This window comes from Actinomadura napierensis, assembly GCF_039529375.1.
GTDB lineage: Bacteria > Actinomycetota > Actinomycetes > Streptosporangiales > Streptosporangiaceae > Spirillospora > Spirillospora napierensis.
Genome location: NZ_BAAAMR010000049.1, coordinates 1 through 55,049 on the forward strand (window position 1 = coordinate 1; position 55,049 = coordinate 55,049).

Here is a 55,049-nt window from a genome sequence, read left to right on the forward strand (position 1 = left end):
GCGGAGCCGGCCGCCCCGGCGGCGGCTGGAACCGCGGCCAGGGCCTCGGCCCGCAGCAGGGCGGCGGGCAGCCCGGCGCCGGCGTCCCCGGACGCGGAACCGGCGGCCAGGGAACCGGCCAAGGCACATCACAGGGCACATCACAGGGCACCTCCCGGGGCGGGGCGCCGGGCGGGTTCGGCGGCGGACGAGCCGGCGGCCCCGGCGGCGGCGCGGGTGGCGGCCCGGGCGGGCTCCTCAACGCCGGAACGCCCAGCGCGCAGGTCACCGCCGCGCTCAAGGCGAACGCCCGGTCCTACACCTGGGCCGCCGCCGCGATCGGGTCCAACACCGCCGCCGGCTACCAGCTCGCCGCCGGCGAGCCGGTCATGGCGGTCGGCGGCTTCAACGGCACCGACCCCGCCCCCACCCTCGCGCGGTTCCAGAGCCTCGTCCGCCAAGGGAAGATCCACTACTTCGTCGGCGGCGGCGGGACGATGATGGGCCGCGGCGGCGGCACCGGCAGCGACGACGCCCAGAAGATCAGCGAATGGGTCGCCGCGACCTTCAAGGCCGCCACCGTCGGCGGCGCCACCCTGTACGACCTGTCGGCCGGCGCGTCCGGAACCCCATGACCCGCGTGACCCGCGCCACAGAGCCCGCCGCGGTCCGTGATGTACTCGGACAGGAGACCGCGACGCCCCGACGACAGGGAGTGATCACCGATGGCCGACACGCTCGACGACACCGACGTCGCCGACCGCCTGCGCGCCCTGCCCGACTGGACCAGGAACGGCGACGAGATCCGCCGGGAGGTGAAGGCGCCCTCGTTCCTGGAGGGCATCGCGGTGGTGGACGACGTCGCCCGCGCCGCCGAGGACGCCGACCACCACCCCGACATCGACATCCGGTGGCGGACCCTGGCCTTCGCGCTGTCCACCCACAGCGCCGGCGGGCTGACCGGCAAGGACTTCGACCTCGCCGCGGTGATCGACCGGATCGCCGAACGACACGGCGCGCGGTAGCGGGCGCCCGATGGCCGTGCAGGTCGCGGTGTGCGGGCCCGCCGAGTGCACCGAACGCGACTGGGACCGCGCCCACGAGACCGGGCGGCTGCTGGCCGCCCGCGGCGCCGTGGTGGTCTGCGGCGGGCACGGCGGCGTCATGGCCGCCGTCGCCGCCGGCGCCCGCTCCGCCGGCGGCACCGTGGTCGGGGTGCTGCCCGCCGCCGACCGGTCCGCCGCCGGCCCCGACCTGACCGTCGCGCTGCCGACCGGGCTCGGCCAGGCCCGCAACAACCTCATCGTCAACGCCGCCGACGCCGTCATCGTCGTCGGCGGATCCTGGGGCACCCTGTCGGAGCTGGCGCTGGCGCTGCGCGCCGGACGCGTCCCGGTCGTGCAGCTCGGCGGCTGGCTCGTCCACGACGAGGACGGCCGGCCCGTCGCCGGGATCGTGCACGCCACCGACCCCGCCGACGCCGTCCGCGCCACCGGCCTGTGGGACTGACCCCGCCCCGGCGCGCCCGCCGCCCGGGTCAGTGGACGGAGAACCCGCCGTCCACGAAGATCGCCTGCCCGGTGACGTAGGACGAGGCCGGCGAGGACAGGAACACCGCCGCGCCCGCGAAGTCCTCGGCGACGCCGTTGCGGCCGGTCATCGTCCGCGCCGCGAGCTCCTCCACGCGCGCCGGATCGTCCTGCAGCCGCGCGTTCAGCGGCGTCAGCACGAACCCCGGCACCAGGGCGTTGGCGGTGACGCCGCGCGCCGACCACGCCTCCGCCTGCGACCGCGCCAGCGCCACCAGCCCCGCCTTCGACACCCCGTAGGCGCCGCTGGTGACGAACGCCCGGAACGCCTGCTGCGAGGCGATGTGGATCAGCCGCCCGAACCCCCGCTCGGCCATCCCCGGCCCGAACCGCTGCCCGAGCAGGAACGGCGCGTCCAGGTTCACCGCCATCGTGGCGTCCCACACCTCCTCGCCCAGCTCCTGCATCGGCGGCCGCAGGTTGATCCCGGCCGCGCTGACCACGATGTCGGGCTCGCCGAACGGCTCCACGGCGCCCCGCGCCGCCTCCGCCACCCCCTGCCGCGACCCGAGGTCCGCGCCGACCCACGCCGCCCGGCACCCGTGGGACCGCAGGTCCGCGACCGCGTCGGCCAGTTCGCGCTCGCGGCGCGCGACGACCACGACCGACGCGCCCGCCCGCGCCAGCGCCAGTGCGATGGCCCGCCCGATCCCCGAGCTGCCGCCCGTCACCACCGCCGTCCTGCCCTCCAGCGAGAACAGCCCGGCCAGGTACGACGACGTCCGATCGATCATGGAACGGCAGCCTACGGGCCCGGCACCGGCCGACATGCCGCCCGGGTCAGGAGGTCAGCAGCCGGGCGCGCAGCGCCGCGACCGTCGCGTCGCTCAGGCCAAGGCCCTGGTGGACGTAGCCGTCGAAGCCGCCGTAGGCCTGGTCGACCTCGTGGAACGCCTCGTCCAGCCACGACGACTCCACCGCGTCCGGCCGGCCGAGGTAGGCGTTGCTGGCCAGGTAGTCCTGGTACACCGTCGCCTTCGGGACGCCGAGGATCGTCAGCAGCACCGCCGCGCCCCACCCCGTGCGGTCCTTGCCGGCCGTGCAGTGGAACACCGTCGCACCCGGATTGGCGGCGATCGAGGTCAGCAGGTCGCGGTAGGCGCGGCTCGCCCCGCCGAAGTCCACCATGAACGGGTAGGCGATGGACTGCCCGAGGTTGGACGACCCGGTCAGCAGCCCCATCAGGAACCCGTACAGCAGACCGCCCAGCGCCGGGTTCGCGAAGGAGATCCCGTGCGTCAGGTCCTCGACGTCGGCGACCTTGTAGGCGATCCCGGCGGGCAGCCGGTCCGGGTCGTCGGAGCGCTCCTTGGCGTTGCGCAGGTCCACGTCCAGGCTGATCCCGAGGTCCAGCAGCGTCTGCTGGTCGGCCGCCGACAGGTTCGCCAGCGAGTTGGACCGGTACGCCACGCCGCTGCGGACGTGACGGCCGTCGGCGGTGGCGTAACCGCCGAGGTCGCGGAAGTTGACGGCCGTGGCCAGCCGCGGCGCCGCGGCCGCCAACCGCGTCGAGGACGCGGCGGGCGCCAGCGCGTAGGCGGCGGCGCGGGCGGGCGGCGCCGGCCGGTCGCCGGGCAGCAGCGCGGTGCCGAGCAGGACTGCGGACGTGCGGGGGGTGCGCATGGCGATCCTCATCGGGCGGTGGGGGAGAGGGGACGCCCGCCATGATGCGGCCCGGCCGGACGGCGATGAACTGGTGGGCCCTCAAAACTTCCCGGCGATCATTGTGCGGGGCGACAACCGGCGCCGTCCGGGGCGTCCCTAAGGTGGAGGCATGGCTCCTTCGATCGCCACCGCGAACCGCGTCGAACGCTCCGAACTGCTGGAGTTCCTGCGGCCCCGGCACCGCGCGCTGATCGCCACGACCCGCTCCGACGGCCGTCCGCAGCTGTCACCGGTCACCTGCGGCGTCGACACCGAAGGCCGCATCGTGGTGTCCACCTACCCCGAGCGCGTCAAGGCCCGCAACGCCCGCCGCGACGCGCGGGTGTCGCTGTGCGTGCTGTCCGATGACTGGAACGGCCCCTACGTGCAGGTCGACGGGACCGCCGAGGTCCTCGACATGCCCGAGGCCGCCGACGCCCTGGTCGACTACTACCGCTGCATCGCCGGCGAGCACCCCGACTGGGACGAGTACCGCGAGGCGATGCGCCGCCAGGACAAGTCCCTCATCCGCGTCACCATCGACCGCTGGGGCCCCCTCGCGACCGGCGGCTTCCCCGCCCGCCTCGCCCCACCCGACTGACCACCCACCGGGGCCGACCACCGGCCGCCCCCGAAGACCGGACCGCCCTTCCTGACGGATCTGACGGACGCTGTCGGACCGATCCTGTATAAGTGGATCACCCCGCGCCGAATCCCGTCGAACGTCCGGAAACGGTGGCATGCCCGAGCCCGCGGTCCGCCCAGAACAGCCGCCCACACCCCCGTCCGCGCCGCGCGGAATGCTGAGCCGGTTCGGCGACCGGCGCTGGCAGAGCCGCAACCTCCCCGAACCGGTCCGGCGGCTGCCCGTCACCGAACGCGCGGCGGTCGCGCGCGCCGTCCGCAAATGCGTCCCGCCCGCCGACCCGGCCCTGGACGAGCCGACACTCGCGCTGAGCGCGTTCGCACGCCGCCAGATCCACCGGTACGGGTGGATGTATCTGGGGACGCCGGTGGCGGCGCTCGTCATGAGCGCGGCCATGCTCATCGCATCCCATGACAAGCAGACGCTCGGCACCGCAGCCATCCTCGTCGGCGCCGCGATCGTTACCCCGGCCTCGGCGGTGCGGCGGCTCGAACGCCTGGAGCGGCTGGAGTCCGCGATCCGCACCGGCGGTCAGGACGGCCCGCCCACGCCGCGCCGCCGAGTGCGCGTCCCCTCGCCCGCCACCGCCGCGGTCACGGCCGGGATCATGGTGGTCGCCTCCGGACTGTGGCTGCAGTGGGACGCCCGCCACAACCGCCCGGACTGGAGGCTGTACGGCCCGCACGGCGCCTTTCCCGCGGCGATCGCCGCACAGGCCCCGCAGCACCCGCGGTTCGTGATGATGACCTATCCGTTCGATGTCCTCACCTACCGCGGCATCGTGATCCGGGCGGCCCGCAACTCCGGCTCGGTGGCGGCGTACGGCGTCCGCCCGTTCACCATCTACTGGCGGCTCACCCGCCGCGATCACCGGCTGGTCGACGCCGACCTCGATCCGTCCACCGGACGGCTGCTGACGGTGTGGGCCCATGTCGACCACGACACCGACGACACCGATGCGCCGATGACGGCCATGATGCTCGACGTGCGGACCGGCAAGGTGCGCTGGGACCGTACGGTCCCCGGCGATCCGGTCGTGCTGGGCCGCGGCTCGTCCTCCATCGGCCGGGTGGTCGCCATACCCGCCTACCAGGACGTGAGCGTGCTGGACCCGGCGACGGGTCACCGGCGCTGGCGGCTGCGCGACCGGTGCGAAGAGGGGGCGGGCGGCACCATCGGAACCACGCTGATCCTCCGCCGCGAGTGCCCGGGGACCGGGCTGCTGCTGGAAGGCTACGACGCCGCCACCGGACGCCGCCTGTGGAGCAAGAGCTTCGCGAGCTGGTGGCCGGGCAGGGATCTCGCCCGCGAGCTCCCCGTCAAGGTCGACGCCCTCGACCGCAACAGAATGGTGGTCTGGACGCTGGAACGGGAGGCCGTCTACGACGCCACGACCGGCGCGCAGCTCGGTGAGCACCGCCAGCCCATCGACGGCGACGGCAAGATCTTCGACGCCGAGACCGGTTATGGCCCGTGCCGGATCCACTCCGATCGCGACCACCGCGACGGGATCTGCGCCACCGACCCCGTCTCCGGGCGCCGGCTCTGGAGCTTCCCCTTCCCCGGCGCCGACGAGACGACGCAGCTCAGATCCCCGATGGCCGTCGCCGACGGACGCGTCTACACCCTCACCAGCGACCACGGCGGGGAGATCGTCGACCACGTCGACGTCAACGACGCCCGGACCGGCGCGCTGCTGGCCCGCGTGTCCCCGGCGTTCCCCCGGCCCGGTCGCCTGTACGGCATCCAGAGCACGGCCGGCGGTGCACTGGTCCTCAACGACAGCCTCACCCCCGCCTCGACGCCGCACAAGACGGTGGTGCTCGGCGACGAATGACCGCCGTCCGCGAGACGGCGCGTGGACGGCCGCGGCGCGTCAGCTCGCGGCCGCTCCCTCGGCACCGGCGCCGAGGGAGCGGCGCAGGAACTCGGCGGTGACCGAACCCTCCGCATCCACCAGCCCCGCCGGGGTGCCCTCGAACACCACCCGGCCGCCGGCGCGGCCACCACCCGGTCCGAGGTCGATCACCCAGTCGGCGTGCTTGACCACCGCCAGGTCGTGCTCGACGACGATGACGGTGTCACCGGCGTCCACGAGCCGGTCCAGCAGCGCCAGCAGCGCCGCGACGTCGTCGGCGTGCAGGCCGGTCGTCGGCTCGTCCAGCAGGTACAGCTGACCGGTGCGGTGCAGCCGCGCCGCCAGCTTCACCCGCTGCCGCTCCCCGCCCGACAGCGACGACAGCGGGCGGCCGAGCGGCATGTGCCCCAGGCCCACGTCGGTGAGGGCGCGCAGCCGCGCGGTGATCGCCTTCTCGGCCGCGTCGTCGCCGGTGAACAGCGCCAGCGCCTGCTCGGCGGGTGTCTCCAGCACGTCGGCGATGGACCGGCCCCGCAGCGTGTGCGCCAGCGCCTCGGGGCGGTAGCGGCGTCCGCCGCACGCCTCGCACCGCACGGTGACCGGGTCCATGAACGCCAGGTCGGTGCGGATGACGCCGGCGCCGTCGCATTCCGGGCAGGCGCCCGCGGAGTTGTGGCTGAACAGCGCGGCGTCGACCCCGTTGGCCCGCGCGAACAGGCGGCGCAGCGGGTCCATCGCGCCGAGGAACGTGGCGGGGCTGGAGCGCCGCGACGCGGTGATCGCCGACTGGTCCACCACCACCGCGTGCTCGTGGCGCGCCGCGAACTCCTCCATCACCAGGCTGGTCTTGCCCGACCCCGCCACGCCCGTCACCACCGTCAGCGCAGCGGCGGGGAACCGCACCGAGACGTCGTCGAGGTTGCGGGCGTTCGCGCCGGTCACCGCCAGCCATCCCGACGGCTCGCGGAACGCCTGCTTGACGGGGCGGACGCGGCGCAGGGAGCGTCCCGTCGCGGTGCCGGCGCCGGCCAGCCCGGCGGCGGTCCCGGTGAACACCACCTCGCCGCCGCGGGCGCCCGCGCCCGGACCCATGTCCACGACGTGGTCGGCGGCGGCGATGACGGCCGGGTCGTGCTCGACCACCAGCACGGTGTTGCCCTTGTCGCGCAGCCGCCGCAGCAGCGCGACCAGCCGGTCCACGTCGCGGGGGTGCAGCCCGGCGCTCGGCTCGTCGAACACGTACGTCATCCCGGTCAGGCTCGACCCCAGGTGCCGGACGACCTTCAGCCGCTGCGCCTCCCCGCCCGACAGGGTGCGGGTCTCCCGGTCCAGGCCGAGATAGCCGAGGCCGATCTCCGCCAGCCGCCGCAGCCGCGCCACCGCCGCCCCGGCGACGGAGGCGGCGACCGGGTCGCCGATGCCCTCCAGCACCCCGATCAGGTCGCCGATCTCCAGCGCGCACAGCTCGGCGATCGTCCGCCCGGCGACCCGGGACGCGCGCGCCGCCGCGTTCAGCCGGGCGCCCCCGCACTCCGGGCACGCCTCCTCGCGCACGACCCGCCGCGCCGCGTCCCGCACCGTCCCCTTCAGCGCGTCGATGTCGCGTTTGATGTAGAGGCGGTCGAACCGCTCGATGAGGCCCTCGTAGGCGTTGTTGCCGAGCGACCCCGTCCGGTTCAGCCGCTTCACCCGGAAGCCCTTGCCGTGCAGGAGCAGGTCCCATTCCTCGGCGGTGAAGTCGCGCAGCGGCTTGTCCGGGTCGAACAGCCCCGACTCGGCGTACAGCTGCCAGACGAACGTGCCGACGCCGAACGGCGGGAAGTTCACCGCGCCCTCGTTGAGGGTCTTGGAGGTGTCGAGGAAGCGGTCCAGGTCGACGCGGGTGACGCGGCCGAGCCCGTCGCATTCGGGGCACATGCCGCGCGGGTCGTTGAAGGAGTAGACCGACGCCTCGCCGGCGCTGGGGACGCCGTGGCGGGAGAACAGCACCCGCAGCACCGGGTGGATCTCCGACGCCGTCCCGACCGTGGAGCGGGCGCCGCCGCCGATGGGCCGCTGGTCGACCACGACGGCGGGCGCGAGGTTCTCGATCGCGTCGGCGTCGGGCCGCTCGTGCTTGGGCATCCGGTCGCGGACGAACCAGCTGAACGTCTCGGCCAGCTGCCGCCGCGACTCCACCGCGACCGTCCCGAACACCAGCGACGACTTCCCCGACCCCGACACCCCGGTGAACACCACCAGGCGCCCCTTGGGGATGCGCAGCGAAACGTCCTTGAGGTTGTTCTCCCGTGCCCTGCTGATGATGATGTCGTCCCCGTGCATGCCGCCCACGCTACGAAGCAATGAGGTCAGGAACGGTCCTCATTGGCGGGCATACTGGCGGCATGTCCTCGGCGCGCCTGCTGCAACTGCTGTCCCTCCTGCAGACCCGCCGCGAATGGAGCGGCCCGGAACTGAGCGAACGGCTCGGCGTGACCGTCCGCACCGTCCGCCGCGACGTCGAACGGCTGCGCGACCTCGGCTACCCCGTCCACGCCACGCTCGGCAAGGTCGGCGGCTACCGGCTGGAGGCCGGCACGGCCCTGCCGCCGCTGCTGCTGGACGACGAGGAGGCCGTCGCGATCGCGGTCGGGCTACGGGGCGCCGCCGGCGGAGCGGTCGAGGGCATCGGCGAGGCGTCGGTGCGGGCGCTGGCCAAGCTGGAGCAGATCCTGCCCGCCCGGCTGCGCCGCCGCGTCGGCGCCCTGCACGCCGCGACCACCCCGCTGACCGGGCCGCCCGCCGGGCCCGCCGTGGACCCCGAGACCCTCACCGTGCTGGCCGCCGCGAGCCGCGACCGCGAACGGATCCGCTTCGCCTACCGCGACACCGGCGGCGCCGACACCTCCCGCCTCGCCGACCCGCACGGCCTGGTCACCGCCGGGCGCCGCTGGTACCTGGTCGCCTACGACACCGGACGCGAGGACTGGCGGACCTTCCGCGTCGACCGCGTGTCCCGCCCGCACCCCACCGGCGTCCGCTGCCCGCCCCGCGACCTGCCCGCCGACGACGCCGCCGCGTTCGTCACCCGCTCCCTGGCCCGCTCGCGGCCCCTGCGGCAGGCCGTGCTGACCGTCCACGCCTCCGCCGAGGAGCTCATCGACCGGTTCCGCGTCACCGGCGCCGAGGTCGAACCGGTCGACGAGCGCACCTGCGTGCTGCGCACCGCGCCCGACTCGCTGGAGTACACCGCGCTGCGCATCGCCTACCTCGACCTGGACTTCGAGGTCGTCGAACCCCCGGAGCTCGCCGAGCGGCTCGCCGCCGTCGGCACCCGCCTCACCCGCGCCGCCGCGCCCTCCCGCCAGGCAGCGGACGGCCCGCCCGCCACGGCGCCCGATACATCGCGGCCACCCGGCACGCGTACCTGACAGAAGGTGTCAGTCTCTGCTGCCAAGCTCTCCTCATCACCTCGTGACAGGCAGGGAGAGCACACACATGTCAGGTATCGCGGAGTTCGTCGCCGTCAACATCGACTGCCCGGAGCCGCCGAAGCTCGCGGCGTTCTACGCGGCGCTGACCGGCGGCGAGGTCACCTTCGACACCGCCGAGGCCGCCGCGGTCACCCTGCCCGGCGGGCGGAACATCTACTTCCAGGGCGTCCCCGACCACCAGCCGCCGACCTGGCCGACCGGAGAGCGGCCCCAGCAGTACCACCTCGACTTCTACGTCGACGACCTCGACAAGGCCGAGGCGCACGTCACCGAGATCGGCGGCGCCAAGCCCGACTTCCAGCCCGGCGGCGACCGCTGGCGGGTGCTGACCGACCCGGCCGGGCACCCGTTCTGCGTCTGCCTGCGCAGCGGGCAGTAGCGGGCAGCAGCCGGTCAGGCCGGCAGGACGCGGACGGGCAGGCCGCCGCGGGGCCGCATCGCGGTGACGCTGGTCGGCGTCACCGCGGGCGACACCAGCCGCAGCCGGGTGCCGCGCAGCAGGCAGGCGAGCATCGTCTTGATCTCGACGGTCGCCAGCGTGGAGCCGATGCAGCGGTGCGGCCCGCCGCCGAACGGCAGGAACGTCGAGGCGCCGGTGGGGCGGTACAGCTCCGAGGCGGGATCCCACCGCTCGGGCCGGAACCGCCCCGCCTGCGGCCACACCTCCGGCATCCGGTGGGTGACGTAGGGGGAGTACAGCACCATCGCGCCCGCCGGGATCCGGTGCCCGGCGTAGGCGAAGTCCTCGACGGGGACGCGGGCGCTCAGCACCGCCGGCGGGAACAGCCGCAGCGTCTCCTGCACCACCCCGTCCAGGTAGGTGAGCCTCGGCAGGTCGGCGGCCTCCGGCGGACGGTCGCCGAGCACCTCGGCGACCTCCCGGCGGGCCCGCCCGGCCGCGTCCGGGTGCACCAGCAGCGCGTACACCGCCCACGCCATCGCCGCGCTGGTGGTGTCGTAGCCGGCCGAGATCAGGCTGATCACCTGGTCCTGCAGCTCCTGGCGGGTCAGGCCCGAGCCGTCCTCGTCGCGGGCCGCCATCAGCATGCCGAGCACGTCGTCGTGGTCGCCGCCCTCCCGGCGGCGCCGCTCGATCTCCTCGTCCACGCGCCGGGCGACCGCCGCGCGGGAGGCGGTGACGCGCCGCCAGTACGGGTTGGGCAGGGCCCGCAGCATCATCTGCGCCACGAAGTTGCGGTCGATGCCGGCCAGCGCCACCTGCAGGCCGCGGCCGATCACCTCGGCGTCGTCGGCGAGCCGGTCGCCGAACAGCACCTCCACGGTGCTGCGGCGGATCACACCGCGCAGTTCGGCGTAGGCGTCCAGCGTGCGGCCGGGCGTCCAGGACGCCAGCGCGGCGTCGGTGTTGGCGGCGATCCGCGCGACGTACCCGTCGACGCGGCGGTGGTGGAACGCCGGCTGCACCAGCCGGCGGCGGCGCCGGTGGTCGGGCCCGTCGCTGACGATCAGCGCGGTCTCCCCGTTCACCGGCACCAGCAGGTCGAACGCCTCCCGCCAGCGGAACAGCGCGGAGTTGGCGAACACGAACGCGTTGGCGTCCGGGCCGAACAGGTGCACGAACGGCCGGCGGCGCGTCCCGACGGCCACGACCGGGCCGTGCTCGGCGTACAGCCGTAGCAGGCTCGCGCACGGGTTCATCGCGAACCCGACGCCGTGCCGGGCGGTCACCGCCGGGGAGGGGGTCAGGGGTGCGGCCGGGGTCATCGTCGCGGATCCCACGCGCCCATCCTCGCACGCCCCGGCGGGCGGGGTCCCCAGGTCGTCCCGGCCGCCGGCCCGGTGCGAGGATGGGACGCGTGACCGACGAGACCGAGGCGCGGGGAACGGCGGCCTGGCACGGCAGGATCGAGCGTGTCCGGGGGACGCAGCTGCGTTCCGACACCGCCCAGACATCGGGGATGCGGCGGTTCGAGGCGATCTCCGGCGCGACCGTGGGGTCGGAGCGGCTGTGGATGGGCCGCACGCACGTGCCGCCCGCGACCGGCTCCGGCGACCACCACCACGGCGAGGCCGAGACGGCGATCTACGTGGTGTCGGGGCATCCGGTGTTCGTGTTCGCCGAGGGGGAGCGGGAGGTCCGGGTGGAGACCGGGCCCGGCGACTACGTGTTCGTCCCGCCCTACGTCCCGCACCGCGAGGAGAACCCGTCCGGTGACGAGGAGGCGGTCGTGGTGATCGCGCGCAGCACGCAGGAGGGCATCGTGGTGAACCTGCCGAGCCTGTGGGCGCCGAGCCCGAAGGACGGGTGAGCGCGGTGCCCGCGGAACCCGGCGGACCCGGCGGGCGCCGGCCCAAGCCGGGGACGCAGACGGTCGACCGGGCGGTGGCGGTGCTGCGCACCTTCGAGGACGCCGGCCGGCAGACCCCCACCGAGATCGCCCACCGGCTCGGGCTGTCGGTGAGCACCGCGCACCGGATCGTGCACGCGCTGCACGCCACCGGCATGCTCGGCCGCGACCCGCAGACCGAGCGGTACTTCCTCGGCCCCACCGCCGCGATCCTCGGCCGGCTGGCGCTGGAGCGGATGGGCTCCACGCTGCTGCAGCCGGAGCTGACCGCGCTGCGCGACGGCACCGGCGAGGCGGTCAGCCTCGGCGTGCGGGCGGGCGACGAGGTCGCGGTGCTGCTGCACCTGCCCTCCACGCACCCGCTGCGCTACGACCAGCCGCCCGGCGACCGCAACCCGATCCACACCTGCGCGATGGGCAAGGCGCTGCTGGCGTTCGAGGACGACCAGGTCGCGATGCGCGAGCCGTACCGGCGGTTCACCCCCTCCACGCTCACCACGCGCACCGAGCTCGCCGCCGAGCTGGCGCGGACCCGCGAGCGCGGCTACTCGGTCAACGACGAGGAGCGCCTCGCCGGGGTCCGCGCGGTGGCGGCGCCGGTCCGCGACGGCGCGGGCCGGACGTTCGCGGCGGTCGCGCTGCAGGGCCCCTCGGTGCGGTTCGGCGACGACCGGATGCCGGAGCTGACCGAGGCGGTGCTGAAGGCGGCGACGCGCCTCACCGCCCTGCACCGCCACCTGTCCTGACGGGTCACATGGCCTGACAGGTCACGCCGCCTGGCAGGTCACGCGGCCTGTCCGCCGTCGGCGGACCCTGCGGCGGCGAGCTCGTCCAGCAGGGCGGCGACCGCGGGCGGTCGGGGCCCGGCCGGCACCAGCGCGGCGATGCGGCGCTTGCCGAGGTCGGGCGCGGCCGGGACGGTCACGCCCGGTTCGCGGTGCAGCCCGAGCGCCAGGCCCGGCAGCGCGGTGACCGCCAGCCCGTGCGCGACGAGCCGCTGGACGGCGACGTGGTCGTCGGTGGCGAACGCGATCCGCGGCACGAACCCGGCGCGCCCGCACGCCCACCGCAGGTGGTCGCGGCAGCGCGCGCAGCCCGACGCCCACGTCTCCTCCGCCAGGTCCGCGAGCCGGACGGGCCCGGCGGCCAGCGGATGCCCGGCGGGCAGCGCGATCCGGATCGGGTCCTGGCACAGCACCGCCTCGCGGAACCGCGCGTCGGTGTCGGGCGGCAGGTGCTCGTGGTTGAACACCACCGCCACGTCGACCTCGCCGGCCCGCAGCGCCGCCAGCGCCTGCGGCGGTTCGGCGTCCATCAGGGTGACGGTGACGCCGGGGGCGCGGTCGCGCAGCCCGGCGAGGGCGGCGGGCAGCAGCGCCGCCGCCGCGGTGGGGAACACCGCGATCCGCACCCGCCCGGCGCGCAGCCCGGCGATCGCGGCGATCCGCTCCTCGGCGTCGTCCATCCGGGCCAGGACGTCCTCGACGTGCTCGACCAGGACCCGGCCGGCCTCGGTGAGCCGGACGCCGCGGCCGTGCCGCACCACCAGCGCGGTGCCGACCTCGGCCTCCAGCCGGGCGATGTGGTGCGACACCGCCGGCTGGGTGTAGGCCAGCGACCGCGCGGCGGCCGTCATCGAGCCGAGCCGGGCGACCTCCCGCAGGATCCGCCCGCGATGCAGGTCCAGCATGACCGCAAGGTATCAACAGAACTGATGGGTCATCCAGAAAACCGTACTTTGTCCTATGGCAGGGTCGTGTACCACCATCGGGGCATGACCCTTTCCGTGCAGGAGGCGCAGCGGGAGTTCACCGCCGGCGTCGCCTACCTCAACACCGCCACCTACGGACTGCCGCCGCGCGCCGCGCACGAGACGATGCTGGCGGCCGAGCGGGACCGCGCGGCCGGGCTGCTGGTGCCGGCCGACCTCGACCAGGCCGTCACCCGCTCCCGCGAGGCGTTCGCGCGGCTGGTCGGGCTGCCCGCGAGCCGCGTCGCCGCCGGCTCCCAGGCGTCCTACTTCGTCGGGCTGGTCGCGGCGTCGCTGCCCGCCGGCGCCCGCGTCCTGGTCGCCGAGGGCGACTTCACCTCGCTGCTGTTCCCGTTCCTGGCCCGCCCCGACCTGAAGGTCCGGGAGGTCCCGCTGGAACGCATCGCCGAGCACGCCGGCGCCGGCACCGACCTGGTCGCGGTGTCGGCGGTGCAGTCGGCCGACGGGCGCATCGCCCCCATGGACGAGCTGATCACCGCCGCGCACGCCGGCGGCGCCCGCGTCCTGCTGGACGCCACGCAGGCCGCCGGATGGCTGCCGCTGCCCGCCGGCCGCGCCGACTGGCTGGTGTGCTCGGGCTACAAGTGGCTGCTCGGACCGCGCGGCACCTGCTTCCTCGCCGGTACCGAGGAGACGCTGGCCTCGCTCCCGGCGGTCGGCGCGGGCTGGTACGCCGGCGCCGACATCTGGGACTCCATCTACGGCACGCCGCTGCGGCTGGCCTCCGACGCGCGGCGCCTGGACCTGTCGCCGGCGTGGCAGTGCTGGGCCGGGCACGCCCCCGCCCTGGAACTCATCGAGCGGGTCGGCGTCGCGGCGATCCACGAGCACGACGTGGCGCTGGCGCGCCGCTTCCAGAGCGCGCTCGGGCTGGAGCCCGGCGACTCGGCGATCGTGTCGGTGCCCGTCACCGACGGCACCGCCGACCTGCTGCGCGCGAACGGGGTGATCGCCTCGGTGCGGGCCGGGCGGCTGCGCTGCGCGTTCCACCTGTCCACCACCGAGGCCGACGCCGACAAGGCCGCCGGGCTGCTGGCCTCCCGCGTCGCCGCCTGACCGCCCCGCGGCCGGTCCCCGGCCCTCCCTTGACCGCCGCCCCCGGAAGGTCCGCAGATCTTACAAGTCTCGAACAAGGTGCCTTGACCGGCGCCTTCACGCGGGTCCGGGCCGCCGCCGCGCCCTACCGTTCGACGGCATGGACGTACTGCTCACCGGGTCGGCCGGTTTCATCGGTTCCCACATCGCCGAGGCCCTCACCGCCGCGGGCCACCGGGTCCGCGGCCTGGACCTGCGGCCCGACGGCCTCACCCCCTCCGGCGGCGCGGCCGGCACCGCCGACGTCCGCGACGCCGCCGCCGTCGCACGCCGGCTGAAGGGCGCGGACGCCGTCTGCCACCAGGCCGCCAAGGTCGGCCTCGGCGTGGACGTCTCGGACCTGCCCGACTACGCCTCGGTGAACGTGCACGGCACCGCGGTGCTGCTGGCCGAGATGGCCCGCGCCGGAGTCGGCACGCTGGTGCTGGCCTCCTCGATGGTCGTCTACGGGGAGGGCGCCTACACCTGCAGCGAGCACGGCCCGGTCCGCCCCGCGCCGCGCCCCGAAGAGGCCCTGCGCGCCGGACGCTACGAGCCGGGCTGCCCCGACTGCGGCCGCCCCCTCACACCCGGCACCGTCGCCGAGGACGCGCTCCTCGACCCCCGCAACGCCTACGCCGACACCAAGCTCGCCCAGGAGCACCTGGCGGCGTCGTGGGCGCGCGCGACCGGCGGCTCGGTCGCGGCGCTGCGCTACCACAACGTGTACGGGCCGCGGATGCCGCGCGACACCCCCTACGCGGGCGTCGCCGCGATCTTCCGGTCCCGGCTGATGAACGGCCAGGCGCCGCTGGTGTTCGAGGACGGCGCGCAGCGCCGCGACTTCGTGCACGTCCGCGACGTCGCCCGCGCCAACGTGCTCGCCCTGGAGCGCCTCACCGCCGGCCCGCCCGCGCCCGGCGGGCTGCGCGCCTACAACATCGCCAGCGGCGAGCCCCGCACCATCGGCGACATGGCGGACGCCCTCGCCGGCGTGTTCGGCGGCCCGGCGCCGCGCGTCACCGGCGGTCACCGGCTCGGCGACGTCCGCCACATCGTCGCCCGGCCCGACCGCGCCCGCCGCGAGCTCGGATTCTCCCCGTCCGTGCCGTTCGGCGAGGGCATCGCCGAGTTCGCCCGGGACGGAGCCGGCCCGGCCCGGCAGCCCGTCACCACTTCGTAAGGGTCGCCGCCCCGTCACCGAAAGTAGCGTCAGAGCCGTGATCGACGTGATTCTCCCGTGCCTCAACGAGGCCGAGGCACTGCCCTGGGTGCTGTCCCGGATGCCCGCCGGGTTCCGGCCCCTGGTGGTCGACAACGCCTCCACCGACGGGTCCGCGCGCGTGGCCGCGGACCACGGCGCCGAGGTGGTGCCGGCCCCGACCCGCGGGTTCGGCGCCGCCTGCCACCGCGGGCTGCTGGCCGCCACCGCCGAGGTCGTGTGCGTCATGGACGCCGACGCCTCCATGGACCCCGCGCAGCTGCCCCGCATGGTCGCCGAACTCGACCGGCTCCAGGCCGGCGGACCGGCGCTGGTGCTGGGCCGGCGCCGCCCGCCGCCGCGCGGCGCCTGGCCGCCGCACGCACGGCTCGGCAACGCCGTGCTGGCCCGGTCGCTGAACCGGCGCGCCGGCACCCGGCTGCACGACCTCGGCCCGATGCGGGCCGCGCGGCGCGCCGACCTGCTCACCCTCGACCTGGCCGACCGCCGGTTCGGCTACCCGCTGGAGATGGTGCTGCGCGCCGCCCGCGCCGGCTGGCGGATCGGCGAGCTGGACGTGGCGTACCTGCCGCGCACCGGCCGGTCGAAGGTGACCGGGACGGTCGGCGGGACGGTCCGCGCCGTCCGCGACATGCGCCGCGTCCTGGCGGAGGTCTCCTCATGAGCGCCCCGCACCACCGGCCGCCCCGCGACGGCGCGGGCGACGCCGGCGCCGACCTGGTCGTCATCGCCAAACAGCCGGTGCCCGGCCGGGTGAAGACCCGGCTGACCAGCGCCTACACGCCCGTGCTGGCCGGCGCGCTGGCGGACGCGGCCCTGCACGACACCCTCGCGGCGGTCGCCGCCACGCCCGCGCCGCGCCGCGTCCTGGCGCTCGCCGGGACGCCCGGCCCGTGGCTGCCGGACGGGTTCGCCGTGCTCGCCCAGCGCGGCGGCGGCCTGGACGATACGCTTGCGCACGCCTTCGCCGACGCCTGCGACGGCCGGCCGCTGGTCCTGATCGGGATGGACACCCCGCAGGTCACGCCAGCGCTGCTGGCCCGCGCCGGCCGGGCCCTGCGCTCGCACGACGCGGTGTTCGGCCCGGCCCGCGACGGCGGCTTCTGGCTGCTCGGGCTGCGCCGCCCCGACGAGCGGCTGCTGCTGGGCGTCCCGATGTCGCGGCCCGACACCGGAGCGCTCCAGCTCGCCCGGCTGCGCGCCGCCGGGCTGCGGGTGGCGCGGATGCCGGAGCTGACCGACGTGGACACCCCGCCCGACGCCGAGGCGGTCGCCGCGGCGGCGCCCGGCGGCCGGTTCGCCGCCGCGGTGCGGGCCCTGGGGACCAGGACCGTCCCGGCATGATCGGCGAACTGTACGAGGAGGCGCTGCGCGGCCGCGCGGCCGTGGAGATCGAGCACGCCGACGGCCGCCGCCGCCCGCTGCCGCTGCGGGACTGGCTGGCGCTGCGCGGCGGCGACACCGGCCTGCTGGACCGCTGCGCGGGACCCACCCTCGACGTCGGGTCGGGGCCCGGACGGCTGACGGTGGCGCTGGCCCGGCGCGGGATCCCGGTGCTGGGCATCGACGTGGCGCCCCGCGCGGTCGCGCTGACCATCGCCGCGGGCGGCCCGGCGCTGTGCCGGGACGTGTTCGGGCGGGTGCCCGGCACGGGACGGTGGCGCACGGTGCTGCTGGCCGACGGCAACATCGGCATCGGCGGCGACCCCGCCGCGCTGCTGCGCCGCGTCCTGGCCCTGCTGGGCCCGGGCGGGCGGGTGCTGATGGAGGTGGACCCGCCGGGCGCCGGGTCGCGGACCGAGCCGCTGCGGCTGCGCTCAGGCGGCGCCGTCGGCGAATGGTTCCCCTGGGCGCACGTGTCCGCCGACGGCGCCGCCGCGCTGGCCGCCGCGTGCGCGGCGACCGTCACCGAACTGTGGGAGGAGGCCGGCCGGTGGTTCGTCGCGCTGCACCCCTGACCAGGCCCAGGTTCCGGCGGCCGGTCCCGCCGGCGGCGCTGACCACGATCTCCGGACGCTTCACCAGCCGCCTGCACGACGAGCGCGTCGCCGCCTGGCTGGGCATCGCCCTCGGCGCCTGCTTCCTGGTCGCCTTCCTGACCGGGCTGGTCAGCCACTTCATGCAGCACCCCGCCGGCTGGATGGCCTGGCCGTCGCGTCCGGTGAACCTGTACCGGGTCACCCAGGGCCTGCACGTCATGACCGGGCTGGCGGCGGTGCCGCTGCTGCTGGCCAAGCTGTGGACGGTCTACCCCAAGCTGCTGCAGTGGCCGCCGGCCCGCTCCGTCCTGCACGCGGCCGAGCGGCTGCTGGTGTTCGTCCTGGTCGGCGGGTCGCTGTTCCAGCTGGTCACCGGCGTGCTGAACATCGACTACTGGTACGCGTTCGGGTTCTTCTTCACCACCGCGCACTACTGGACCGCCTACATCGTCATCGGCGCGCTGCTGATCCACATCGCCAACGAGTGGGCCAAGACGCGCCGGACGGTGATGACCCGCCCGCAGGACGGCCTCAAGCGGCGCGCGTTCCTGCTGACGGTCTTCGGGGCGAGCGGCGTGGTCGTCGCGACCACGGTCGGGGAGGCGTTCTCGCCGCTGGCGCGGCTGGCGGTCCTCGCGCCGCGCCGCCCCGGGATCGGGTCGCAGGACCTGCCGGTCAACAAGTCCGCCGCCGCGTCCGGCGTCACCGCGCTCGCCCGCGACCCCGCGTGGCGGCTGACGGTCACCGGACACGTCCGCCGCGAGCTGACCCTGACGCTCGCCCAGCTGCAGGCGATGCCGATGCGCACGGCGCGGCTGCCGATCGCGTGCGTGGAGGGCTGGAGCGCCGAGGCGACCTGGGAGGGCGTGCGGCTGCGGGACCTGCTGCGCATGGCCGGCGTCGACGACGACGCCGGCGTCCGCGTCGAATCGCTGGAACGCTACGGCCTGTACCGCACCTCGCAGGTGCAGCCGCCGCACTGGCACGACCCGCTCACGCTGCTGGCGCTGCGGGTGAACGGCGAGCCCCTGGACCTCGACCACGGCTACCCGTGCCGCCTCATCGCACCGAGCCGCCCCGGCGTCATGCAGACCAAGTGGGTCGGAAGGCTGGTGGTCACATGAAGGCCCGCAGAGTGATGCGCGTCGTGCCGTACGCGGCGGGGCTGGCGCTCATCGGCTTCGGGATGCGCGGCGTCGTCGCGGACGTCCCGGTCCGCGGCTGGGCGACCTGGTTCATCGGGGCCGCCGTGCTGCACGACGGCGTGCTGGTCCCGGCCGTCCTGGTCGCGGGCCTGGTGACGGGCCGGATCCCGGCCGCCCACCGGCGGGTCGTGCGCGCCGCGCTGATCGTGGCGGCGTGCGTGACGGCGGTGGCGCTCCCGCTCGTCCTCGGGTACGGGCGCCGCCCCGACGTCCCCTCGCAGCTGCCGCTGCCCTACGGCCGCAACCTGGCGATCGTCGTCGGCGCCATCGCCGCCGTGACGGTCGCGGTGCTCGCGGCGCGGCTGGTGATCGCCCGCCGTGCCGCACCGGCACGGACCAAGAAGGAGGGGGACAGGTGACGGTCACCGACGCGCGGACGCGCCCGGACACCGCCGGGACCGACGCCCGGCGATGGAGCCGGCCGGGATGGATCGCCGTCGCGGTGTGGGCGGCGGGAATCGCGGCGGTGTTCGCCGCCGGCTGGCACCTGCGCCGCGCCGGGGTGGAGACCGAGGACCTGCTGCCCCCGCTGCACGCGCGGTTGCGGGATCGGCCGCTGACGTGGCGGCTGGCGCCGGCCGTGCTGGTGGCGGCGCTGCCGTGGGCGGCGGCGCGGCTGCGGTGGTGGACGCTGATGCCGCTGGCGTGGGCGGGCGCGGCGCTGTGGGCGGTCGCGCTCGCGGCCAGCGACGGGTGGGACGCCCTCGCCGGGCCGCTGAACGCGCCGACGGAGTACCCGGCGGGGCTGGCGCAGGTGCGGCCCGACCCGCTGGAGTGGCTGCGCACCTTCACCGAACGGCTCGGCGGCTACACCACGCACGTGCGGGGGCATCCGCCGCTGCCGACGCTGGCGCTGTGGGCGCTGGAGAAGGCGGGGCTGCCCGGCACCGGATGGGCGGCGGCGTTCATCATCGCGTCGGGGACGTCGGCGGTCGTGGCGATCGCGGTGACGCTGCGGTGCGCGGCGGGGGAGCGGGCGGCTAGGGCGGCGGTGCCGTTCCTGGTGCTGGCGCCGCTGGCGCTGTGGATCGCGACGGCGATGGACGCGTTCTTCCTGGCCGTCGGCGCGTGGGGGACGGCGCTGCTGGCGGTGGCGGCGCGCCGCGACCGCCGTCCCGTCCCGGCGGTCGCGGCCGCGGTCGCGGGCGGGCTGCTGCTGGGCAGCCTGCCGTACCTGTCGTACGGGCTGCTGCCGCTGTTCGCGGTGCCGCTAGCGGTGCTGCTGGTGATGCGGCCCCGCCCCTTGGTGCTGGCGGGGATCGGGGCGGGGCTGGCGGTGGTGCCGGCGGCGTTCACGCTGCTGGGGTTCTGGTGGCCCGACGGTGTCCGCGCCACCCTGGACACCTACCTGATCAGCCGCGGGTCCGCGCAGCGGACCTACACCTACTTCCTGTTCGGTGACCTGGCGGTGCTGGGGCTGCTGACGGGCCCGGCGGTCGCCCACGCACTGCCGCGCGCCGCAGGCACGCTGTGGCACGCGGCGCGCACGCGGACGCTGCCCCCCGCGGCGGTCGTGGCGTTGACGGCGGGCGCGGCGCTGCTGGGCGTGTTCGTCCTGGACCTGTCCGGGGTGACCAAGGGGGAGGTCGAGCGGATCTGGGTGCCGTTCGCCGCCTGGCTGGTGGCGGCCGCGGCGGTCCGGGGCGCACCGCCGCGCGGATGGCTGGCGGCGCAGGCGGCCACGGCCCTCGCCGTCCAGGCCCTGGTGCTGTCGGCCTGGTGATCACACCTCCGACCGGATGGCCGATCCGCTACCAGGGGACGGGGCCGTCGTCGTCGAAGAACCCGCCGGTCGGGCCGCCGTCCTCCAAGGTCGCCATCCGGATCGCGATGGCGGCGCCCTGCTCGGCGGTGCGGGTGATCGTGCGGCCCGCGCGGATGTGCTCGATCGCGAAGTCGGTGGCGCAGGGCCCCGGAGCGACGGCGTTGACCAGGATGCCGGTGTCGCGCAGCTGCTTGGCGTACTGGACGGTCAGCATGTTCAGCGCGGCCTTGGACTGGGGGTAGGACGCCACGGCGCCCAGGTTCCAGAAGTAGTGGTCCGGGTCGGTCATGTGGGTCAGCGACCCGGTGCCGCTGGAGACGTTGACGATCCGGCCGGCGGGGGAGCGGCGCAGCAGCGGCAGCAGCGCGTTGGTCACCCGCATCACGCCGAACACGTTGGTGTCGAACACCCGCCGGACGCGGTCCAGATCGGCCTCGGCCGGCAGGTCGCCCGGGCCCTCGGAGATGCCGGCGTTGTTGACCAGCACGTCCAGCCGTCCCGGGGAGGCGGCCACGGCGTCGGCGGCGGCCCGCACGCTCGCGTCGTCGGTGACGTCCAGCCGGACGAACCGCACATCGTGCCCCGCGTCGCGCAGCTCCGCGGCGGCCTTCTCGCCGAGGTCGGGGTTGCGGGCGGCCAGCAGGACGGTCATGCCGCGCGCGGCCAGGCCCGCCGCGACGGCGTGCCCGATGCCCTTGTTCGCCCCGGTGACCAGGGCGATCTTGTCGTTCATGGGTCGTTCGCTCATGCCCCCGACCCCATCACCGCACCCCCGCCGGACTCCAACACCGATCACGCCACGACCGATACCTTGGAGGTATGGATCTGGTGGAGACGCGGGAGCTGGCCTACTTTCTGGAGGTCGCGCGGGAGCTGCACTTCGGGCGGGCCGCCGAGCGGCTCGGGATCGCCCAGCCGCCGCTGTCGCGGGCGATCGCGCGGCTGGAGCGGCGGCTCGGCGTCCGGCTGCTGGAGCGCACCAGCCGCCGGGTGACGCTCACCGCGGCGGGCGAGACGCTGCTGGCCGAAGGGGAGGCGGCGCTGGAGTCCGTGCAGGCCGCGGTGCGGCGCACCCGCCGCGCCGGGCAGAGCGGGGCGCGGCTGGTGCTGGCGATGAAGCCGGGCGGGGACGGCGGCGGGCTGCTGCCGGAGATGCTCGCCGAGTACGAGCGGGAGCCGGACGCGCTGCCGGTGGAGATGGTGTTCGGGTACGGGGCGCGCCAGGCGCTGGACGACGGCACCGCCGACGCCGCGCTGCTGTACGCGCCGCGCGCGAACCTCACCGGCCTGGCCGTGGAGGAGCTGATGGTGGAGCCGCAGGACGTCGTCCTGCCCCGCACGCACCGGCTGGCCGGACGCGACAGCGTGTCGATGGCCGACCTGGCGGGCGAGCGGCTGCCGCGGCTGCCGCACCGGCCCGACGAGGGCGACGGCCCGCTGGTGACCGACGGCGGCCAGGTGATGCAGCTGATCGCGCTCGGCCGGATCGTGGCGGTGCTGCCGCGCTCCTACCGGCGGCTGCTGCGCGAGGACCTGACGGCGGTGCCGGTGCCCGACGCGCCGCCGACGACGCTGGTGCTGGCGTGGCCCGAGCAGTCCCGCTCGCGGGCGCTGGCGGCGTTCGTCCGCGTCACCGCCGCGGTCGCCGCCCGCCACAACGCCCGCCCCGACGCGGACGCGCGAGCCCTTCAGACCGTCCCTGACCTGGGCTGACGAGGGCCGCGAGAAAAATCCGGAAAAAAGTCCGGCGCGATGTCGATCCGGCGCCGGCCCGTGCGACGCGTCAGTGAAGGCACGAAACGAGCACCTCGCACGGAAGGACGCCGCCATGACCGTCACCCAGAACCTCGCCGCCCCCACCACTGCCACCGGCACTGCGGCCGGCACCGCGACCGGTACCGTCCAGGGCCGCCGCCGCGTCCTGCGCCGGGCGCTGTGGGCCGCGCAGATCCTCATCGCCGCGTTCCTGTTCTTCGCCTCGGCGATGCCGAAGTTCGCCGGGCAGGCCGACGCGGTCGAGACGTTCACCAGGATCGGCTGGGGCCAGTGGTTCCGGTACCTGACCGGGACCGTCGAGGCCGCCGGGGCGATCGGGCTGGTGGTCCCGCGGCTGGCCGGGTCCGCCGCGACCGCGCTGATCGGCCTGCTGGCCGGCGCGGTCCTCACCCACCTGCTGGTGCTGGACGCCGCGTGGGCGCTGTTCCCCGCCGCGCTGGCCGCGGTGTGCGCGGTGATCGCCTGGGACCGCCGCGCCGAGACCGCCGGCCTGCTGCGCTCCCTGGCGGCCCGGTCCCGCCGGTGAAGCGGGCGCCCTCCTGGTCGGGCCGCGCGGCCTCGCCCGCGCGGCCCGCCCGCGTCCGGGGCCGCCCGGCAAGCGCGGTGTCAGGCGTCCGGCCAGGTGATGAGGGTGCGGCCCCAGGTCAGGCCCGCGCCGAAGCCGGCGAGCAGCACCAGGTCGCCGCCTTTGACGCGGCCGGTGCGCACGGCGCGGTCCAGCGCGTAGGGCAGGCTGGCGGCGCCGATGTTGCCGACGTCCTCCCCGGCGATCATCAGCTGCGCGGGGTCGAGGCCGAGGGGCCCGGCCAGGGACGCCACCAGCCGCGGGTTGGGCTGGTGCGGGACCACCAGGGCGAGGTCGGCGGGTTTGACCGCGGCGTCCTCGCACGCCTCGGCGACGAGCCGGGGGAGGATCGCGGTGATGAAGTCGCGGACGGCGCGTCCGTCCATGTGGATGGTGTGGCCGAGATCGGGCGGGGGGGGGGGGGGGGGGGGGCGGCGGGCGCCGCCGGCGGGGATGAGCACGTCGCCGGCGCGGGTGCCGTCCGAGCCGAGCGTGACCGGCCCGATCCCGTAGGGGGCGGGGACGGGCCCGACGACCGCGGCGGCGGCGCCGTCCCCGAACAGCGCGGCGGTGCCGCGGTCGGCCGGGTCGAGGAACCGCGAGTACACCTCCACGCCGATGACCAGCGCGTACGGGGCGGCGCCGCGCTGGGCGGCGAGCCAGCCGAGCGCGGCCTGCAGCCCGAACACGAAGCCGCTGCAGGCGGCGGCGACGTCGAAGGCCGCGGCGGCGCGGGCGCCGATCAGGGCCTGGACGCGGCAGGCGGTGGAGGGGCCGAGCTCGTCGGGGGTGGAGGTGCCGAGCACGATCAGCCCGATGTCGTCGGGCCGCAGCCCGGCCGCGTCCAGCGCCTCGTGCGCGGCGGCGGCGGCGAGGTCGGAGGCGGCCCGCCCGGGCGCGGCGACGTGCCGGTTGCGGATGCCGGTGCGCCGCTCGATCCAGTCGGGCTCCAGGCCGAGGGAGCGCGACACCTCGGTGCTGGGGATCCGCCGTTCGGGCAGGTGGGAGCCGGTGCCGCGGATCGCCCACCGGGTGTGCGCGGGCTGCTGGTCGCTCCAGGTCATGCGTCGCTCCCCCCAACCGGCGGTGAGGCCGGTGGTCGTCGTCGGCCGGTCCGGCCCGGCGCCGCCGGCCGGCCGCCCGGTGATCCTCTCCGGTGCACCGACGGTTGCCAGGCCGATTCCATAAGTGAATAATCCCATTTCAGGATGTGTGTTCCATAACTCCCTGCCAAGTGGCCTTTATCCGAATAGAAAAGAGATCCTTCCTTTCAGGTAAGGAGACCCCGCGTGTCCCATCCCTCTTTCCAGCCGGACGGCCCCTTCGATCCCGCCGGGGAGCTCAAGCCCGACGACGTCTGCGCGTTCCTGTTCGCCGGGACCGGCTCGGCCGGCGTGCCGGACCTGCCCTCCCTGGCACGTTCCGGGCCCGCCGCCGCACGCGCCGCCGCCGACGTCCTGGACGCCGTCCAGGAGGGCCTGCCGGACGGCTGGCCGTCGATGCGCGCGATCCTGCTGGAGGACCCCGCCGGCTACCGCGCCGCGGCCCGCGCCCCCGGCGTCGCCCAGCTCGCCGGATACGCCTCCTCCGTCGCCGTCGACCGGGCGCTGCGCGCCATGGGCGTGCAGCCCGGCTTCGCCGTCGGGCAGAGCTTCGGGGAGATCGCCGCGATGGTGTGCGCCGGCGTGTTCGCCATCGCCGACGGCGCCCGGATGGCCGTCGGCCTCGTCGACGTGCTGTCGCGGCGCGGCGCCGGCGGCGGGATGGCGCTGCTGGAGGCCGGCGAGGACGGCGCCCGCGCCTGCATCGACGCCGCCGGCGCCCCCGAGGTCGTCGTCGCGTGCCTGAACGCCCCCTCGGTCACCGTCGTCTCCGGCCCCGACGCGCCGCTGGAGGCGGTGCTGGACGCCGCCCGCGGCGCCGGGGTGCGCGCCGTCCGGCTCGCCGTGCCCTACCTGTCGCACCATCCCGCGATGGCCGGCGCCGACGACGAGTGGTACGCGATGATCCGCCCGTTCCCGCAGCGGCCGCTGGAGGTGCCGGTGCACTCCCCGGTGCGCGGCCGCGCCTACCGCGACGACGACGACCTGCACCGCGCGCTGGCCGACTGCATCGTCAAACCCGTCCGGCTGCCGGAGACGCTACGGGCCGTGCACGCCGCCGGCGCGACGGTGTTCGCCGAGGCTGGCGCCGGCAACGCGCTGTGCCAGTGCGCCCGCCTCAGCGTGCCGGACGCGCACACCTTCCTGGTGCCGCTGCGCGACCGGCCCCGCCAGGGCGTGCCGCGGCCCCGCACCACCGAGTCCGCGCCCGACGTGACGGGCCCCGGCTTCACCGGGGACGACGGGCCGCCGGTCGGCAAGTCCGCGCCCGGCGTCGCCCCCGACCCGCAGGCCTGAACCCGCGAGCCCCCGCCCCGCCCCCCGCCCGCAACTCGGCCCCGACCACTCCGTCCCGACAGGAGAGCAGCGCGATGGGCATGTCCATGGGCACCTCCCCCGATGGCGACCTCGCCGGTTTCGTGCGCGGCGCGTCCCCCGGCCCCAAGCTCCGCGAACGGCTCACCGACGCCGTCCCCGAGGAGTTCTTCACCTACCCCGGCGATCTGACCGCCCGCGACCACCAGGCCCTCACCTACGCGCGGCTGCGGCGCGCCGGCCTCGCCGCGCCGCCCGCGTCCGAGCTGCTGGACGACCCGCCGGCGCTGTGCGCGCTGCTGGAACGCGCCGCGATCGCCGACCCCGCGCTGTTCCACGTGATGATGCTGCACTACACCCTCGCGCTCGGCCCGATCCTGCGGTTCGGCCCCGGGCGGGACGAGCCGGGCACCGCCCGCGAGTCGCTGGAGTCGATGGACTCGTTCGGGGCGCTGCTGATGACCGAGGTCGGCCGCAGCAACAGCCACCTGTCGCCGCGCACCATCGCCGCCCACGACCCCGCCACCGGCGGGTTCGTGCTGAGCACCCCCGACGTGCAGGCCGCCAAGTTCCCCACCAGCACCGCCCACCCCGGCGTCCCCAAGACCGCCTGCGTCTACGCCACCCTCGTGCACGGCGGCGAGGAACGCGGGGTGTTCGTGTTCGCGGTGCCGGTGCGCGGCCCGGACGGCGCCGCGCCGCCCGGCGTGCGGATCGTCCCGGCGCCCGAGACGACCGGGCTGCAGGTCGACTACGCGGCCGTGCTGCTGGAGGACCTGCACGTCCCCTACGAGGCGTGGCTGCGCGACGGCGCCCGCATCGACGCCGACGGCTCCTTCCACGACCCGGCCGGGTCCCCGGCGGCGCGGCTGACCCGCTCGATGGGGATCGCGCCCGCGGTGTGGCGGGCGGTGATCTCGGCGTCGGCGGCGATCACCCGCGCGTCCGCCGGGATGCTGCTGGCGCACTCGGCGGGCCGCTCCACCCTCGGCCGGCTCGCGCCGCGCCGCCCGCTGACCGACTACCGCAACCAGCAGGAGGCGGTGCTGGGCGCGCTGGCGTCGGCGTACGCGCTGACCGCCGTCGCCTCCCACGTCAAGGCCCGCCGCACCTCCGCCGACGCCCCGGCCGGCGGGCCGGAGACCGCGTGGGCGCCCTGGTCGGCGGTCGACCGGGACCTGGCGCTGCTGAAGGCGGCGGCCACCGTCGCCGCGCAGGACACGGTGTCGACGTGCCGGGTGCACTCGGGCGCGCCCGGGTTCGCGGCCGTCGAGCGCCTCAACGCCTACCGGGGCCTCACCCACGCCTACATGAACGCCGGCGGCGACAACGAGCTGATCCTGTACGACACGGCGCGGGCGATGGCCGACCTGGACCGCTACACTCCGCCCGAGGCGGTGCCCGGCCCGCCCGACGACGGCGACCTGGACTCCCCGCGGGTGTGGCTGTTCCTGGCGCGCGAGGCCGAGCGGCGGATGCGCGACCGGCTCGCCGAACGGGTCCGGGCCGCCGCCGGCGCGGGCGCCGACCCGTTCACCGCCTGGAACGACAACCTGGCGCTGGCCGCGCGGACCGCGACCGCCTGCGCCGACCGCCTCACGCTGGAGATCTGCGACGCCGCCCGGGAGTCCGGGCCGGCGGCGCTGGGTCCCGTCCTGCGGCTGCACGCCCTGAACTGGATGGACCGCCGCGCCGCCGGGCTGCTGGACGAGGGCGTGGTGCCGCCCGGCTGGCTGGAGGAGGTGCACGCGGCGCGCAGGCGGACCTGCGACGAGCTGGCGCCGCGCGCGGCGGAACTGGCGGCGGCGTTCGAGCTGCCCCCGGTGATCACCGCGCCGGCGGCGTTCCTGACCGGCGGCTGACAGGCCCACGCCGACGCCCACGCCGACGCCCGCACCGGCGCCGGGCGGGGCTCGGTGCAGGCGGGGCGGGTGCCGGAGCGGCACGCCACGCCGGGAATGGGGGAATCAGCCGGGGGAACCGGCGGGGACTGGCTACCGTTCTGCTTAGACAGGCCGCGGGTGACCGTCATCCGCCGGTCCGATACGGAGGTAGGCACAGTGGGAGTCAGTCTGAGCAAGGGCGGCAACGTCTCGTTGACCAAGGAGGCTCCCGGACTGACCGCGGTCGTGGTGGGTCTGGGCTGGGACGTGCGGACGACGACCGGAACCGACTTCGACCTGGACGCCAGCGCGCTGCTGTGCTCGGCGGAGAACAAGGTGCCGTCGGACCAGCACTTCGTGTTCTTCAACAACCTCAAGAGCCCCGACGGGTCGGTGGAGCACACCGGCGACAACCTGACCGGCGAGGGCGAGGGCGACGACGAGCAGATCAAGGTGGACCTGCAGAACGTCCCGGCCGAGATCTCCAAGATCGTGTTCCCGGTGTCGATCTACGACGCCGACGGCCGGCAGCAGAGCTTCGGCCAGGTCCGCAACGCCTTCATCCGGGTGGTGAACCAGGCCGGCGGCGGCGAGATCGCCCGCTACGACCTGTCCGAGGACGCCTCGACCGAGACCGCGATGGTGTTCGGCGAGCTGTACCGCAACGGCGCGGAGTGGAAGTTCCGCGCGGTCGGCCAGGGGTACGCGTCGGGGCTGGCGGGCATCGCCGCCGACTTCGGCGTGAACGTCTGACCGGCGGGCCCCGCGCAGGCGCGCCCGCGCCGGACGCCTCGAAGGGGCGGGACGCCCGCGTCCCGCCCCTTCGGCGTACCGGAACACCGCGCCCGGGGCTGTGTCCGACGTCAGTGCCGGGGTCAGTGTCCGGTGGGGACGACGGCGAGGGCCTCGACCTCGATGAGCAGGTCGTCGCGGACCAGCCCGGACACCTGGATCAGTGACGCGGCGGGGTCGACGCCGTCGGGCAGCATCTCGGTGCGGACGGCCCGCACGACGCCGGCCTGGCCCGCGTCCCGCAGGAAGTACCCGAGCCGGATCACGTGCTCCCAGCGGGCGCCGGCGGCGGCCAGCGCGGCCTGCAGGTTGGTGAACACCTGCCGGGTCTGGGCCGCGAGGTCGCCGGGGCCGACGAGGTTGCCGGCGGCGTCCAGGGCGATCTGGCCGCTTAGCACCAGGAGGCGTCCGGGGACGTCCACGGACACGACGTGGCTGTAGCCGGGGCCGGGCGCCAGGTCCGGCGCGTTGATCTGGCGGATCGCGTCGCCCGCGGGCTGCTGCTGTTCGCTCACGCGATCACGTTACCGGCGCGCCCGGGGGTGGGTCGGGCGCGCCGGCGTGGCGGGTCAGCCGAGCAGTTCGCTGCGCAGCCGGGTCTTGAGTATCTTCCCGCCGGGGTTGCGGGGCAGTCCCTCCTCGCGGAACCAGAAGTGGACGGGGACCTTGAACGCGGCGATCCGCTCGCGCAGGAACGCCTGGATCTCCTCGGGGGCGGGCGCGGTGCCGGGGCGGGGGACCACGACGGCGCCGACCTCCTCGCCGAGCACCTCGTGGGGGACGCCGATGACGGCGCAGTCGGCGACGGCGGGGTGCTCGTAGAGGGCGGCCTCGACCTCGGCGCAGTAGATGTTCTCGCCGCCGCGGATCAGCATGTCCTTGGCGCGGTCGACGATGTAGACGAACCCGTCGGCGTCGACGCGGGCCAGGTCGCCGCTGTGGAACCAGCCGCCGACGAACGCCTGCTCGGTCGCCTCCGGTTTGTTCCAGTACCCCTTGATGACGTTGGGGCCGGCGATGAGCAGCTCGCCGACCTCGCCGGCGGGCAGGTCCTCGCCGGTGGCGGGGTCGACGACCCTGACGTCGCAGACCGCGACGGGCGGGCCGACGCTGTCGGGGTGCTCCAGGTAGTTCACGCCGCCGTTGTAGGTGGTGACCGAGGAGGTCTCGGTGAGGCCGTAGCCGTTGCCGGGGACCCGCTCGGGCAGCCGCTCCTTGATCTTGTCGACGAGCGCGGGCGCGGCGGGCGCGCCGCCGTAGCTGACGCCGGTGAGGCTGGAGGTGTCGTACTTGTCGAAGTCGGGGGAGGTCAGCACCTGCCACGCCATGGTCGGCACCCCGCCGAACCCGGTGACGCGCTCCCGCTCGATCAGCTCCAGCGCCTTGCGCACCTCCCACTTGTACATCAGCACGACGGTGCCGCCCTGCATGGCGCTGGACACCAGCACCGAGTGGCAGCCGGTGGCGTGGAAGAACGGGACGCTCAGCAGGGTGACGCGGGGCTGCGGGGTGGTGAGCTGCTCGACGCTGCCGCCGGCGCGCACCCCGGCCGACAGCAGCCCGTAGGCGAGGCTGACGGGGTTGGTGGTGATGTTGCGGTGGGTGCCGAGGGCGCCCTTGGACCGTCCGGTGGTGCCGGAGGTGTAGAAGATCGTGGCGTCGTCCTCGGGGCCGATCGCCACGTCCGGCAGTTCCTCGCGGCCGTCGGCCAGCGCCCGCTCCAGAGCGGCGTCGAACGACTCGGCGCCCGTGGGCGGCGCGCCGCCGGCGGCGCCGGGGCGGGCGACCAGCACGGCGACGTCCAGGCCCGGCAGGACGGCGGCGAGGCGCTCGGCGCGCTCGGCGTCGGCGATGAGGACCTTGGCGCCGCTGTCGCGCAGCCCGTACTCCAGCTCGTCGGCGCTCCACCAGGCGTTGAGCGGGACGACGACCGCGCCGGCGACGGCGGCGCCGAAGAACGCCACCGACCATTCGGGGTAGTTGCGCATCGCGATCGCGACCCGGTCGCCCTTGGCGACCCCGTAGGTCCCGGCCAGCAGCCGCCCGAACGCCGCGGCGCGCCGGTGGTGCTCGGCGAAGCTCAGCCGGTCGTCCTCGTAGACCAGGAACGGGGCGTCGCCGTGCCCGCGGGAGAGCTCCAGGATCTCGCGCAGGGTGGTCGGGGCGTTCTTCCAGACGCGGGTCCGCACGCCGCGGACGTCGACCTCGTCCATCTCGAACAGCTGCCCGGGGGCCGTCATCTCGGCCCTGACCTCGGCGATGCTCCTCAGCTCGGGGCTGTTCACCTCACGGCTCTGCACGCGCGCCTCCCGCGGACCACACCGGCGCGCCGCCGAGCGGCCCGGACACCGAACACGGTTCGGCGCGCCGTGGGGCAAACCTATGATTTGTCTCACGCGCCGGTCAACGGCCCGCGCTCCCGCGGCGTCCGCCGGGCGGGGCGTCCGCCGCCTTCGCGCGGACCGTTCCACGCGAAGATCTCCACCTGCGACAATGGGGACATGAGCGAGCGCAAGCCGATCGAGTACTGGCTGTCGGACATGGACGGCGTGCTGGTGCACGAGGGCCACCCCGTCCCCGGCGCCGACGAGTTCATCCGCAGGCTCGCCGCCTCCGGCAAGCCGTTCCTCGTGCTGACCAACAACTCGATCTACACCCGCCGCGACCTGTCGGCGCGGCTGGCCGCGCTCGGGCTGCAGGTCCCGGCCGAGTTCATCTGGACCTCGGCGCTGGCCACCGCCCGGTTCCTGGCCGACCAGCGGCCCGAGGGGTCGGCGTACGTGATCGGCGAGGCGGGGCTGACCACGGCGCTGCACGAGGCCGACTACGTCCTCACCGACATCAGCCCCGACTACGTGGTGCTGGGCGAGACCCGCACCTACAGCTTCTCCCAGATCACCCAGGCGATCCGGCTGATCGAGGGCGGCGCCCGGTTCGTGGCGACCAACCCCGACCCGGTCGGCCCGTCCCAGGAGGGGTCGCTGCCCGCCTGCGGCGCCGTCGCCGCCATGATCACCCGGGCGACGGGGGTGGAGCCGTACTTCGTCGGCAAGCCGAACCCGCTGATGATGCGGACGGCGCTGAACGTGGTCGGCGGGCACAGCGAGCAGACCGCGATGGTCGGGGACCGGATGGACACCGACATCGTCGCGGGCGTGGAGGCGGGCCTGGAGACGATCCTGGTGCTGACCGGGGTGACCCGCAAGGACGAGGTGGGCCGCTTCCCGTTCCGCCCGCACCGGGTGGTGCCCTCCATCGCCGACCTGATCGACCTGATCGACGCCTGACCGGCGGCTGACCGGCGGCTGACCGGCGGCTGACCGGCGCCCGGCCGGGCCCCGTCCGCCGCTCGCGCGTCCGGCCCCGATACGATCAACGCAAGATCAACGACATGTGCCGGGGTTGCGTCCGTGCAGGTCGGGGGCCGGATGGGGCGTGGCGGAGGCGGGCCGTGCGCGCCTTCCGCCCGCCGCCGCGGCCGGGCCGCTCCGGTGCACTCGCCGAGAGCGGAGCACCGTGCACGATCTCCAGGACGATCCCGCCGCGTCACGTCCGCCGCGTCCGGCCAAGGGGCGGCGCAGCGGGCGCCGCCGGACGGGGGCGGGCGCGGCCGCCGGCGCCGTCGTGCTGCTGGGCGCGGGCGCCGTCGTCGCCGTGTCGATGACGGGCCACGATCACGGCCGGGCCCGCCCGCAAGCGGCCCGGGTGCCATCGCGGCCGTCCCCGCCGCCGTCGCCGTCGAGGCGGCCCGCCGGGAAGACGGGCACGACCGTGGTGCAGGGGCCGGTGGTGAACGGCCGCCGCCAGCCGGCCCGGGTGCGGGTCCCGGAGTCGGCGAGCGGGCGCTACGCCGTGGTGCCGGGCAAGGCGGCGCCGCCGGGGTCGCGGGGCACCCTCGTGCGGTACATGGTGGAGGTGGAGCGGGGCCTGCCGATCAGCGGCGCGGACTTCGCGGCGGAGGTGCAGCGGGTGCTGAACGACCCGCGCAGCTGGGGGCACGGCGGCGCGATGCGCTTCGAGCGGGTCGCCCGCGGGCCGGTGCGGTTCCGGGTGGCGCTGTCGAGCCCGGCGATGACCGACCGGATGTGCGCGCCGCTGGTCACCGGCGGGGAGCTGTCGTGCCGGCACGGGGACCGCTCGGTCGTCAACGCCCTGCGCTACGGCGAGGGCGCCGCGTCCTACGGCCGCGACCTGGCCTCCTACCGCGAGTACGTGATCAACCACGAGGTCGGGCACGCGCTCGGCCACGACCACCGGCAGTGCCCGGGCAGGGGGCGTCCCGCGCCGGTGATGGTGCAGCAGACCAAGTCGCTGTACGGGTGCGCGCCGAACCCGTGGCCGTTCCCCAAGGGCTGACACCGGCCGCCGCCGGGGGCCTGTGCGGGGGTGCGCGCCTAGACTCGGGGCCGACATGCGCATGATCAAGGGCGGGGGCTCCCGCGAGCTGGAGATCCGCCGGTCCCGGTTCGTGTGCACGCTGGCGCGCGCGGCCGGCGAGGCCGAGGCGGTGGAGTTCCTGGCGCGGCACCGCCGAGCGCACCGCGACGCCACCCACAACTGCTCGGCGTACGTGGTGGGCGAGCACGGTGAGATCACCAAGAGCAGCGACGACGGGGAGCCGGCGGGGACGGCGGGGATCCCGATGCTGGAGGTGCTGGTGCGCCGCGGCCTGACCGGGACGGTCGCGGTGGTCACCCGCTACTTCGGCGGGGTGAAGCTGGGCGCGGGCGGGCTGGTGCGCGCCTACGGGCAGGCGGTGTCGGAGGCGGTCGACGCGGTCGGGGTGGTGGAGCTGCGGCCGGTGCTGGCGGTGACGGTGCGGGTGGAGCACGCGCTGGCGGGGCGGTTCCTGGGGGATCTGCACGGCCGCGGCGTCCAGCCGTCCGATGTCCGGTACGGGGCGGCGGTGGAGGCGGACGTGGCGGTGCCGGTGGAGGAGGTGGCGGCGTTCGAGGCGTGGGCGGCGCAGGTCACCGCGGGCCGCGCCGCCGTGGTCCGCGGCGCGCCCGGCCACGTGGAGGTCCCGGTCTGAACCGGGCCCGGCCCGCACCCGCCGCTCCTCGGCATGAAGGCGAGCGGCGGGCGCGGGCCGGGCCCTGCGGTCAGGTGGTCAGGAAGTCCTCCAGGGCGGGGGCGAGGACGTCGGGTGCGACGTCGTGGGTCTGGCCGTCCAGGACGCGGTGCGCGCCGGCGGGCAGCAGGCCGGCGAGGCGGCGGGCGGCGTCGCGCATCCAGGCGGGGCTGGCGCCGCCGGCCAGCACCAGGGCCGGGACGGTGACGGCGGCGGCGGTCGCGGTGGGCAGGACGCCTCCGGCGGTGTCGTCCATGACGGCCGAGTCGTAGGCGAGGGTGGGGGCGAGGGCCTCCAGGGCGGGCCACATGGGGGCGTGGCGCATCTGCGCGAGGAGTTCGGCGGGCATGCCGACGCCGGTCATGAACAGCTCCAGCGCGTCGCCGGGGCGGTCCTGGGAGAGGCGGCGGTTCAGCTCGGCGGCGTAATCGCGGGACCGCCGGACGCGGTCGGGCTCGTCGGGGGTGAACGGGGGTTCGTAGAGGGCGAGGCGGGTGATGGGCAGGTCCTGCGCGGCGGCCCGCAGTGCCAGCACGGCGCCCGAGGACATCCCGTACACCGCGGCGGAGCCGCCCGCGGCGTCGATGACGGCGGCCAGGTCCTCGATCTCGCGTTCGACGGCGTAGGGGGCGGTGTCGCCGCTGCCGCCGCGTCCCCTGCGGTCGTAGGTGACGACGGTGCGGCGGGGCGCGAGCAGGCCGGCGAGGGGCGCGGCCGATCCGCGGTCGTTGAGGGCGCCGCCGACGCACACCAGCGCCGGTCCGCTGCCGGTGCGGTCGTAGGCGATGGGGGTGCCGTCCTTGGAGTGCACGGTGTCCACGGGCGTTCCTTTCGGTTCGTGGAGGCGGGCCGCCGGGTGCGGACCGTTCGTCCCACCGACGGACGGGCGGCCGCCGAACGGACACCCGCTCGCGATCGTCCTTCCCCGATTTTCCGGACGGGTCGCGCCGGTCAGCCGGGCCCGGCTCCGCAGGTTCCGGCGGTGCCGGGTGCGGTGACCTCGGTGAGGCGGCGGGTGAGGTAGCGGCGTTCGGCGTCGGTGCCGGTCAGGGCGAGGGCGGCGCGGTAGGCGGCGGCGGCCTCGGCGCGGCGGTCCAGGCGGCGCAGCAGGTCGGCGCGGGTGGCGGGCAGCAGGTGGTAGCCGTCCAGGGCGCCGTCGCGCTCCAGCCGTTCGACCAGGGCGAGACCGGCGTTCGGGCCGTGGGCCATGCCGACCGCGACGGCGCGGTTGAGCGCGACGACCGGGGTGGGGACCAGGCGGGCCAGGACGTCGTAGAGCGCGGCGATCTGCGGCCAGTCGGTGGAGGCGGCGTCGGGGGCGGTGGCGTGGCAGGCGGCGATGGCGGCCTGCACCTGGTACGGCCCGGCGGGGCGGCCGGCGGCGCGGGCGTCGTGCAGCGCGGCGTCCAGGATCCGCAGCCCCTCGGCGATCTCGGCGGCGTCCCAGCGGGCGCGGTCCTGGTGCTCCAGGGTGACCAGCGTGCCGGTGGCGTCGACGCGGGTGGCGGCGCGGGCGTCGTGCAGCAGCATCAGCGCCAGCAGGCCGCGCGGTTCGGGCTCGGCGGGCATCAGCGCGGCCAGCACGCGGGCCAGCCGGATCGCCTCGGCGCACAGCCCGCGCCGTTCGGGGTCGCCGCCGGCGGTGTATCCCTGGTTGAACAGCAGGTACAGCACGGCCAGGACGGCGCCGAGCCGCCGGGGCAGCTGGTGCGGGGGCGGGACGCGGTAGGGGACGCCGGCGGCGCGGATCTTGCGTTTGGCGCGGGTGAGGCGCTTGGACATCGCGGGTTCGGAGACCAGGAACGCGCGGGCGATCTCGGCGGTGGTGAGGCCGGCGAGGGTGCGCAGGGTGAGCGCGACGCGGGCGTCGGGCGCCAGCGCGGGATGGCAGCAGGTGAACATCAGCCGCAGCCGGTCGTCGCCGAATCCGCCATCGCCGTCGCTGTCGCTGTCGCCGCCGGCCGGTGGGGCGCCGGTCCCGGGAGCGGCCAGGGCGGCCGCCTGGCGGAGGCGGGCTGCGCCGGTGGCGTCGTGGCGGAGCCGGTCGACGGCGCGGTTGCGGGCGGTGGTGGTGAGCCAGGCGCCGGGACGGGCGGGGACGCCGTCGTGGGGCCAGCGGCGCAGCGCGGCGGTGAAGGCGTCCTGCGCGCAGTCCTCGGCCAGGTCCCAGTCGCCGGTCATGCGGATCAGGGTGGCGACGATCTGCCCCCATTCGGTGCGGAACGCCGCGCCGGCGGCGGCGACGGCCACCGCGTTCCCGGCCGCCGCCGGCGTTCCGGTTGCGGGGGCCGGGCCGGTCACGGTTCGTGGACGGGGCGGATCTCGATCTGGCCGAGCCGGGACCAGGGGTGCCGGGCGGCGATCTCGACGGCCTCGTCCAGGTCGGCGCACTCGATGAGGCTGAACCCGCCGATCTGGTCCTTGGTCTCGGCGAACGGCCCGTCGGTGAGCAGCACCTCGCCGTCGCGGACCTTCACGGTGGTGGCGGTGTCGGCGGGGGCCAGCCCGGCCCCGCCGTACACCACGCCGCGCCGGGTCATCTCCTGCGACCAGCCGCCGCAGCCGGTGGTCGCGGCCTCCTCGGGGTCGGTCCCGGCGGTCTGGTCGCTGCAGATCATCAGCACGTAGCGCACAGGGCCTCCCGCGGTCACCGGTCGAGAACGCTTCCCCGGCAGGATGTCAGATCGCGGGGCGGGTCCGCACCGGGTCCCGGTCCGGGGCCCGGGCGCGCGTGGCCGAACTCCCTCCGGTCGGCGCGGGCCCGCTGGTGAGGCGTTCATCCAGGTCAAATCGGGTGGCGTAACAGTGGCGTAACGTGGGTGCGTCATCGTGGGACGGGTCGGCCGCACCGGGCGGCGGGCCGGCGAGAAGGGGGACGGCATGGACGGGACGCCGCGGGCGCGCCGGGGCGAGTGGGTGTCGTCGCGGCCGCGGGCCGAGCGGGCCCGCCAGGCCGCCGACGTGCTGCGCCAGCAGATCACCGGCGGCGCGTTCCCCGGCGGGGCGCTCCCGGACGAGCGGGAGCTGGGCGAGCGGCTCGGCGCGTCCCGCAACGCCGTCCGCGAGGCGCTGGCGCTGCTGCGCGCGGAGGGCCTGGTCACCCGGCGGCGGGGGGTGGGCACCACGGTGGTGGCGGCCAAGCACGGGCACGGGCTGGACCGGCTCGCCGGGCTGGCGGAGGCGCTGACCGGGCACGGCACGGTCGCCAACGAGGTCCGCGAGATCGGCCGGGTCCCCGTGCCGCCGCCGGCGGTGGCGGCCCGGCTGGGGCTGGCGCCCGGCGCGGGCGCGGTCCGGATCGAGCGGCTGCGGCGGCTGGAGGGCGAGCCGCTGTCGCTGGACACCACCTACCTTCCCGGCGACATCGGCGAGGGGCTGCTGAGCCGGCCCGATCTCGCGCGGGATCTCGCCGGGCGGGACCTGTTCGGGCTGGTGGAGGAGGTCGCCGGGCAGCCGCTGGGCCGGGCCGAGGTGCAGGTGCACGCGGTGGCGGCCGCGGCGGGCACGGCGGCGCTGCTCGGCGTCCCGGCGGGCGCGGCGATCTTCTCGATCGACCGGCTGGCGCATCTGGCCGACGGGCGGCCGGTCGACAGCGAGGCGGTGCACATTCGCGCGGACCGGCTGACGCTGCGCGCCACCCTGTACCGCGCCCCGGCGCCGCCCGGCGCCTGACCGTCCGTCCCGGCCGTCCCGGCCGTCTGCCGGGGTTCGCGGGCAGGGGCGCCCCGCCCCCGGCCGTGTTGTGGCCGTGCCGTTGCCGTGTGCGTTGTCGAAGGGAGGGGCCGTGGGCGGTCTCGGGATGCCGGTGCTGGCGGGGCTGGTGCTGTTCGGGCTGGTCGCCGGGGTCGGGATCACGGCGGTCGGGCCGGGCGGGGTGCTGGTGACGGTCGGGCTGTTCGCGCTGACCGGGCTGTCGCCGGCGCAGGTGGCGGGGACGGCGATCGTCACGCATGTGGCGACCGGGGCGCTGGCGACCGCCGCCTACACCCGTTCGGGGCAGCTGCGCGAGCGCGGCACGCGCCGGACCGCGGCGGTGCTGGCGGCCGCCGCGGTGGCCGGGACGCCGCTGGGGGTGCTGGTCAACAGCGTGGTGTCGGGGCGGGCGTTCGGGATCCTGCTGGGGGCGTTCGTGACGCTGGTGGGGATGCTGGTGTGGCGCCGCGCCCGCGGCCCCGCGTCCGGCGAGCCCGGTATCGGCGCAGGCGGGCCGGGGACGCCGCAGGTCGCGGCGGTCGGGTTCGCGGTGGCGGTGGCGAGCGGGGTGTTCGGGATCGGCGGGCCGATGCTGAGCGTGCCGCTGCTGGTGGTGCTGGGCGCGCCGGTGCTGTCGGCGCTGGCGGCGGCGCAGGCGCAGTCGGTGGTGATCGCGGCGGTGGGGACGGCCGGGTACGCGGCGGCGGGCGCGGTGGACTGGCCGCTGGCGGCTCTGACGGGCGTGCCGGAGCTGGCGGGGGTGCTGCTGGGCTGGGTCATCGCCCGCGCGGTGCCGGCGGGCGCGCTGACGGGCGCGCTGATCGTCAGCCTGTTCGCGCTGGCTCCCTACCTGGCCCTGCACGGCTGACCGTCCCGGCCGGGGCCGGGGGTGGTCGGCGCCTCGTCATCTCGCCGGCGCCCGCGTGTCCGCGGCGGCCGGACGGGGCTGGGCGCGCAGGCGGCGGAGCATGCGGGCGTCGGTGAACCCGACGGCGCGGGCGGCGGCGTCGGTGGTGGCGCCCTGCCCGATGAGGTGCTCGGCGTGTTCGAGGCGCAGTTCCTGCTGGTAGCGCAGCGGGGAGAGGCCGGTCGCGGCGGCGAAGCGGCGGGTGAGGGTGCGTTCGCTGACGCCGGTGGCGGCGGCGAGGCCGGCCAGCGGCAGCGGCGCGGTGTAGCGGGCGTCGATGAGGTCCTGGGCGCGGTGGACGGTGTCGCTGAGGTGCGCGCGGTGCCGCAGCATCGCGCTGGCCTGCGGTTCGTCGCCGTTGCGGCGGGCGTAGACGACCATGGAGCGCGCGACGCGGGCGGCGGTGCCGGGGCCGTGCCGGGCGGCGACCAGGTGCAGGGCGAGGTCGATGCCGCTGGCGATGCCGGCGGAGGTGACGACGCGGTCGTCGGTGACGTACAGCACGTCGGGGACGACGGTGGCGCGGGGGTGGCGGCGGGCCAGGTCGTCCTGGATCTCGTGGTGGGTGGTGCAGGGGCGGCCGGCCAGCAGCCCGGCGTCGCCGAGGGCGAACGCGCCGGCGCAGACGCTGGCGACCAGGCCGCCGCGGGCGTGGCGGGCGGCGAGCCGCCGGGCGGTGGCGGCGGCGACGGCCGCGGCGTGGGGGTCGCCGGTGCGCCACCGCCAGCCCGGGACGACGACGATGTCGCCGGGGCCGAGGGCGGGCCAGGCGGTGGCGGCCTGCACGGTGAGGCCCTGGGCGCTGGTGACCGCGTCCTGCTCGGCGACGTAGGCGAGCCGGTACCGGGGCGGCGTGGTGCCGTGCGGGCCGTCCCCGTGCCCGCCTTGGTGCGCGTCGACGAGCAGGTCGCCGGTGGCCGAGAACACCTGGGCGGGCCCGGCGAGGTCGAGCAGGTGGACGCCGGGGACGAGCAGGAAGACGATCTGGGGCACGATCCGGTCAGCCTACCGGGCGCCCGGCGGTGCCGGCGGCCGGGACGGTGCCGGCGGGTGGGGCGAGGTCGTCGAGCGCGGCGATGGCGGCGAAGCGGCCGGCGAGGGCGTACTCGGTGCGGGCGATGATGTCGGCGGTGCTCAGGGTGGCGGGGTCGGCGAGGATCTCGGCGAGGGGGCGGCCGGGCGGGGTGTCGCGGTGGGCGATGGGGAAGGTGGCGGTGGCGTCGGTGACGAAGGTGACCTGGTAGCCGAGGTCGGCTGCCAGCCGCGCGGTGGTCTCGCAGCACTGCTCGGTCTGGATGCCGCAGACGACGACCTCGCCGACGCCGCGTTCGGTGAGCAGCTGCTGCAGGTTGGTGGTGGTGAAGGCGTTGCGGGAGGTCTTGGTGAGGACCGGTTCGCCGTCGCGGGGGTCCAGGCCGCCCATGAGGCGGACGTGGCCGAGGGCGGGGTCGAAGGCGGTGCCGGTGCCGGGTTCGGCGTGCAGGATCCACACCACCAGGTCCCCGGCGGCGCGCGCGGCGGCGACCAGGCGCGCGGCGCGGGCGGCGATGTCGGGCGCCGACACCGCCCGCCAGTTCGGGCGGACCCGGAAGGACTCCTGGACGTCGATGACGAGAAGGGCTCGGTTCATGGCTCGAGTGTGGCGGCGGGCCCGGGGCGGCGGACAGGCATGAACACGGCGGGATGCGGAACGATCCGGTCAGGAAATCCGGGGCCGCGGCGGGAGGGACCGCGTTCTTCGGGCATTTCGGGGATGACGCGCCGGCACGGACGAGGGGGGATCCGGATGGGGGGAGACGGTCCGGGGGAGGTCCCGGAGCCCGGCGTCCCCGCCACGGCGGAGGCCGCCGGCGCGATGGCGTGCCTGCCGGGGGTCAGCGTCGGGGTGGAGGAGGAGTTCCTGCTGGTGGACCCGGTGTCGGGGGAGTGCGTCCCGGCGGCGGGCCCGGTGCTGGCGGGGGCGGGCGTGCACCGCTTCCGGCACGCCGGGGGCTCCTTCCAGCCCGAGCTGCTGTCCTCCCAGGTGGAGGCGGCCACCGGGGTCTGCCGGGAGCTGGAGGGGCTGGGCGCGCAGCTGCGGTACGGGCGGGCGCGGCTGGCGGAGGGGGCGCGGGCCGCGGGGGCGCGGCTGGCGGCGTCGGGGACGCCGGTGCTGTGCAGGGCCGCGCCGCCGCCCGCGCGGGGCGAGCGGTTCCCGACGACCCTGCGCGCCTACGGGGACGTGGTCGAGGACTACCAGGCGTGCGGCTGCCACGTCCATGTGGGGGTGGCGGGACGGGACACGGCGGTCGCGGTGGTGAACCATCTGCGGCCCTGGCTGCCGGTGCTGCTGGCGCTGTCGGCGAACTCGCCGTTCGACCATGTCCGGGCGCACGCCGGCGACCATCCGCGCCGCTGCGGCGGCGGGTGTGGCGGCGGGGCGGGGTTCGCGAGCCGGCGGCTGGTGTCGATGGCGCGCTTCCCGGGTGCGGGGATCCCGCCGTGGTCGGCGTCGGCGGCCGAGCACGACCGGCGGGTGGCGGCGCTGGTGGAGGCGGGAGTGCTGGTGGACGAGGCGATGACGTTCTGGCTGGCGCGGCCGTCGCCTCGCTGGCCGACGGTGGAGGTGCGGGTGGCGGACGCGGCGGCGACGGCCGGGGAGGCGGTGCTGCACGCGGCGCTGGTGCGGGGCCTGGTCGCCACCGCGCTGGCGGACCTGGCGGCGGGGCGGGAGGCGCCGCCGGTGGACGCCCAGATGTGCACGGCAGCGCTGTGGGCGGCCGGACGCAACGCGATGGCGGGCCCGGCGGTGGACCCGCTGACCGGCCGCGCGGCGCCGCCGTGGCGGCTGGTGGACGACCTGGTCGCGCGGATCGCGCCGGCGCTGGAGGACACCGGGGATCTGGGCAGGGTGTTCACACTGGTGGAGCGGGTGCGGCGGACGGGAACGGGCGCCGACCGGCAGCGCCGCGCGGCCGCCGGGACGGGCGGGGCGCGAGGAGTGGTGGACATGCTCGTCGGCCAGACCTGCGCCGACCTGCCGCCGGCCGCGGACGACGAACCCGGCGCGGACGGCGACGAACCCGGAGTACCGGTCGTGGAGCGAGGCGGCGGGCCGGTGGCGCCGGAACAGCCCTGATGATCCCGACCGCGCGGTCGGGGTTCAGGGCCGGGGTTGCGCCGCCGTGGCTTTGGCTGCGGGGGCGCTAGCCGCCGAGGCTGTCGAGGGCGGTGTCGAGGCGCTGGGCGAGGCGTTCGAGCTGCTCGTCGTTGGCGCCGGTGTCGAGCTCGGCGATGACCGCGTCCCGCGTGGTGATCACCAGGGCGTCGTCGGCCTCGTCGCGTCCGGCGGGCGTGGTCGGCACGACGGCGGCCTGCCCGCCGACGACGACGAGCGCGGCGTCGCGGTCGGTGGAGGCCAGCAGCTCGTGCAGGTGGGCTGGTGTGATCGTCGGCATCGGGTGTGACCTCCTGCGGGGTGATCGGCTGGCGGTGTCGGCTGTGGGCCGGGGCGGTGTGCGGAGGGTGCGGCGGGTCAGGGTCTGCGGCCGACGCCGGTGGTGATCTCGTGGACGCGGGCCGGGCCGCCGGCGTCGGGCGACAGCGGCGGGGTGTCGCGTCCGGCGCCGGTGCGCAGGCCCTCCAGGAACGCGGCCATCGCGTCGCGGGAGGTGTGCCGGGGCGTCCAGCCGAGCTCGCCGCGGGCCCGCGCGGTGTCCATGATCGGCACTTGCAGGGCCAGGTCGAACAGGCCGGGCGAGGCGGGGACCAGGTGCAGGTTCCACGCGGCGGACAGCGCGGCGCGCACGGCGCGGGCGGGGACGCGGACGGTGCGGGCGCCGAGCAGGCCGGCGAGTTCGCCGGGGTCGATGACGGGGTCGGCGGCGATGTTGAAGGCGCCGCGGGCGTCGCCGAGCGCGGCGAGCGCGAACGCCTGCCCGGCGTCGGCGGAGTGCAGGGCCTGGAAACGCAGGCCGGGCAGGTCGGGGACGACCGGGACCAGCCCGGGGCGGGCGAGCCGCCCGGGCAGCAGCGGGCCGGCGAACAGGCGGCGCTGCTGGGCGGCGCTCTGGCGTTCGAAGATGAACCCGGGCCGGATCCGCACGACGCGGGTGTCGGGGTTGCGGGCCTCGAAGACGTCCAGGAGCCGTTCGACGTAGGCCTTCTCGCGGCTGTAGGCGGCGCCGGGCCAGCCGTGGGTGGGCCAGGACTCGTCGACGGCGCGGTCCTTGGGGCCGGGGGAGTAGGCGCCGACCGAGGACGCCACGACCAGGGCCGGGACGCCGGCGGCCGCGACGGCGTCCAGCACGCGGGTGGTGCCGACGACGTTGGAGTCCCAGGTGACGGCGGGCCGGTGGGTGGGCTGGAACAGCCACGCCAGGTGGGCCACCGCGTCGGCGCCGCGCAGCAGGGGGACCAGGTCGGAGTCGGTGACGTCGGCCTCGGCCCATTCGACCCGGCCGCCGCCGGCGGCCTGGTCGCCGTGCGGGCCGGGTCCCCGGCGCGACACCCCCACGATGGAGGTGACGCGGGGGTCGGCGGCGAGCGCCTCGACGGTGCTGGTGCCGATGTTCCCGGTGGCTCCGGTGACGACGACCCGCATGGTGTCTCCCCCTCAGTCGTCCCAGCAGGTGGACGCCCCATTCCCGCCACGGGCCGCTCTACACGCGCCGGTCAGGTGTGCGGGCCGGGGCCGGCGTGGCGGGCGCGGAACGCGGCGGCCTTGGCGCGGTTGCCGCATTCGCGCATGTCGCACCAGCGGCGGGTGCGGCGGCGGGAGGTGTCCAGGTACAGGCGGGTGCAGGGATCGGCCTGGCATTCCTTGAGGACGCCGCGGCCCGAGCCGCCGTCGCCCGGCCCGGTGACAGTGGTGTCGGCGGTGGCGAGCAGGTCGACGGCGGCGCGCTCGGCGGCGGCGAGCACGGCGGTGGTGCCGCCGTCGCGGTGCACGGTTCCGCCGGCGGTGAGGCGCGGGACGGGCCGGGCGGCGGCGGCCCGCCGGTTGATCAGGTCGCGGTCGGCGCCGGCGGGGTCCTCGCCGTGCAGGACGGCGGTGGCGGCGCGGTAGATCGCCTCGCGGAGCGCGAGGGCGGCGGCGAGATCGTCCGGGCCGGCGGGCGGCGGGTCGGTGAGCAGGCCGGCGGCGACGCTCCAGCGGGCGAGGTCGGCGGGGGAGGCCAGCAGCTCGCGGCGGTCCTCGCGGCGGTCCTCGCGGCGGTGCTGGACGGTCCCGGCGAGGTCGAGGGCGAGGTCGCCGCTGATGAAGGTGAACTCCATGGCCCCCACCATAACCACCTTGACAGGTTATGGACGGCGGTCCGAGGATGAATAACCGTCACGACCGGTTATTCGTGGAGGTGTCTCATGGCGGCTCGGCACGCCCCGGGCGCGGCGACCGCGGGGGAGCGCACCCGCACCGGCCCGGCGGCACCGGCACCGGCACCCGAGCAGCCACCGGCAACCTCCCCGCAGGGCGACCGAACCGGCGGTAGGGGCGCCGCGGCGATGCCGCCGGTGTTCGTCCTGCTGTGGAGCAGCGCGTTCATCGCCGGCGTGATCGGCGTGGACGCCGCCCCGCCGCTGCTGCTGATCTTCGCCCGGTTCGGCGCCGCCGGGCTGCTGCTGGCCGGATACGCGATCGCCGTCCGCGCGCCGTGGCCGCGGGGCCGCGCCCTGGCCCACCTCGCGGTGTCCGGGCTGGCGATCCAGGCCGTCCAGTTCGGCGCCCTCTACAGCGCGCTGGCCATGGGCCTGCCCGCCGGAGTCGTCGCGCTCGTGCAGGGCCTGAACCCCGTCGTGATCGCCCTGCTGGCGGCGCGGATCCTGGGGGAGCGGGTCACCGGACGCCAGTGGGCCGGTTTCGCCCTCGGCACCGCCGGCGTGGTGCTGGCCGTCGCCGACCGCATCGCGTTCTCGCCCCTCGGAGTCGTCCTCTGCCTTGTCGGCCTGCTGGGCCTCAGCCTCGGCACGATCTACCAGAAGCGGTACGTCCCCGCCATGGACGTGCGGACCGGCACCGCCGTGCAGTTCCTGGTCGCCGCGCCCCCGCTGGGCGCGCTGTCGCTGCTGACCGAGACGCCCCGCATCGCGCACTGGGGCGCGTTCGGCGCCGCCCTGGCCTGGATGGTGCTGGTCAACTCCATCGGGGTGTTCCTGCTGCTGAACACCATGCTGCGCCGCGCCCCGGCGTCCACCGTCGCAGCGCTGTTCTTCCTCACCCCGTCGGTCACCGCGGTGCTGGCCTGGGCGACGATCGGGCAGGCACTGGACCCGCTCGCCGTCGCCGGCCTGGTCCTCGGCGGCGCCGGCGTCCTGCTGGCCGGCCGCCGCTGAGACACCACTCCGGCGGCGCCCCCCGATGCGCTCCCGTGCGCCCGCGTGCGCTCGCCGGGGGACCGGGTCACACCGCGGGCGACTCCGGCGACTCCTGCGGTCCGTCCGGGCGGCAGTGCCGGCACGGCCGGTACCCCGCCGCCCGGGCGGCGGCCAGGTCCCGGAAACCGCGCCGATGCGACGGCGCGATCCGGCGGGCGTCGGCGCAGGTCGGGAAGCACACGATCCCCGTGGTGTCGCTGCCGACCAGCCGCACCCCGCGCCGCGCCAGCCCCTCGACCTCGTCGACGTCGACGTCCTCGGCGCGCAGCAGCCGCTCCTTGGCCGCCTCACCGAACACGTACTCGCCCAGCGACCCGTCCGACCGCGTCACCCGGTGGCAGGGGATCAGCAGCGGCACCGGGTTGCGGCCCAGCGCCGACCCGACGGCCCGCACCGCCTTCGGGCGCCCCGCCAGCCGCGCCACCCACGCGTACGGGCGGGTCTGCCCGCGCGGGATCGCCGCCGCGGCGCGCAGCACCGCCGCCTCGAACGCGCTCAGCCCCCGCAGGTCCAGCGGCAGGTCGCCGAGCCGCCCCGACCGCAACGCCGGCACCAGCCCGGCGGGCGGCGCGTCGGCGGGCAGCAGCGGCCGCGCGAACCGCTGCCGGAACGCCCCGGCGAACTCCCGCTCGTCCATCCCCGCCCGCACGAACGCCACGCCCCGGTCGGTGAACGCCACCCGCAGGTCCTCCAGCGGGCCGTCCACCCGGACGCGGCGCGCGGCGATCCGGTCCAGCAGCGCGGGCGGCGCGTCGGCGGCCAGCCCGGCCAGTCCCGCCAGCACCCGGTCGGTGGGCTCCATCGCCGACAGCGCGTCGGACGTGGAATCGGTGCCGCTCATCGGATCCCTCCTCGCTCCCGGTCATCGTCCACCGGCCCGCCGCGCCCGGCCGCCCGGCCGTCCGGGCCCGCCTCGCCGTCCGGGCCCGCCTCGGCGTGCAGCCGGCGCAGCCGGGCCAGGCCGCGCGACACGTGCGACTTCACCGTGCCCTCCGGCACCCCCATCACCTCCGCGATCTCCGCCACCGGCAGGTCGGTGACGTGCCGCAGCACCACCGCGGCGCGCTGCGCGGCGGGCAGGCCGGCCAGCAGCCCCGCCAGTTCCCGCCCCGTCTCGTGCCGCGCCGCCGCGTCCTCCACGCCCTCGGCCGGGTCGGGCGGGTCCGGCGCGTCCTCCAGCGGGCCCGGCGGCGGTTTGCGCGCCGCCGTCCGCAGCCCGTTGCGCCACACGTTCGTCAGGATCGTCAGCAGCCACGCCCGCGGCCGCAGGTCCGCGATCCGCTCCGGCCCGTACCCGCACAGCGCCCGGTAGGCGCGCAGGAACGCCTCGGCCGCCAGGTCCTCGGCCTCCGCCCACCGCCCGCACAACCGCAGCGCCGTGGAGAACACCACGCCCCGGTACGCCTCGTACATCACGGCGAACCCGGCGTCCAGGTCGCCCGACAGCGCCTCGACGACGTGCGCGCACGCCGGATCGGCCGCGCGCCCGCCGTCCCTGCGATCGCCGCCGTCCGCGGCGGCGGAAGGGGCGTCGGCCCGGATCACAACCTCCTCGGTAACCGTCACATCCCTTTCAACACCGCCGCGGCCCGCCCCGTTGCGGTCCGCGCCGCCCGGCACCACGCCCCCCGCGGCGGTGTCAGCCGAGCCAGCCGGGACGGATCATCCCCGACTCGTAGGCCAGCACCACCAGCTGCGCCCGGTCCCGCGCGCCGAGCTTGGACAGGATGCGGCTGACGTGCGTCTTGGCGGTCGCCGGCGACAGCACCAGCCGCGCGGCGATCTCCTCGTTCGACAGGCCCTGCGCCACCAGCTCCAGCACCTCCCGCTCGCGCGCCGTCAGCGCGTCCAGGTTCACCGCGGGCGGCGGCGCGGTGATCCGGGAGGCGAACTCGGCGATCAGCCGCCGCGTCACCGCCGGCGCCAGCAGCGCGTCGCCGCGCGCCACCACCCGCACCCCGTGGATCAGCTCCGGCGGCTCGGTGTCCTTCACCAGGAACCCGCTCGCTCCCGCCTTGATCGCCCCGTACACGTAGTCGTCCAGGTCGAACGTCGTCAGGATCACCACCTTGACGCCGTCCAGGGCCGGGTCGGACACGATCCGCCGGGTCGCCTCCAGCCCGTCCAGCACCGGCATCCGCACGTCCATCAGCACCACGTCCGGGCGCAGCTCGCGCGCCAGCCGCACCGCCCGCTCGCCGTCCCCGGCCTCGGCGAGGATCTCGATGTCGTCCTCGCCCTCCAGGATCGACCGGAACCCGGCCCGCACCAGCGTCTGGTCGTCGGCCAGCACCACCCCGATCACGAGTCCTCCCGCATCGCTCGCCCCGGCTTCGCGTCCGCCACCTGTTCTCCCGCCTCCTCGTGCGCCCGCCGGCCGGGCGGGGCGTCCAGCGGCAGCCGCGCCCGCACCCGGAACCCGCCGCCGGGCGCAGGGCCGGCGGTCAGCTCCCCGCCGACCGCCGCGGCCCGCTCCCGCATGCCGCGCAGGCCGTAGGCGGGCACCGGCCCGTCCGGCCCCCCTGGCGGGCCCGACCCATCATCGTCGATCCGCACGATCACCGCGTCCGCGGTGCACCGCACCTCCACCGTCACCGCCCGCGCGCCCGCATGGCGGACGACGTTGGTCAGCGCCTCCTGCACGATCCGGTACCCGGCCAGCCCCACCGGCGCCGGCACCGCCGCCAGCGGCCCGCCTTCGGAGGCGCCATCGCCGTCGGCGAGGTCACCGGCCCGGACCACCCGCAGCCCCGCGGCCGACGTCCGCTCCAGCAGCTCACCGACGCCCGCCAGCGACGGCACCGGCTCCACCGGACCCGCCCCGCCGTCCTCGCCGGGCTCGTCGACCTGCCGCAGCACCCCGAGAACCCCGCGCAGCTCCCGCAGCGTCTGCCGGCTCGCCGCCTTGATCGCCTCCAGCGCCGCGTACGCCCGCGCCGGATCGTCACGCCGGTGCAGCGCCGCGCCCGCCTGCACGTTGATCAGCGAGATCTGGTGCGCGAGGACGTCGTGCAGCTCCCGCGCGATCCGCAGCCGCTCCTGCGCCGCCCGCCGCAGCGCCTCCTCCTCGCGGCCCCGCTCGGCCTCGGCGGCGCGCCGCTCGGCCTCCTCGACCCGCATCCGCCGCCCCCGGACGTACTGCCCGGTTCCGACCGTGACCAGCAGCGCCAGCGTCAGCGACGCCACGCCCCGCGCGTCCACCACCGCGTCCGGATCGCCGCCCCCGCCGCCGCCCCGCACCGCCGAGGTGGTCAGGAACCCGGCGTTCACCACGATCACCGCGCCCAGCGGCACCGCCGGCCGGCACTCCACCGCCGCGTTGAACAGCGCCACCAGGAACACGAACGCGATCGGCCCGTCCGGATAGCCCAGCGGGTAGTACAGAGGCGGCGCCACGGTCGCCACCGCCAGCAGCACCACCGGATGGCGGCGCCGCCACACCAGCGCCAGCGTCGTCACCGCGATCAGCGCCAGCCCGCCCGGCCACAGCGGACGGTCCCCAGGCCTGACGGCGACCGCGCTCATCACCAGCGTGATCACCAGCGCGGCCAGCGCTGGCAGCACCTCACCGGCCCGGCCCCGCCACCACTCGCCGCGGCGCGCCTCCCACGGCCGCACCGGCGGGCGCGGCGGCGCGGGCCGCCCGGGACGCGGTGAGGGCACGGTCACCCGCCCCACGGTAGCGGCCCCTGACTTTTGGCAGTATCACCCCAGATCACCGGCTTGTACCGTGGGCCGGGTGAACGACCCGGCCACCACCACCGTCCCGCCGCGCCCGGGGGAGCGGCCCGCCACCGGACCCGGCGGATCGGACGGCCCCGCCGGGCCTCCGGCCACCCGCACCGGCGTCCAGGCCGCCGTCCGCTCCCTTCGCGCCGGCTGCGGGCGGGTGCGCGCCGCCGTGCACCGGCCCCGCCGGTCCCTGCTGATCAAGGACGCCGTGCTGTGGACGGTCCTGGCGCTGCCCCTCGCGTTCAGCCTGCTCTCCCCGGTCGAGCCGGCCCGCCCCGCCTGGTGGCTGCAGATCGCCGGGCTCGGTGTCCTGGCCGCCGCCGTCGCGGTCTCCCGCACCTGGCCGGCGACCGCGCTCATCACCGCCATCGCCCTCACCTCCGTGCACGGCAACTTCGCCTTCGCGGTGCCCGTCATGTCCTACCTGGCCGGGCTGCGTAGCGCCCGCGCCCGCACGGTGCTGTGGGGATTCACCGCCGTGTTCGCCGCCGGCACCCTGCTCAACATCGTCCGCGGCATCGACGTCACCAGCTGGTTCCCGCTGACGATCTGGCTGGTCCTGCTCGGCGTGCTGCCCTGGCTCGCCGGCCGCTACTGGCGGCAGTACCGCGAACTCCTGCACGCCGGCTGGGAACGCGCCGACCGCCTGGAACGCGAGCAGCACCTGACCGCCGAACGCGAACGCCTGCGCGAACGCGCCCGCATCGCCCAGGACATGCACGACACCCTCGGCCACGAACTCGCCCTCATCGCCGTCCGCGCGGGCGCCCTGCAGGTCGCCTCCGGCCTGGACGACCGGCACCGCGCCGCCGCCGCCGAACTGCGCGCGGGCGCCGCCGACGCCACCGAGCACCTCCGCGAGATCATCGGCGTCCTGCGCGACGACGCCGGCCGCCGCACCGGCCCGGGGGAGAGCACCGTCCCCGGCCTGGACGCCGCCGACGGCGCGGCCGGTGACGCCCCCGTCCGGCCCGTCCACGAAAGCGTCCACGACCTCGTCGAACGCGCCCGCGCCTCCGGCGTCCCCGTCCACCTGGACACCGGCGGCCCCGAGCCCGCGACCCTCCCGCCGATGATCGCGCTCGCCGCGCACCGCGTCGTCCAGGAGGCCATCACCAACGCCGCCAAACACGCCCCCGGCGCGCCCATCACCGTCACCCTGACCCGCCGGTCCGTACCGCACCGCCGCCGCGCCGGCACCGCACCCGCCATCACCGTCGCCGTCGTCAACGACGCGCCGCCCGAAGGCCCCGCGCTGCTGCCGCCCGGCGGCGGCCACGGCCTCACCGGCCTGGCCGAACGCGTCCGCCTCGCCGGCGGCACCCTGCACGCCGCGCCCACCTCCGGCGGCGGCTTCGCCGTGCACGCCACCCTCCCCGACACCCCGCCGCCCGGCCCCCGTCCGGCTCCCGCCGCCCCGGACCAGCCGTCCGAATCGGCCCGGCACCTGGAACGCGAACGCCGGCAGGTCCGCCGCGGCCTCATCACCGCCATCGCCGTGCCCGCCGCCCTCATCGCCGCGCTCGGCGCCGTGATGCTCGGCTACTACGCCTACGCCACCCTCAACTCCGTGCTGAGGCCCGCCGACTACGCCGCCCTGCGCATCGGAGACACCCGTGCCGACATCGGGCACGTCCTGCCGCCCATGCAGGCCACCGAGGCCGGCGACGTCCGCGCCCGCGTCCCCGAGCCGCCCGACGCGAGCTGCCGCTACTACCGGCCCACCGCCAACCTGCTGGGCATCGGCCACCTCTACCGCCTGTGCTTCCGCGACGGCCGCCTCATCGCCAAGAACTCCTACAGCACCGCCGACCCCGACCCCGCGAAAGGCCACGAGTGATCCGCGTCCTGCTCGCCGACGACGAGGCCATGATCCGCGCGGGCGTCCGCGCCATCCTGTCCGCCGACCCCGGCATCGACGTCGTCGCCGAGGCCGGCGACGGCCGCGAGGCCGTCGACCTCACCCTCGCCCACCACCCCGACGTCGCGCTCCTCGACATCCGCATGCCCCGCATGGACGGCCTCGCCGCCGCCGACGAACTGCGCCGCGTCGCCCCCGCCACCGCCGTCGCCGTCCTCACCACCTTCGGCGAGGACGACTACATCGCCCGCGCCCTGTCCGGCGGCGCCAGCGGCTTCCTCCTCAAATCCGGCGACCCCCACGAACTCATCGCCGGCGTCCGCGCCGTCGCCGCCGGCGCCGCGTTCCTGTCGCCCAAGGTCGCCCACCGCGTCATCACCGAACTGTCCGGCGGCCGCACGGCCGCCGGCGCCGCCGCCCGCCGCCGCGCCGCCGGCCTCACCCCCCGCGAACGCCAGGTCCTGGCCCTGCTCGGCGCCGGACTGTCCAACGCCGAGATCGCCGGCCGCCTGCACGTCGTCGAAGGCACCGTCAAGGCCTACGTCAGCGCCATCCTCACCCGCCTGGACGTCAAGAACCGCGTCCAGGCCGCCGTCCTCGCCCACGAAGCCGGCCTCGTCCACGACCCCACCCCCTGACATCGCCGAAAGAGGGGGGTGGGCGCGGCAGCCCCCTCTTTCCGACCGGGACGCCGCCGGTCAGGCGTCACGGCGCCGCAGCACCAGCACCCCGCCCCACAACGCCGCCGCCGTCCACGCCGCCAGGATCGCCGCCCCGACCGCCTCCGGATACGGGCCGTCCCCGGTCATGAGATACCGGCCCGCCGTGCTCGGCAGCGCGTCCGCCACATGACGCCCCACGCTGGAACCGGCGTTCACCAGCAGCATCGGCACCACCAGCAGGAACAGGAACGCCGTCGTCAACGTCCCCGCCGTGCTGCGCAGCATCGCCCCGACCCCCAGCACCAGCAGGCTCACCAGCGCCAGATACACCCCCATCTGCAGCGCGTCGTCGACCACCACCACCGCCCGGGACCGGCCCCACTCGCCCAGCACCGGACCGGCCACCGCCGTCCCCAGCACGCTCAGCACCACGCCCGCCGGCAGCATCACCCCGGCCAGCACCGCCGCCTTCGCCACCAGCATCCGCCCCCGCCGCGGCACCCACTGCAGCGTCGAACGGATGCTGCCCGTCGCGTACTCACCGGTGATCACCAGGATCGCCACCGCCACGACCACGAACTGCACCATGTCCAGCGACGAGACCGCCACGCCGCTCACCGACACCACACCCTGGTCATCGGAGGCGATCTCGTTGGTGTTGTTCGACACCGTCGACGACGCCAGGATCAGCGACATCAACCCCATCAACGCGGCCGCGCCCGCAAGACCCCACCACGTCGACCGCACCGACCACAGCTTCGTCCACTCCGCCGCGACCGCCCCGGGAAGGCCTCCGCCCGTCCGCTCCGCGCCACCCGTCCGCGCGTCGCCCGCCTGCGCACCCACCGACGCCATCACGCCTCCGTCCCGGCCACCGCACCGGCGCCGTACTCCACGCTCGTCCCCGTCAACTCCATGTACGCCTCCTCCAGCGACGCCTTCACCTCGCTCAACTCCAGCAACGGAACACCCGCCTCATAGGCCGCCAAGCCCACCCGATCCAGCGCCAACCCCGTCACCAGCAACTCCCGCTCCGACACCCGCGCCACCTCAACCGGGCCCACCGCGCCCGCGTCGGCCTCCAGGCGGTCGGCGAGGTCGGCCGCCCGCGGACTGCGCACCCGCACCGCGTTCCGGGAACTGGACGCGATCACCTCCGCCACCGGCGCGTCCGCGATCAGCCGCCCCCTCCCGATCACCACCAGCCGGTCCGCCGTCAGCTGCATCTCGCTCATCAGATGCGACGACACGAACACCGTCCGGCCCTCCGCCGCCAGCGACCGCATCAGCCGCCGCACCCACAGCACCCCGTCCGGATCCAGCCCGTTCACCGGCTCGTCGAACAACAGCACCCCCGGATCGCCCAGCAGCGCACCCGCGATCCCCAGCCGCTGCCCCATCCCCAGCGAGAACGACCCGGCCCGCTTCCCGGCCACCGCCTCCAGACCGACCAGCCCCAGCACCTCCTCCACCCGGCCCGCGGCGATCCCGTTGCTGCGCGCCATCGCCAGCAGATGCCGCCGCGCCGACCGCCCCGGATGCACCGCCTTGGCCTCCAGCAACGCCCCCACCTCACGCAGCGGATGCCGGAACTCCCCGTACCGGCGGCCGCCCACCAGCGCCGCCCCCGCGCTCGGACGATCCAACCCCACGATCATCCGCATCGTCGTGGACTTCCCGGCCCCGTTCGGCCCCAGGAACCCCGTCACCTTCCCCGCCGCCACCTCCAGCGACAGCCCGTCCACCGCCGTCCTGTCCCCGAACCGCTTCGTCAGACCACGCAAAGCGATCATCACACCGTCCCCTCGGCTCCGAATCCCTGTCCAGGCCAGAACCTAGGCGGCGGGGGAGTAGCCCCACAGTGCCCTAACGCCACCCCCGACCCTTCACTTTCGGCAGAGGACCGGGCACCCGCTGGCGCAACACGAAGCGGGCCGCTCCGACACCGGAACGGCCCGCCGACACCCCGCCAGACGCTACGAACCCGGCCGATGATGCCGCCCCGCACCACCACCGCCACCGGGAACACCACCGACACCACGCACGCCGCCCATCACATCCGGCATCGTCACCGCCGCGTCCCGCAGCCGACCGTCCACCCGCGTCACACCGGCCGCCCCAGCAGGAACCGCCGCCTGCCCCCGCACCACACCCCGCACGCCCTGCAGGCCACCGTCCGGCACACCCGCCGGCGCCGGACGCGCACCCAGCACCACCACACCCACCGGGAAACCACGCAGGAAATCCACCACCGGCTCAGCCAGCCGCACCACCGCCAGCGCCACCAGCGGAGCCACCACCACCCCCACACAGAACCCCGCCGCCACATCATGCGGGTAATGCACCCCCACGAACACCCGCGAGAACGCCATCAGCGCCGCCAACGGCAGCACCAGCGGAGCCAGCGCCCGCCACACCACCACCAGCGCCGCCGCCGACCCCGCCGCGATCGTCGCGTGATTGCTCGGGAACGACCAGTCACCGGCCGGCGGACACGCCGCGATGTGCACCGCCCCCGCCACCGCCCGGCACGGCCGCTCCTCCTGGATGAAGTCCTTCGACACCTCGCTCACCAGATACGCCGCCACCATCGCGAACGGCGCCGACACCGCCAGCCCCATCGCCCGCGCGTCCTGGCCCCGCGCCCGCCACCAACCCGCCACGAACAACATCGCGAACAACAGCAGCCCGGCGTTCGTCCCCACGTCCGCCACCGAATGCACCCACGACGGCGTCCCCCACGCCCACTCCGTCACATCCCGGTACAGCTCGACGCTGAAATCTGGCGCTTGCATGCTCTCCCTCACGCTCGAGACGACCACCCGGCACCCCATCCGACACCGAACGGGCAGCCGAAGTTCACCTCACGTTCACCCTCTCGTAGAGCTTGGCACGACCACACGATCGCCCGCGCCACAAACGCCCCGCATCACCCACAAGACGACCCGGCACCCCACTAAAGACAGCCCTCCCGCTCATCCGGACGGACGACCCGGCCCACCACCCGCCCGCACCGGATGCTGCTCCCGTCCCTCCGCCTCCGACACCGCGTCGCCCCACCCATGCCGCCGGCGCACCACACGGACCCCCTCCACCACACCCGTCACCGACAACGCCAAACCCAGCCCCACCGCCACGCCCTTCACCGGATCGTCCTCGAACGCAGCACCGCCCACATAACCCAGCAACCCGCCGTACAAGCCCCACGACACCGCCGCCACCGCCGCGAACAAGGAGAACCGCCGCAGCGGATACCCCAGCGCACCCATCGTCACCGTCACCGCCGTCCGCCCACCCGGCACATACCGCGCCACCACCAGCACCAGCCCGCCCCGCTCCGCCAACGCCCCCCGCGCCCACGCCAGAGCCCGATACCGCCGCGTCCCCGGCCGCGCCCGCCGCAGCAACCGCCCGCCCGGCCCCCGCCCCAGCAGATACGCCACATGATCACCGGCGAACGCGCCCAGCGCCGCCGCCACCACCACCAGCGCCAGATCCGGCGAACCCGACGCCGCGTACACCCCACCGGTGATCACCATGCTCTCGCTCGGCACCACCGGGAAGAACCCGTCCAGCGCCGCCACCGCGAACAGCACCAGGCCGAACCACGGCGACGTCACCGCCGCACCCACACCATCCAAGATCGAATCCATGCACCCGACGCTAAGAAGGCCGCGACCACCCCCACATCACCCGAAAGCCCTCCAGCACCCCCGACTTACGACACCCCTCGCACACACCGTCAAAACCCGCTCGCCCGCCGCCACCACCATCCGCCACACTCACACCACGTGACACACCTGCACATCTTCGACATGGACGGCACTCTCCTCAACGGCACCACCGCCAACCTCGAACTCGCCCGCCACCTCGGCACCCTCCCCGAACTCCACGCCCTCGAGGCCCGATTCGCCGCCGGCACCCTCGACACCCGCGGCTTCTCCACCGAGATCCACCGCCTCTGGCACCACCTCACCCCCGACCACATCACCGCCGCCTACGCCGCAAGCCCCTGGCTCACCGGCATCGCCGACGTCTGCGCCGACATCCGCGCACGCGGCGAACACTCCGCCGTCATCACCATGTCGCCCGACTTCTTCGCCCGCCACCTCCTCGACCTCGGCTTCGACCACGTCATCGCATCCCGCTTCCCCCCGCTCCCGTTCACCACCACACCCCTCGACACCGCCGGCATCCTCACCCCCGCCGACAAAGTCCGCATCACCGAACAACTCCGCACCCGCCACCACCTCACCACCGACCAATGCCTCGCCTACGGCGACTCCCTATCCGACGCCCCCCTCTTCCACCACCTCACCAACACCATCGCCATCAACGCCGACCACCACCTCGCCGACATCGCCGCCCTCGACTACCGCGGCGCCGACCTCACCACCGCCTACACCCTCGCCCGCACCCTCCTCTGACCACGCGCGGCAGGCCCGGGGGAGCGGCGCACCGCTCACCCCCGCTCCACCGGCCCCAGCAACGGATGCACCCGCATCGCCGCCTCCAACTCACCCGGCAACTCATCCCGATACCGCCCCAACGTCGACAGATCCGAATGCCCCAGCACCCGCCGCACCGCATCCATGTCCGTCGCCGCCGCCAGCAAATGCGTCGCCGTCGTATGCCGCAGCCCATGCGGCGTGACACTGCGCCGCCGCCCCGGCTCCACCCCCTCCAGCACCCGGTCGATCACCGCCTGCACATCACCCCGCGCCAACCGCCGCCCCCGCCACGACAACAGCAACGCCCGCGCCTCCACCCCCCGATCCAGCAACCGGCGCCCCTCCACCAGATACGCGTCCAGCACCTCCAC

57 protein-coding genes and 1 pseudogene (1 of these 58 running past the window's edge) are annotated in these 55,049 nt (G+C 75.9%); 32 read left to right on the forward strand and 26 right to left on the reverse strand.

Annotated elements, in window-relative coordinates:
* The 3 genes and pseudogenes from ABD296_RS25455 to ABD296_RS25465 form a co-directional block, all read left to right on the forward strand.
* A pseudogene (locus ABD296_RS25455) lies at nt 1-614 on the forward strand (glycosyl transferase); the annotation flags it as partial.
* Between the two features lie 90 nt (nt 615-704).
* Entirely contained in the window at nt 705-1,004 is a 300-nt protein-coding gene (locus tag ABD296_RS25460) for a 4a-hydroxytetrahydrobiopterin dehydratase (RefSeq protein ID WP_344271921.1), read from the forward strand.
* 10 nt (nt 1,005-1,014) lie between these two features.
* Nucleotides 1,015-1,488, forward strand: coding sequence for a TIGR00725 family protein (locus ABD296_RS25465; RefSeq protein WP_344271924.1), 474 nt, complete (start codon nt 1,015-1,017; stop codon nt 1,486-1,488).
* 28 nt (nt 1,489-1,516) lie between these two features.
* On the opposite strand, the gene ABD296_RS25470 is transcribed toward ABD296_RS25465, so the two are convergent.
* Nucleotides 1,517-2,302: an SDR family NAD(P)-dependent oxidoreductase gene (locus tag ABD296_RS25470; RefSeq protein WP_344271927.1), complete on the reverse strand. Its 786-nt coding sequence runs from the start codon at nt 2,300-2,302 to the stop codon at nt 1,517-1,519.
* Nucleotides 2,303-2,348: 46 nt separating this feature from the next.
* A complete protein-coding gene (locus ABD296_RS25475) occupies nt 2,349-3,191 on the reverse strand; it encodes a tyrosine-protein phosphatase (protein ID WP_344271929.1) in 843 nt (280 codons plus the stop codon).
* Nucleotides 3,192-3,342: 151 nt separating this feature from the next.
* Here ABD296_RS25475 and ABD296_RS25480 point away from each other — a divergent pair, with 151 nt between their 5' ends.
* Together ABD296_RS25480 and ABD296_RS25485 are read left to right on the forward strand one after the other, a co-directional pair.
* A complete protein-coding gene (locus tag ABD296_RS25480; RefSeq protein ID WP_344271932.1) occupies nt 3,343-3,813 on the forward strand; it encodes a PPOX class F420-dependent oxidoreductase in 471 nt (156 codons plus the stop codon).
* Between the two features lie 139 nt (nt 3,814-3,952).
* A complete protein-coding gene (locus ABD296_RS25485) occupies nt 3,953-5,695 on the forward strand; it encodes an outer membrane protein assembly factor BamB family protein (protein ID WP_344271935.1) in 1,743 nt (580 codons plus the stop codon).
* Between the two features lie 39 nt (nt 5,696-5,734).
* Here the strand turns inward: ABD296_RS25485 and ABD296_RS25490 are convergent, their stop codons facing one another.
* Nucleotides 5,735-8,038, reverse strand: a complete 2,304-nt coding sequence (locus tag ABD296_RS25490; RefSeq protein ID WP_344271938.1) for an ATP-binding cassette domain-containing protein — start codon at nt 8,036-8,038, stop codon at nt 5,735-5,737.
* A gap of 62 nt (nt 8,039-8,100) precedes the next feature.
* Between ABD296_RS25490 and ABD296_RS25495 the strand changes: the two genes are divergently transcribed.
* A complete protein-coding gene (locus tag ABD296_RS25495) occupies nt 8,101-9,126 on the forward strand; it encodes a helix-turn-helix transcriptional regulator (RefSeq protein ID WP_344271941.1) in 1,026 nt (341 codons plus the stop codon).
* 67 nt (nt 9,127-9,193) lie between these two features.
* On the forward strand, nt 9,194-9,568 hold the full coding sequence (locus tag ABD296_RS25500; RefSeq protein WP_344271944.1) for a VOC family protein: 375 nt from the start codon (nt 9,194-9,196) through the stop codon (nt 9,566-9,568).
* A 14-nt stretch (nt 9,569-9,582) separates the two neighbouring features.
* On the opposite strand, the gene ABD296_RS25505 is transcribed toward ABD296_RS25500, so the two are convergent.
* Nucleotides 9,583-10,929 carry a cytochrome P450 gene (locus tag ABD296_RS25505; RefSeq protein WP_344271947.1) on the reverse strand — a complete coding sequence of 449 codons (1,347 nt, stop codon included), beginning with the start codon at nt 10,927-10,929 and terminating at the stop codon, nt 9,583-9,585.
* A gap of 77 nt (nt 10,930-11,006) precedes the next feature.
* On the opposite strand from ABD296_RS25505, the gene ABD296_RS25510 reads away from it, so the two are divergent.
* Both ABD296_RS25510 and ABD296_RS25515 read left to right on the forward strand, forming a co-directional pair.
* Nucleotides 11,007-11,459, forward strand: a complete 453-nt coding sequence (locus ABD296_RS25510) for a cupin domain-containing protein (RefSeq protein ID WP_344271949.1) — start codon at nt 11,007-11,009, stop codon at nt 11,457-11,459.
* On the forward strand, nt 11,456-12,244 hold the full coding sequence (locus ABD296_RS25515) for an IclR family transcriptional regulator (protein WP_344271951.1): 789 nt from the start codon (nt 11,456-11,458) through the stop codon (nt 12,242-12,244). Before ABD296_RS25510 ends, ABD296_RS25515 begins: the two co-directional genes overlap by 4 nt.
* A gap of 38 nt (nt 12,245-12,282) precedes the next feature.
* Here the strand turns inward: ABD296_RS25515 and ABD296_RS25520 are convergent, their stop codons facing one another.
* Complete coding sequence (locus tag ABD296_RS25520; protein WP_344271954.1) at nt 12,283-13,188, reverse strand: LysR family transcriptional regulator; 906 nt, start codon at nt 13,186-13,188, stop codon at nt 12,283-12,285.
* Nucleotides 13,189-13,272: 84 nt separating this feature from the next.
* On the opposite strand from ABD296_RS25520, the gene ABD296_RS25525 reads away from it, so the two are divergent.
* From ABD296_RS25525 to ABD296_RS25560, 8 genes are all read left to right on the forward strand, one after another.
* On the forward strand, nt 13,273-14,325 hold the full coding sequence (locus tag ABD296_RS25525) for an aminotransferase class V-fold PLP-dependent enzyme (RefSeq protein ID WP_344271957.1): 1,053 nt from the start codon (nt 13,273-13,275) through the stop codon (nt 14,323-14,325).
* A 139-nt stretch (nt 14,326-14,464) separates the two neighbouring features.
* Nucleotides 14,465-15,526, forward strand: coding sequence for an NAD-dependent epimerase/dehydratase family protein (locus ABD296_RS25530; RefSeq protein WP_344271960.1), 1,062 nt, complete (start codon nt 14,465-14,467; stop codon nt 15,524-15,526).
* 37 nt (nt 15,527-15,563) lie between these two features.
* Nucleotides 15,564-16,229, forward strand: coding sequence for a glycosyltransferase family 2 protein (locus ABD296_RS25535; RefSeq protein WP_344271963.1), 666 nt, complete (start codon nt 15,564-15,566; stop codon nt 16,227-16,229).
* Complete coding sequence (locus ABD296_RS25540; protein WP_344271966.1) at nt 16,226-16,909, forward strand: TIGR04282 family arsenosugar biosynthesis glycosyltransferase; 684 nt, start codon at nt 16,226-16,228, stop codon at nt 16,907-16,909. The genes ABD296_RS25535 and ABD296_RS25540 overlap by 4 nt, the downstream gene beginning before the upstream one ends.
* Nucleotides 16,906-17,523: a methyltransferase domain-containing protein gene (locus ABD296_RS25545; protein ID WP_344271969.1), complete on the forward strand. Its 618-nt coding sequence runs from the start codon at nt 16,906-16,908 to the stop codon at nt 17,521-17,523. Before ABD296_RS25540 ends, ABD296_RS25545 begins: the two co-directional genes overlap by 4 nt.
* Nucleotides 17,499-18,668 carry a molybdopterin-dependent oxidoreductase gene (locus ABD296_RS25550; protein WP_344271972.1) on the forward strand — a complete coding sequence of 390 codons (1,170 nt, stop codon included), beginning with the start codon at nt 17,499-17,501 and terminating at the stop codon, nt 18,666-18,668. Before ABD296_RS25545 ends, ABD296_RS25550 begins: the two co-directional genes overlap by 25 nt.
* Nucleotides 18,665-19,108, forward strand: a complete 444-nt coding sequence (locus tag ABD296_RS25555; protein WP_344271975.1) for a hypothetical protein — start codon at nt 18,665-18,667, stop codon at nt 19,106-19,108. Before ABD296_RS25550 ends, ABD296_RS25555 begins: the two co-directional genes overlap by 4 nt.
* Entirely contained in the window at nt 19,105-20,472 is a 1,368-nt protein-coding gene (locus ABD296_RS25560; protein WP_344271978.1) for a hypothetical protein, read from the forward strand. The genes ABD296_RS25555 and ABD296_RS25560 overlap by 4 nt, the downstream gene beginning before the upstream one ends.
* A 28-nt stretch (nt 20,473-20,500) precedes the next feature.
* Here the strand turns inward: ABD296_RS25560 and ABD296_RS25565 are convergent, their stop codons facing one another.
* On the reverse strand, nt 20,501-21,262 hold the full coding sequence (locus ABD296_RS25565) for an SDR family oxidoreductase (protein ID WP_344271981.1): 762 nt from the start codon (nt 21,260-21,262) through the stop codon (nt 20,501-20,503).
* Nucleotides 21,263-21,333: 71 nt separating this feature from the next.
* Here ABD296_RS25565 and ABD296_RS25570 point away from each other — a divergent pair, with 71 nt between their 5' ends.
* Complete coding sequence (locus ABD296_RS25570; RefSeq protein ID WP_344271984.1) at nt 21,334-22,227, forward strand: LysR family transcriptional regulator; 894 nt, start codon at nt 21,334-21,336, stop codon at nt 22,225-22,227.
* Nucleotides 22,228-22,342: 115 nt separating this feature from the next.
* Nucleotides 22,343-22,816 carry a DoxX family protein gene (locus ABD296_RS25575; RefSeq protein ID WP_344271989.1) on the forward strand — a complete coding sequence of 158 codons (474 nt, stop codon included), beginning with the start codon at nt 22,343-22,345 and terminating at the stop codon, nt 22,814-22,816.
* Between the two features lie 80 nt (nt 22,817-22,896).
* Here ABD296_RS25575 and ABD296_RS25580 read toward each other — a convergent pair whose 3' ends face one another.
* Complete coding sequence (locus ABD296_RS25580; protein WP_344271992.1) at nt 22,897-23,919, reverse strand: 3-oxoacyl-ACP synthase III family protein; 1,023 nt, start codon at nt 23,917-23,919, stop codon at nt 22,897-22,899.
* A 225-nt stretch (nt 23,920-24,144) separates the two neighbouring features.
* Between ABD296_RS25580 and ABD296_RS25585 the strand changes: the two genes are divergently transcribed.
* The 3 genes from ABD296_RS25585 to ABD296_RS25595 all read left to right on the forward strand — a co-directional run bounded on the left by ABD296_RS25585 (nt 24,145) and on the right by ABD296_RS25595 (nt 27,908).
* Complete coding sequence (locus ABD296_RS25585) at nt 24,145-25,254, forward strand: ACP S-malonyltransferase (protein ID WP_344271995.1); 1,110 nt, start codon at nt 24,145-24,147, stop codon at nt 25,252-25,254.
* Between the two features lie 74 nt (nt 25,255-25,328).
* Nucleotides 25,329-27,134, forward strand: coding sequence for an acyl-CoA dehydrogenase family protein (locus tag ABD296_RS25590; RefSeq protein ID WP_344271998.1), 1,806 nt, complete (start codon nt 25,329-25,331; stop codon nt 27,132-27,134).
* Nucleotides 27,135-27,332: 198 nt separating this feature from the next.
* Nucleotides 27,333-27,908 carry a TerD family protein gene (locus ABD296_RS25595; RefSeq protein WP_344272001.1) on the forward strand — a complete coding sequence of 192 codons (576 nt, stop codon included), beginning with the start codon at nt 27,333-27,335 and terminating at the stop codon, nt 27,906-27,908.
* A 122-nt stretch (nt 27,909-28,030) separates the two neighbouring features.
* Here ABD296_RS25595 and ABD296_RS25600 read toward each other — a convergent pair whose 3' ends face one another.
* Complete coding sequence (locus ABD296_RS25600) at nt 28,031-28,462, reverse strand: RidA family protein (RefSeq protein ID WP_344272004.1); 432 nt, start codon at nt 28,460-28,462, stop codon at nt 28,031-28,033.
* A 54-nt stretch (nt 28,463-28,516) separates the two neighbouring features.
* Nucleotides 28,517-30,247, reverse strand: coding sequence for a class I adenylate-forming enzyme family protein (locus ABD296_RS25605; RefSeq protein ID WP_344272010.1), 1,731 nt, complete (start codon nt 30,245-30,247; stop codon nt 28,517-28,519).
* A gap of 201 nt (nt 30,248-30,448) precedes the next feature.
* On the opposite strand from ABD296_RS25605, the gene ABD296_RS25610 reads away from it, so the two are divergent.
* The 3 genes from ABD296_RS25610 to ABD296_RS25620 all read left to right on the forward strand — a co-directional run bounded on the left by ABD296_RS25610 (nt 30,449) and on the right by ABD296_RS25620 (nt 32,979).
* Nucleotides 30,449-31,234, forward strand: coding sequence for an HAD-IIA family hydrolase (locus tag ABD296_RS25610; RefSeq protein WP_344272013.1), 786 nt, complete (start codon nt 30,449-30,451; stop codon nt 31,232-31,234).
* 229 nt (nt 31,235-31,463) lie between these two features.
* Nucleotides 31,464-32,303, forward strand: a complete 840-nt coding sequence (locus ABD296_RS25615) for a DUF3152 domain-containing protein (RefSeq protein WP_344272016.1) — start codon at nt 31,464-31,466, stop codon at nt 32,301-32,303.
* A gap of 55 nt (nt 32,304-32,358) precedes the next feature.
* Entirely contained in the window at nt 32,359-32,979 is a 621-nt protein-coding gene (locus ABD296_RS25620; RefSeq protein ID WP_344272019.1) for an IMPACT family protein, read from the forward strand.
* A gap of 70 nt (nt 32,980-33,049) precedes the next feature.
* Here the strand turns inward: ABD296_RS25620 and ABD296_RS25625 are convergent, their stop codons facing one another.
* The 3 genes from ABD296_RS25625 to ABD296_RS25635 all read right to left on the reverse strand — a co-directional run bounded on the left by ABD296_RS25625 (nt 33,050) and on the right by ABD296_RS25635 (nt 35,651).
* The gene (locus ABD296_RS25625) at nt 33,050-33,838 is read right to left on the reverse strand and encodes an alpha/beta fold hydrolase (protein WP_344272022.1); all 789 of its coding nucleotides are present in this window, start codon (nt 33,836-33,838) and stop codon (nt 33,050-33,052) included.
* A gap of 131 nt (nt 33,839-33,969) precedes the next feature.
* A complete protein-coding gene (locus tag ABD296_RS25630; RefSeq protein ID WP_344272026.1) occupies nt 33,970-35,319 on the reverse strand; it encodes an RNA polymerase sigma factor in 1,350 nt (449 codons plus the stop codon).
* Complete coding sequence (locus tag ABD296_RS25635) at nt 35,316-35,651, reverse strand: YciI family protein (RefSeq protein ID WP_344272028.1); 336 nt, start codon at nt 35,649-35,651, stop codon at nt 35,316-35,318. The genes ABD296_RS25630 and ABD296_RS25635 overlap by 4 nt, the downstream gene beginning before the upstream one ends.
* Before the next feature lie 196 nt (nt 35,652-35,847).
* Between ABD296_RS25635 and ABD296_RS25640 the strand changes: the two genes are divergently transcribed.
* Both ABD296_RS25640 and ABD296_RS25645 read left to right on the forward strand, forming a co-directional pair.
* On the forward strand, nt 35,848-36,690 hold the full coding sequence (locus tag ABD296_RS25640) for a GntR family transcriptional regulator (RefSeq protein WP_344272031.1): 843 nt from the start codon (nt 35,848-35,850) through the stop codon (nt 36,688-36,690).
* Between the two features lie 112 nt (nt 36,691-36,802).
* On the forward strand, nt 36,803-37,579 hold the full coding sequence (locus ABD296_RS25645; protein ID WP_344272034.1) for a sulfite exporter TauE/SafE family protein: 777 nt from the start codon (nt 36,803-36,805) through the stop codon (nt 37,577-37,579).
* A gap of 36 nt (nt 37,580-37,615) precedes the next feature.
* Here the strand turns inward: ABD296_RS25645 and ABD296_RS25650 are convergent, their stop codons facing one another.
* Nucleotides 37,616-38,611: a GlxA family transcriptional regulator gene (locus ABD296_RS25650; protein WP_344272037.1), complete on the reverse strand. Its 996-nt coding sequence runs from the start codon at nt 38,609-38,611 to the stop codon at nt 37,616-37,618.
* 7 nt (nt 38,612-38,618) lie between these two features.
* Entirely contained in the window at nt 38,619-39,248 is a 630-nt protein-coding gene (locus ABD296_RS25655; RefSeq protein ID WP_344272040.1) for a cysteine hydrolase family protein, read from the reverse strand.
* 156 nt (nt 39,249-39,404) lie between these two features.
* On the opposite strand from ABD296_RS25655, the gene ABD296_RS25660 reads away from it, so the two are divergent.
* A complete protein-coding gene (locus ABD296_RS25660; protein WP_344272044.1) occupies nt 39,405-40,736 on the forward strand; it encodes a carboxylate-amine ligase in 1,332 nt (443 codons plus the stop codon).
* A 67-nt stretch (nt 40,737-40,803) separates the two neighbouring features.
* Here ABD296_RS25660 and ABD296_RS25665 read toward each other — a convergent pair whose 3' ends face one another.
* The 3 genes from ABD296_RS25665 to ABD296_RS25675 form a co-directional block, all read right to left on the reverse strand.
* A complete protein-coding gene (locus tag ABD296_RS25665) occupies nt 40,804-41,055 on the reverse strand; it encodes a hypothetical protein (protein ID WP_344272047.1) in 252 nt (83 codons plus the stop codon).
* 77 nt (nt 41,056-41,132) lie between these two features.
* Complete coding sequence (locus ABD296_RS25670; RefSeq protein WP_344272050.1) at nt 41,133-42,200, reverse strand: NAD-dependent epimerase/dehydratase family protein; 1,068 nt, start codon at nt 42,198-42,200, stop codon at nt 41,133-41,135.
* Nucleotides 42,201-42,271: 71 nt separating this feature from the next.
* Nucleotides 42,272-42,874 carry a CGNR zinc finger domain-containing protein gene (locus tag ABD296_RS25675; protein WP_344272053.1) on the reverse strand — a complete coding sequence of 201 codons (603 nt, stop codon included), beginning with the start codon at nt 42,872-42,874 and terminating at the stop codon, nt 42,272-42,274.
* Nucleotides 42,875-42,961: 87 nt separating this feature from the next.
* Between ABD296_RS25675 and ABD296_RS25680 the strand changes: the two genes are divergently transcribed.
* Nucleotides 42,962-43,930 carry a DMT family transporter gene (locus tag ABD296_RS25680; RefSeq protein WP_344272056.1) on the forward strand — a complete coding sequence of 323 codons (969 nt, stop codon included), beginning with the start codon at nt 42,962-42,964 and terminating at the stop codon, nt 43,928-43,930.
* Between the two features lie 67 nt (nt 43,931-43,997).
* Here ABD296_RS25680 and ABD296_RS25685 read toward each other — a convergent pair whose 3' ends face one another.
* The 4 genes from ABD296_RS25685 to ABD296_RS25700 all read right to left on the reverse strand — a co-directional run bounded on the left by ABD296_RS25685 (nt 43,998) and on the right by ABD296_RS25700 (nt 47,641).
* Complete coding sequence (locus tag ABD296_RS25685) at nt 43,998-44,813, reverse strand: methylated-DNA--[protein]-cysteine S-methyltransferase (protein WP_344272060.1); 816 nt, start codon at nt 44,811-44,813, stop codon at nt 43,998-44,000.
* Complete coding sequence (locus ABD296_RS25690) at nt 44,810-45,517, reverse strand: RNA polymerase sigma factor (protein WP_344272063.1); 708 nt, start codon at nt 45,515-45,517, stop codon at nt 44,810-44,812. The genes ABD296_RS25685 and ABD296_RS25690 overlap by 4 nt, the downstream gene beginning before the upstream one ends.
* A gap of 94 nt (nt 45,518-45,611) precedes the next feature.
* On the reverse strand, nt 45,612-46,277 hold the full coding sequence (locus tag ABD296_RS25695) for a response regulator transcription factor (RefSeq protein WP_344272066.1): 666 nt from the start codon (nt 46,275-46,277) through the stop codon (nt 45,612-45,614).
* Nucleotides 46,274-47,641: a sensor histidine kinase gene (locus ABD296_RS25700; RefSeq protein ID WP_344272069.1), complete on the reverse strand. Its 1,368-nt coding sequence runs from the start codon at nt 47,639-47,641 to the stop codon at nt 46,274-46,276. Before ABD296_RS25700 ends, ABD296_RS25695 begins: the two co-directional genes overlap by 4 nt.
* 70 nt (nt 47,642-47,711) lie before the next feature.
* Between ABD296_RS25700 and ABD296_RS25705 the strand changes: the two genes are divergently transcribed.
* A complete protein-coding gene (locus tag ABD296_RS25705; RefSeq protein WP_344272072.1) occupies nt 47,712-49,544 on the forward strand; it encodes a sensor histidine kinase in 1,833 nt (610 codons plus the stop codon).
* Nucleotides 49,541-50,203 carry a response regulator transcription factor gene (locus ABD296_RS25710; protein ID WP_344272075.1) on the forward strand — a complete coding sequence of 221 codons (663 nt, stop codon included), beginning with the start codon at nt 49,541-49,543 and terminating at the stop codon, nt 50,201-50,203. Before ABD296_RS25705 ends, ABD296_RS25710 begins: the two co-directional genes overlap by 4 nt.
* A 60-nt stretch (nt 50,204-50,263) precedes the next feature.
* Here the strand turns inward: ABD296_RS25710 and ABD296_RS25715 are convergent, their stop codons facing one another.
* The 4 genes from ABD296_RS25715 to ABD296_RS25730 all read right to left on the reverse strand — a co-directional run bounded on the left by ABD296_RS25715 (nt 50,264) and on the right by ABD296_RS25730 (nt 53,880).
* Entirely contained in the window at nt 50,264-51,082 is an 819-nt protein-coding gene (locus ABD296_RS25715) for an ABC transporter permease (RefSeq protein ID WP_344272078.1), read from the reverse strand.
* Nucleotides 51,082-52,020: an ATP-binding cassette domain-containing protein gene (locus ABD296_RS25720; RefSeq protein WP_344272081.1), complete on the reverse strand. Its 939-nt coding sequence runs from the start codon at nt 52,018-52,020 to the stop codon at nt 51,082-51,084. The genes ABD296_RS25715 and ABD296_RS25720 overlap by 1 nt, the downstream gene beginning before the upstream one ends.
* Nucleotides 52,021-52,203: 183 nt before the next feature.
* On the reverse strand, nt 52,204-53,022 hold the full coding sequence (locus tag ABD296_RS25725; RefSeq protein WP_344272083.1) for a phosphatase PAP2 family protein: 819 nt from the start codon (nt 53,020-53,022) through the stop codon (nt 52,204-52,206).
* Nucleotides 53,023-53,202: 180 nt separating this feature from the next.
* Nucleotides 53,203-53,880: a DedA family protein gene (locus tag ABD296_RS25730; RefSeq protein ID WP_344272086.1), complete on the reverse strand. Its 678-nt coding sequence runs from the start codon at nt 53,878-53,880 to the stop codon at nt 53,203-53,205.
* 138 nt (nt 53,881-54,018) lie between these two features.
* On the opposite strand from ABD296_RS25730, the gene ABD296_RS25735 reads away from it, so the two are divergent.
* A complete protein-coding gene (locus ABD296_RS25735; RefSeq protein WP_344272089.1) occupies nt 54,019-54,654 on the forward strand; it encodes an HAD family hydrolase in 636 nt (211 codons plus the stop codon).
* Nucleotides 54,655-54,689: 35 nt separating this feature from the next.
* Here ABD296_RS25735 and ABD296_RS25740 read toward each other — a convergent pair whose 3' ends face one another.
* Nucleotides 54,690-55,049, reverse strand: the 3' portion of a protein-coding gene (locus ABD296_RS25740) for a tyrosine-type recombinase/integrase (protein ID WP_344272092.1). 660 nt of this gene lie beyond the right edge of the window; the window shows 360 of its 1,020 coding nt (coding positions 661-1,020); its start codon lies off the right edge, out of view — the gene reads right to left on this strand; the stop codon is at nt 54,690-54,692.

What these genes read in the sequence shown, in the direction of transcription:
- ABD296_RS25460 (WP_344271921.1), top strand. Translation starts at nt 705, where the DNA reads ATGGCCGACACGCTCGACGACACCGACGTCGCCGACCGCCTGCGCGCC.
- ABD296_RS25465 (WP_344271924.1), top strand. Translation starts at nt 1,015, where the DNA reads ATGGCCGTGCAGGTCGCGGTGTGCGGGCCCGCCGAGTGCACCGAACGC.
- ABD296_RS25470 (WP_344271927.1), bottom strand. Translation starts at nt 2,302, where the DNA reads ATGATCGATCGGACGTCGTCGTACCTGGCCGGGCTGTTCTCGCTGGAG.
- ABD296_RS25475 (WP_344271929.1), bottom strand. Translation starts at nt 3,191, where the DNA reads ATGCGCACCCCCCGCACGTCCGCAGTCCTGCTCGGCACCGCGCTGCTG.
- ABD296_RS25480 (WP_344271932.1), top strand. Translation starts at nt 3,343, where the DNA reads ATGGCTCCTTCGATCGCCACCGCGAACCGCGTCGAACGCTCCGAACTG.
- ABD296_RS25485 (WP_344271935.1), top strand. Translation starts at nt 3,953, where the DNA reads ATGCCCGAGCCCGCGGTCCGCCCAGAACAGCCGCCCACACCCCCGTCC.
- ABD296_RS25490 (WP_344271938.1), bottom strand. Translation starts at nt 8,038, where the DNA reads ATGCACGGGGACGACATCATCATCAGCAGGGCACGGGAGAACAACCTC.
- ABD296_RS25495 (WP_344271941.1), top strand. Translation starts at nt 8,101, where the DNA reads ATGTCCTCGGCGCGCCTGCTGCAACTGCTGTCCCTCCTGCAGACCCGC.
- ABD296_RS25500 (WP_344271944.1), top strand. Translation starts at nt 9,194, where the DNA reads ATGTCAGGTATCGCGGAGTTCGTCGCCGTCAACATCGACTGCCCGGAG.
- ABD296_RS25520 (WP_344271954.1), bottom strand. Translation starts at nt 13,188, where the DNA reads ATGCTGGACCTGCATCGCGGGCGGATCCTGCGGGAGGTCGCCCGGCTC.
- ABD296_RS25525 (WP_344271957.1), top strand. Translation starts at nt 13,273, where the DNA reads ATGACCCTTTCCGTGCAGGAGGCGCAGCGGGAGTTCACCGCCGGCGTC.
- ABD296_RS25530 (WP_344271960.1), top strand. Translation starts at nt 14,465, where the DNA reads ATGGACGTACTGCTCACCGGGTCGGCCGGTTTCATCGGTTCCCACATC.
- ABD296_RS25540 (WP_344271966.1), top strand. Translation starts at nt 16,226, where the DNA reads ATGAGCGCCCCGCACCACCGGCCGCCCCGCGACGGCGCGGGCGACGCC.
- ABD296_RS25545 (WP_344271969.1), top strand. Translation starts at nt 16,906, where the DNA reads ATGATCGGCGAACTGTACGAGGAGGCGCTGCGCGGCCGCGCGGCCGTG.
- ABD296_RS25555 (WP_344271975.1), top strand. Translation starts at nt 18,665, where the DNA reads ATGAAGGCCCGCAGAGTGATGCGCGTCGTGCCGTACGCGGCGGGGCTG.
- ABD296_RS25565 (WP_344271981.1), bottom strand. Translation starts at nt 21,262, where the DNA reads ATGAGCGAACGACCCATGAACGACAAGATCGCCCTGGTCACCGGGGCG.
- ABD296_RS25570 (WP_344271984.1), top strand. Translation starts at nt 21,334, where the DNA reads ATGGATCTGGTGGAGACGCGGGAGCTGGCCTACTTTCTGGAGGTCGCG.
- ABD296_RS25575 (WP_344271989.1), top strand. Translation starts at nt 22,343, where the DNA reads ATGACCGTCACCCAGAACCTCGCCGCCCCCACCACTGCCACCGGCACT.
- ABD296_RS25580 (WP_344271992.1), bottom strand. Translation starts at nt 23,919, where the DNA reads ATGACCTGGAGCGACCAGCAGCCCGCGCACACCCGGTGGGCGATCCGC.
- ABD296_RS25590 (WP_344271998.1), top strand. Translation starts at nt 25,329, where the DNA reads ATGGGCATGTCCATGGGCACCTCCCCCGATGGCGACCTCGCCGGTTTC.
- ABD296_RS25610 (WP_344272013.1), top strand. Translation starts at nt 30,449, where the DNA reads ATGAGCGAGCGCAAGCCGATCGAGTACTGGCTGTCGGACATGGACGGC.
- ABD296_RS25620 (WP_344272019.1), top strand. Translation starts at nt 32,359, where the DNA reads ATGCGCATGATCAAGGGCGGGGGCTCCCGCGAGCTGGAGATCCGCCGG.
- ABD296_RS25655 (WP_344272040.1), bottom strand. Translation starts at nt 39,248, where the DNA reads ATGAACCGAGCCCTTCTCGTCATCGACGTCCAGGAGTCCTTCCGGGTC.
- ABD296_RS25660 (WP_344272044.1), top strand. Translation starts at nt 39,405, where the DNA reads ATGGGGGGAGACGGTCCGGGGGAGGTCCCGGAGCCCGGCGTCCCCGCC.
- ABD296_RS25665 (WP_344272047.1), bottom strand. Translation starts at nt 41,055, where the DNA reads ATGCCGACGATCACACCAGCCCACCTGCACGAGCTGCTGGCCTCCACC.
- ABD296_RS25670 (WP_344272050.1), bottom strand. Translation starts at nt 42,200, where the DNA reads ATGCGGGTCGTCGTCACCGGAGCCACCGGGAACATCGGCACCAGCACC.
- ABD296_RS25675 (WP_344272053.1), bottom strand. Translation starts at nt 42,874, where the DNA reads ATGGAGTTCACCTTCATCAGCGGCGACCTCGCCCTCGACCTCGCCGGG.
- ABD296_RS25680 (WP_344272056.1), top strand. Translation starts at nt 42,962, where the DNA reads ATGGCGGCTCGGCACGCCCCGGGCGCGGCGACCGCGGGGGAGCGCACC.
- ABD296_RS25685 (WP_344272060.1), bottom strand. Translation starts at nt 44,813, where the DNA reads ATGAGCGGCACCGATTCCACGTCCGACGCGCTGTCGGCGATGGAGCCC.
- ABD296_RS25715 (WP_344272078.1), bottom strand. Translation starts at nt 51,082, where the DNA reads ATGGCGTCGGTGGGTGCGCAGGCGGGCGACGCGCGGACGGGTGGCGCG.
- ABD296_RS25720 (WP_344272081.1), bottom strand. Translation starts at nt 52,020, where the DNA reads ATGATCGCTTTGCGTGGTCTGACGAAGCGGTTCGGGGACAGGACGGCG.
- ABD296_RS25725 (WP_344272083.1), bottom strand. Translation starts at nt 53,022, where the DNA reads ATGCAAGCGCCAGATTTCAGCGTCGAGCTGTACCGGGATGTGACGGAG.
- ABD296_RS25730 (WP_344272086.1), bottom strand. Translation starts at nt 53,880, where the DNA reads ATGGATTCGATCTTGGATGGTGTGGGTGCGGCGGTGACGTCGCCGTGG.